A 41,689-nucleotide genomic window follows, 5' to 3' on the forward strand; every position below is an offset into this window, starting at 1 on the left:
ACCGCCTGACGGCCCTCGCCCTGGCCCAGGGCGACCTGGACCGCGCCGAACGGAAACTGGCCGTCGCCCGCGAGCACTACGGCACGCATGACCCGCAGCCCCAGCACACCATCCCCCTCGCCCGCTACGCCCTGGAGACAGCCGCCGCCCGGGGCCGCGTCCCGGAGGTACGCGACATTCTCCGGCAGACCGTCGAGGCCGGCTTCCCGCCCGGCACCCAGCGGTATGTCTGGCCGCTGCTGTGGGCGGCGGCCTCCGCCGAGTCGGAACTGCGGGGACTGCCCGCGGCCGAGCCGGAGCGGCCCGCCGCCCTCGCCCGCATACGGGAGGCCGCCGAGCACACGCCCGCGGCGTCACCGGTGTGGGCGGCGCACGCCCGGGCCGTCGAGGCCGAACTGCTGCGCGCCGCCGGCCGCCCGGCGCCGGACGCCTGGGCCGCGGCGGCCGCCGCCTTCGAGGAGGTGGAGCGTCCGTACGAACTCGCCGTCGCCCGCTACCGCTGGGCGGAGGCGCTGCTGCTCGACGCCGCCCGGGCGACGGCGGGGCTGGAGGGCCGTACGGCGCGCGAGGCCGCAGCGCTGCTCCTCGTCCAGGCACGTGGCGTGGCCGGCCGGCTGGGCGCCCGGCCGCTCGGCGACGGGATCGACCGGCTCGCGCGGCGTGCCCGGATAGCGCTCGCGGCGCCGGGCCCGGACGCCGGGCAGCGCGCCGACGGCTGTCCCGCCGCCGGGCGGCCCGCCGAGGCGTTCGGCCTGACTCCGCGCGAGCGGGACGTGCTGCGCCTGGTCGCGGCCGGACTCAGCAACCGGCAGATAGCCGAGGAACTGTTCATCTCGCCCAAGACGGCCAGCGTCCACGTCTCCAACATCCTGGCCAAGCTGGGTGTCTCCGGCCGCGGCGAGGCGGGGGCGCTCGCCCACCGGCTGCGGCTGTTCGACCCGGCGGAGCAGCCGGCGGGGTGACGGGGGAGGACGCGACCGGGGGCCGGGCCGGGACGGTCCCGGCCGCCCGCGGTCTGCCGCCCGCGGTCTGCCGCCCGCGGTCTGCCGCCCGCGGTCTGCCGTCAGGCGTGCCGCGGCGGCTCCTGCTCCGGCAGGCGGACGGTGACCTTGCCCGAGGACAGGTCTATCGGCCCTTTGCCCGGATCGCTGTTGCCGGTGTCGGTGACCACCAGGGTCAGCCGTCGCCGTTCCTCGTCGGTGTGCTTGCGCCCCGGCGCGAACAACTCGTCCACCAGGTTGAACATTCAGCCCCCTGACGACATGGACGGCTCCGTACGACGAGTGTAGGCATCACCGGAACGAAACGGACGGTCACGGGCGAACCCCTACCGGACAGGCGCGCGGCCCGCCGCCGTGCCGTCGCCGCCAGGCCCCTCAGCTCACCTCCAGCCGCAGGATCCGGTCGTCGCCCTTCTTCGGCTCACCGCGCCCGTCGGTGTTGCTGGTGACCAGCCACAGCCCGCCGTCCCCGGCCGCCACGACCGTACGCAGCCGCCCGTACTCGCCCTGGAGGAACGCCTGCGGCGCCGCCGACGCACGCCGCCCGTCGAGCGGGATCCGCCACAGCCGTTCGCCGCGCAGCCCCGCCATCCAGACCGAGCCCTCGGCGTACGCGATACCGCTCGGTGAGGCGTCCGCGGTCTTCCACTGCGCCACCGGGTCCACGAACCGGGCGTCGCCCCGGCCCTTGCCCTCGGCCTCGGGCCAGCCGTAGTTCTTGCCCGGCTCGATCAGGTTCAGCTCGTCCCAGGTGTTCTGCCCGAACTCCGCGGCCCACAGCCGCCCCTCGGTGTCCCAGGCCAGGCCCTGCACGTTGCGGTGCCCGTACGTGTACACCACCGATCCGGCGTCGGGGTTGCCGTGCACCGGCTCGCCGTCCGGCGTCATGCGCAGGATCTTGCCGCCCAGCGACGTCCGGTCCTGGGCGAGGCCGGTGTCACCGGTCTCGCCGGTGCCCGCGTAGAGCATCTTGTCCGGGCCGAACGCGATCCGGCCGCCGTTGTGGATCTGCCCCTTCGGGATGCCCTTCAGCACCGTGTCGGGAGCGCCCAGTTGACTGCCCGGCTGCTTCTTGCCGTCGTAGTTCATCCGGGCGATGCGGTTGTCGGACTCGGTGGTGAAGTACGCGTACACCTGGTGGTCCCGGCCGAACGACGGCGCCACCGCGATCCCCAGCAGCCCGCCCTCGCCGCCCGGCGCGACGCCCGGGACCGTGCCCAGCTCGGTCTTGCGGCCGCCGTCCGCCGTCACCCGGAAGATTTTCCCGGTGTCGCGCGAGGACACCAGGAGGTCACCTCCGGGCAGCGCGGCCACTCCCCAGGGTGAGGTGAGGTCGGTGGTCAGGGTGCTGACGACCTTCACCGATCCCTCGGCGGGCGGCACCGAGGCGGACGCGGAGACCCGCGCGCCACCCTCGGACGGAGCGGCGGACGAAGCGGCGGGGGAGCCGGCCGGGCCCGGGGAGCCCCCGGAGGAGCACCCCACCGCCAGCAGCAGCGCGGCAGCGGCCAACACGGAGGGCACGGAGCGTCGTTGCACGGCGAAGTCCTCTCGTCGACGGAACCCGCCTACGACACCACACCGCACCCCTCCCGTCAGGCCCTCACACCGGCCCCGCGGCTCCGGGCCCGCCACCCGGCCCTCCCCGCCCCGGGCCCGTCGCCCGGCCACCGCGGCTCCGGCCCCGCCGCTCCAGGTTCTCCGGCCGCACGCGGACGCTCAGTCCCACGACCCCCGCGCCGGCGGCAGCGCGGCGATCTCCGCCAGGTCCCGGCGGTCCAGTGCCAGCCCGGCCGCCGCCGCGTTCTCGGCGGCCCAGCGTTCCTTCTTCGTCCCCGGTACGGGTACGACGTGCGGCCCCTGCGCCAGGACCCAGGCCAGCGCGACCTGCCCCGGCGTGGCCCCGTGCCGCGCGCCCACCCGGCGCAGCCCGGCCACCACCGGCTGGTTGGCGGCCATCATCTCGGCCGTGAAGCGCGGGTGCCGGGCCCGTATGTCCTCCGGTTCGAAGCCCTGGCCGGGGGTGAGCGTGCCGGTGAGGAAGCCGTTCCCCAGCGGCATGGCGGCGAGGAATCCCACGCCGCGCGTGACGCACCACGGCAGCAGCGCCTCCAGGGCCTCCTTCGACCACACCGACAGCTCGGCCTGCACGCTGCTGACCGGGAACACCTGCTGGATGCGTTCCAGCTGCCGCAGCGTCCCGTCGTACAGCCGTGTGCCCCGGCGGCGTCCGGCGCGCGCGCCCACCGCGCACAGCCCCAGCGACCGCACCTTCCCGGCGGCCACCAGCTCCGCCATCGCGCCCCAGGTCTCCTCGATCGGCACCTCGGGGTCGGTCCGGTGCAGCTGGTACAGGTCGATGCAGTCGGTCTGCAAGCGGCGCAGTGAGGCGTCGCAGGCCCGCTTGACGTAACCGGGCCGCCCGTTGGCGACGATGTGCTGCTCGCCCACCAGCAGCCCGACCTTGGTCGACACGAAGGCTTCCGCGCGGCGCTCCTTCAGAGCCCGGCCGACCAGCAGTTCGTTGGTGAACGGCCCGTACATGTCGGCGGTGTCGAGCAGGGTGCAACCCCGGTCGAGCGCGGTGTGCACGGTGCGCAGCGAGCTCTCGCCGTTGCGCTGCGACTCGGTGTACCCCCAGCTCATCGGCATACAGCCGAGTCCGATTGCACCCACTTCGAGCGCCGTGGCCCCGATTGTCCTGCGCTCCACGTGGTCGTGCCTCCATCCCCTCGCCCCCGATCAAGGGCCAGACCAAACTAACGTCTGAGCACGAAGGGCATCGCATAGCCTCTGGCCATGGCATCTGCAGACCCGCGCACCGCCGCGAACGACGTATGGCTCCCGATCCCTCCCGACGAGGTCGGCGGACTGCCGGACGGCTTCGACTACGTCCATTGGGACGCCGGGCCCGAGTTCCCCGCCGACCCCGCACGCTGCGCCTTCTACGTGGTCCCCTACATGAAGGATCCGCAGGCGTGCATACGCCCGCTGACGGAGATGACGGGGCTGCGCGCAGTGCAGACCCTGACCGCCGGGGTCGAGCACATGCTGCCCGCGCTGTCCCGGCTGCCTCCCGGGACCCAGCTGTGCAACGCCCGCGGCCTGCACGACGCCAGCACGGCCGAGCTGGCGCTCACCCTGACACTCGCCTCGCTGCGCGGCATCCCGGACTTCGTCCGGGGCCAGGACGCGGAGCGGTGGCTCAACGGGTTCCAGCCGGCCCTCGCCGACAAGACGGTGCTCATCGTGGGGTACGGCTCGATCGGCAGTGCGATCGAGGACCGGCTCACACCCTTCGAGTGCGCGCGGGTGGCGCGCATTGCGCGCACCGCACGTGAGACCGTGCGCGGGCCCGTGCTTCCGCTCGCCGAACTGCCCGCCGTGCTGCCCGAGGCGGACGTCGTGATCATCACCACGCCGCTCACCGACGCCACCCGTGGCCTGGCCGGAAGCGACTTCCTGGCCCGCATGAAGGACGGAGCGCTGCTGGTGAACGTCGCGCGCGGCGCCGTCGTCAACACGGAGGCACTTCTGGCGGAACTCGAATCGGGGCGGTTGCGGGCGGCCCTTGACGTCACCGATCCCGAACCGCTGCCCGCGGGGCACCCGCTGTGGCACGCTCCCGGCGTGCTCATCACTCCGCACGTCGGTGGCCCCAGCTCTGCCTTCCTGCCCCGCGCGAAGCGCCTCGTCAGGGATCAGCTGGCACGTTTCGCCTCGGGTGATCCCTTGCGCAACGTCGTGGCTACGGCCGGGTGAAACCTTCCCGGACCCCTTGCGGGTAGCTCTACGGGGCCGTACGACTGCACTGGGTATCCGCATCCCATCGACAGTCACGCTGCGTAGAGAAGCTATGTCCCTGAGTGACGGATCTGGTGTATCGTCCGAGCGGGGACCGTGCCGGGCAGTGATACGGCGCAGCGCGAGAGACCGGAACCTAGGGGGGCGACGGGCGATGTACGGCCGATGGACGATTCGCGAAACAGGCAATCCGCGATCTCCCGGGGGGACACCTCCGGGTTCCCGGGTGCGCCGGGCGCGGTGCGCGCACCGACCACCACGATGCCGTGCGGCGGACGGGAGGAGAGAGCGGTGAGCGCCACGGGCGCGGTCCTCACCCGGCCGCCGGTGCAGGCCGGCGGAGCTCCGGGCGTGGTTCCGCAGGTCGTGCTCGCGGTCGTCTGCGGCGGGTACGCCGTGGGTGCCGCCCTGGGCTGGGGCTCCGCCGAACTGGCGCTCTTCATGGGCGACTTCGGGCTCAGCGCGGCCGCCTTCGCCGCGGCCGTCTCCTGCTTCCTGTACGCCCGCAGGCACCACGGCCGGTTTCGACCCGCATGGCTGCTGTTCGCCGCCTCCTCCACGATGGCCGGTATCGGCAACGGCGTCTGGGGCTGGTACGAGGTCGTGCTCCGCGAGCCGGTGCCGAGCCCGTCGCTCGCCGACTTCTGCTTCCTGCTCTTCGCCCCACCGGCCATCGTCGGCCTGCTCGTGCTCGCCAAGAGGCCCGTGAGCAAGGCCGGCTGGGTGTGCCTGGGGCTGGACGCCTGGCTGATCGGCGGCTCGCTGCTGACGCTGTCCTGGAGCCTGGCGCTCGCGCACACCGCGCACTTCCAGGGCCAGAGTGTGCCGCAGGGCGCGCTCGCGCTGGCGTACCCGCTGCTGGACATCGTGCTGGTGAGCATGGTGCTCGCACTGCACTTCAAGCGCTCCTCGGCGCACCGCTCGGCGATCAACACCGCCATCGCGGCGCTGGCCCTGACGGTGCTGTGCGACGCGCTGTTCAGCTCGCCGCTGCTGCGCGAGCACTACCGCTCCGGGCAGATCCTGGACGCCGGCTGGTTCGCCGGTTCGATGCTGCTCACCTACGCGCCCTGGGTCGCCCGGCGGCTGCCCGGCGGCGACAGCGCGGCGGCCGCTCCCGAGCGCGCCGCCCCCCGTACCCCGCCGGCCACGGCGACGACCGCGGCCGCCGCGGCGGCCACGCGTCCCATCGCCGGTTCGCTGGCCGCGCTCACCCCGTACCTGGCCGCCGCCGTCTGCACGCTGGGCATCCTGTACAACGTCCTGGACGGCCGCCGCATCGACCGTGTGGTGCTCTTCACCGGCTGCACGGTCGTCCTCGCCCTGGTCGTACGCCAGGGGATCATGCTGCTGGACAACATCACCCTCACGCAGGAACTGGCCCAGAAGGAGAACCACTTCCGGTCACTGGTGCAGGGCTCCAGCGACGTCATCATGATCGCCGCGCCGACCGGGATACTGCGCTACGTCAGCCCCGCCGCCGCGGGGGTCTACGGGCGGGACGCGGAGGAACTGGTCGGCTCCGAGCTGGCCTCCCTCATCCATCCCGAGGACCTGGGGCGCGTGGTGCACGAGGTGCGCAGATTCCTCGCGGCCCGGCCCGAGGACGAGCCGACCACGCGCATCGAGTGCCGCTTCCGCGCGGGCGAGCACCGTGCGGGCGGCGAGAAGTGGCTCAACGTCGAGTCCACGGTCAACCGCCACCACGGCGGACTCATCTTCAACTCCCGTGACGTCACCGAACGCGTCCGCCTCCAGGCCCAGCTCCAGCACAACGCCTCGCACGACGCGCTCACCGACCTGCCCAACCGGGCCCTGTTCACCGAACGGGTCAGCCAGGCGCTGACCGGCCGCCGTGCCACCGACCCGGGCACCGCCGTGCTCTACATCGACCTCGACGGCTTCAAGCAGGTGAACGACACCATCGGCCACCAGGCAGGTGACGAACTGCTGATCCAGGCCGCCCGCAGACTGGCCGAATCCGTACGGGCCGGGGACACCGCCGCGCGGCTGGGCGGCGACGAGTTCGCCGCGCTGATCATGGGTGACGGCTCCCGCGACCACACGGCCCGCGAGCACCGCATCCTGGAGGTCGCCGACCGGCTGCGCATCCGCCTCTCCGACCCGTACAAGATCGACGGCCGGGACGTGCGGGTCGCCGCCAGCATCGGCGTCGCCTTCGCCGAGCCGGGCATCACCCCCGGCCCCCTGATGCGCAACGCCGACCTGGCGATGTACCGCGCGAAGCAGGCCGGCAAGGGCTGCGTCAAGCTGTACGCACCGCAGATGCAGGCCGACGTGGTGCGCCGCGCCGAACTGGCCACCAAGCTGCGCACCGCCCTGCACGACGGCGAGTTCGCGCTGCTGCACCAGCCCGTGGTGGAGCTGGCCGGCGGCCGGATCACGGCGGTCGCCGCACTGGCCCGCTGGCGCTCCGCCCAGGGCATACTCTTCACCCCCGCGGAGTTCCTGCGGGTCGGCGACCGCGGCCGGCTCAAGGAGGACGGCGACCGTACCGCCGAGCTGGGCCGCTGGCAGCTGGAGGAGGCGGTGCAGCAGGCCGCCGGCCGGCACCGGGCGGGCCACCCGGTCCCGGTGGCCGTCCGGATCTCCGCGCACCGGCTGCTCGACCGGGCGCTGCCGCCCAAGAGCATCGAGGCCCTGCTGTCCCGGCACGGCCTGCCGTCCGGGTCGCTGGTCCTGGAGCTGTCGGACACCGATCCACGGATACCTCTGGAGGAGCTGGAGCGGCGCCTGGTCGCCCTGCGCCGTCTGGGGGTACGCATCGCCCTGGACGGCTTCGGCAGCGGCGCGGCCGCCATCGGTGCGCTGCGGCGGCTGCCCGTCGACGTCCTGCGGCTCGACCGCGACCTGGTGGACGGGGTGGTGGACTCCGCTCGGCTGCACAAGATCACATCGGGGCTGCTGCGGATCGCCTCCGACCTCGGTATGCAGTCCGTCGCCGACGGCGTGGACCTGCCCGAGCAGATCGTCGCGCTGCGCTCCATGGGCTGCACGCACGGCCAGGGCATGGCCTTCTCCGGGCCGCTGGACGAGCACCGGCTGCGCCGCGCGCTGACGCAGGGCAGCTATCCGGTGCCGGGTCCGGGCAGCGAGGGCCGGGCGGTGGTGCTCAGCGGTACGGGCCTGCCGGTACGTCACGTCAAGGCGGGCCGTGAACCGGTGTCACCCGGACGGGTGCTGGGCGAACTTCCCAGGCGATTCGGGCCGGGTGACGGCCGGGACGGCGCGGAGGCGGCGATGGCGCGGCCTCCGCTGCGCCCAAATAGTGAGACCTCCGTCCCACCCACTTGACACTCGGCTGGCCCCGGGGGGAGGGTCAGTTCCATGCGCACCCGAATTCTCGTACTTGGAAAGCGCGTCGGCTGAAGCTGGGTCACTCAAGAAACCCGGCGCTCCGCACCGGCGCGCTCCCCTCGCTTGCCTCCCGGCACGAGGGGTTTTTTGTTGCATAACCACTCCCATACCCCACCAAAACCCTCAGCTTCGAGAAGAGACGCAGATGACCGAGCAGGCCACCGGGGCCCACCATCCGCAGCCGCGGGCCCGTAACTCCGGCGGAGAGCCCACGACCGCCGTGGAGCACGTCACGGGCGCGCAGTCCCTCATCCGTTCGCTCGAAGAGGTCGGGGCCGACACCGTGTTCGGCATTCCGGGGGGCGCCATCCTCCCCGCGTACGACCCGATGATGGACTCCTCGAAGGTCCGCCACGTCCTGGTCCGCCACGAGCAGGGCGCGGGCCACGCCGCCACCGGCTACGCGCAGGCCACCGGCAAGGTCGGCGTCTGCATGGCCACCTCGGGACCCGGTGCCACCAACCTCGTCACCCCGATCGCCGACGCCCACATGGACTCCGTCCCGATGGTCGCGATCACCGGCCAGGTCGCCTCCAAGGCGATCGGCACCGACGCCTTCCAGGAGGCGGACATCTGCGGCATCACGATGCCGATCACCAAGCACAACTTCCTGGTCACCGAAGCGGCCGAGATCCCCCGCACGATCGCCGAGGCGTTCCACATCGCCTCCACCGGCCGCCCCGGGCCGGTCCTGGTGGACATCGCCAAGGACGCTCTCCAGGCACAGACCACCTTCTCCTGGCCGCCGCACACCGATCTGCCCGGCTACCGGCCGGTGACCAAGCCGCACGCCAAGCAGATCCGCGAGGCCGCCCGGCTGATCACCGAGGCCCGGCGCCCGGTCCTGTACGTCGGCGGCGGTGTGATGAAGTCCGGCGCCACCGCCGAGCTGAAGGTGCTGGCCGAGCTGACCGGCGCGCCCGTCACCACCACCCTGATGGCCCTGGGCTCCTTCCCCGACACCCACCCGCAGCACGTGGGGATGCCGGGGATGCACGGCGCGGTCGCCGCCGTCACCGCTCTGCAGAAGTCCGACCTGATCGTGGCGCTGGGCGCCCGCTTCGACGACCGTGTCACCGGCAAGCTGGACTCCTTCGCCCCGTTCGCCAAGATCGTGCACGCCGACATCGACCCGGCCGAGATCGGCAAGAACCGCGCCACCGACGTGCCGATCGTCGGTGACGCCCGCGAGGTCATCGCCGACCTGGTCGTGGCCCTCCAGGCGGAGCACGCGGCCGGCCGTACCGGCGACTGCACCGCCTGGTGGAAGGACCTCAACCGCTGGCGCGAGACCTACCCGCTGGGCTACGACCACCCCGAGGACGGCAGCCTGGCCCCGCAGCAGGTCATCCAGCGCCTGGGCGAGCTGGCCCCCGAGGGCACGATCTACGCGGCGGGCGTCGGCCAGCACCAGATGTGGGCCGCGCACTTCATCGACTACGACACGCCGTCCACCTGGCTGAACTCGGGCGGCGCCGGGACGATGGGGTACGCCGTCCCGGCCGCCATGGGCGCCAAGGCCGGGCAGCCGGACCGTACGGTCTGGGCGATCGACGGCGACGGCTGCTTCCAGATGACCAACCAGGAACTGGTCACCTGCGCGCTGAACAACATCCCGATCAAGGTCGCCGTCATCAACAACGGCGCGCTGGGCATGGTCCGCCAGTGGCAGGCGCTCTTCTACAACCAGCGCTACTCGAACACGGTCCTGCACAGCGGTCCGGAGGAGTGCCTCGCCACGGCGGAGGTGGCCGGCGCCGGCACCCGTGTCCCGGACTTCGTGAAGCTGGCCGAGGCGATGGGCTGCGTCGCGATGCGCTGCGAGGACCCGGCCGAGCTGGACGCGGTGATCGCCAAGGCGAACGCGATCAACGACCGTCCGGTGGTGGTGGACTTCATCGTCCACGAGGACGCCCAGGTCTGGCCGATGGTCGCGGCCGGCACCTCCAACGACGAGGTCATGGCGGCCCGCGGGGTCCGCCCCGACTTCGGCGACGACACGGACGACTGAGACCCGGGACGCGCGAGAGACGCGGATAGAAGAGAGAAGACCGACCATGTCCAAGCACACGCTCTCCGTCCTGGTGGAGAACACCCCCGGCATCCTGGCCCGGATCGCCGCGCTGTTCTCCCGCCGCGGATTCAACATCGACTCGCTCGCCGTGGGCGTCACCGAGCACCCCGACATCTCCCGCATCACCATCGTCGTGAGCGTCGAGTCGCTCCCGCTGGAGCAGGTCACCAAGCAGCTCAACAAGCTCGTCAACGTCCTGAAGATCGTCGAGCTGGAGCCCGGTTCCGCGGTCCAGCGCGAACTGGTGCTGGCCAAGGTGCGCGCCGACAACGAGACCCGCTCGCAGATCGTGGAGATCGTCCAGCTCTTCCGCGCCAAGACCGTCGACGTCTCCCCGGACGCGGTGACCATCGAGGCGACCGGCAGCAGCGACAAGCTCGAAGCGATGCTCAAGATGCTGGAGCCGTTCGGCATCAAGGAGTTGGTGCAGTCCGGCACCATCGCCATAGGGCGCGGCGCCCGCTCCATCACGGACCGCTCGCTGCGGGCGCTGGACCGCTCCGCCTGAGCCGGTCCGGCCCGCCCGGACCGTATCGCGAGACCCCCGAACCCTTCCTTCCCCGCCCGACGTAATGTGTCGGGCAACCAGCTAGATCCAAGGAGATACCCGAAGTGGCCGAGCTGTTCTACGACGACAACGCCGACCTGTCCATCATCCAGGGCCGCAAGGTCGCGGTTCTCGGCTACGGCAGCCAGGGCCACGCCCACGCCCTCTCCCTGCGTGACTCCGGCGTCGACGTCCGCGTGGGTCTGCACGAGGGCTCGAAGTCGAAGTCCAAGGCCGAGGAGCAGGGCCTGCGCGTGGTCAGCCCGGCCGAGGCGGCCGAAGAGGCCGACGTCATCATGATCCTGGTGCCGGACCCGATCCAGGCGAAGGTCTACGAGGAGTCCGTCAAGGACCACCTCAAGGACGGCGACGCGCTGTTCTTCGGCCACGGCCTGAACATCCGCTACGGCTTCATCAAGCCGCCGGAGGGTGTCGACGTGTGCATGGTCGCCCCCAAGGGCCCGGGCCACCTGGTGCGCCGCCAGTACGAGGAGGGCCGCGGCGTGCCGTGCATCGCGGCCGTCGAGCAGGACGCCTCCGGCAACGCCTTCGCGCTGGCCCTGTCGTACGCCAAGGCCATCGGCGGCACCCGCGCCGGCGTCATCAAGACCACCTTCACCGAGGAGACCGAGACCGACCTCTTCGGCGAGCAGGCGGTGCTCTGCGGCGGCGCCTCGGCGCTGGTCAAGGCCGGCTTCGAGACACTGGTCGAGGCCGGCTACCAGCCGGAGATCGCATACTTCGAGTGCCTGCACGAGCTGAAGCTGATCGTGGACCTCATGTACGAGGGCGGCCTGGAGAAGATGCGCTGGTCGGTCTCCGAGACCGCCGAGTGGGGCGACTACGTCACCGGCCCGCGCATCGTCAACGACGCCACCAAGGCCGAGATGAAGAAGGTCCTCGCCGAGATCCAGGACGGCACCTTCGCCAACAACTGGATGGCGGAGTACAACGCCGGCCTGCCGAAGTACAACGAGTACAAGAAGGCCGACGAGGACCACCTGCTGGAGACCACGGGCAAGAAGCTCCGCAAGCTGATGAGCTGGGTCGACGACGAGCAGTGAGCCGTACGGCACGGGGCCGTGGCAGCCGCCGCGGCCCCGTTCGCCATGACCGGGCACGTCAGCGGGCGGTCAGCGGACCGTCAGCGCCGTGCGCGAGGTTGTCCATCCCGGCACACCACTACCGGGTGATCCTTCCGAAACGGCGGATGAACGGACGGGGGCCGCCACTACACTGCACACCACAAGCGCGTCAGGCTCACAGCGTCGTGCGTCTTCCACGCGGCTGCCCCCTTCACCGCCTTCGGCCGTCGGGACGGCCGTCCTCCCCCGTAGCCATCAGGGGCACGGGAGGGGCCCCCAGGACTAGTGAGGACTGAAGACCACGTGAGCTCGAAACCTGTCGTACTGATCGCCGAGGAACTGTCGCCCGCCACCGTCGACGCACTCGGTCCGGACTTCGAGATCCGGCACTGCAACGGCGCCGACCGCGCCGAGCTGCTGCCCGCCATCGCCGACGTCGACGCGATCCTCGTGCGCAGCGCGACCAAGGTCGACGCCGAGGCCATCGCCGCCGCCCGCAAGCTCAAGGTCGTCGCCCGGGCCGGCGTCGGCCTGGACAACGTCGACGTCTCCGCCGCCACCAAGGCCGGCGTGATGGTCGTCAACGCGCCGACCTCCAACATCGTCACCGCCGCCGAGCTGGCCTGCGGCCTGCTGCTCGCCACGGCCCGCAACATCCCGCAGGCGAACACCGCTCTGAAGAACGGCGAGTGGAAGCGGAGCAAGTACACCGGCGTCGAGCTGTCCGAGAAGGTCCTCGGCGTGGTCGGGCTCGGCCGGATCGGCGTGCTGGTCGCGCAGCGCATGTCGGCCTTCGGCATGAAGATCGTCGCGTACGACCCGTACGTGCAGCCGGCCCGCGCCGCGCAGATGGGCGTCAAGCTGGTCTCCCTGGACGAGCTGCTGGAGGTCGCGGACTTCATCACCGTCCACCTCCCCAAGACCCCCGAGACCCTCGGCCTGATCGGCGACGAGGCGCTGCACAAGGTCAAGCCGACGGTGCGCGTCGTCAACGCCGCGCGCGGCGGCATCGTGGACGAGACCGCGCTGGCCAGCGCCCTCAAGGAGGGCCGGGTGGCCGGTGCGGGCCTGGACGTGTACGCCACCGAGCCCTGTACGGATTCCCCGCTGTTCGAGTTCGACCAGGTCGTCGCCACCCCGCACCTCGGCGCCTCGACGGGGGAGGCGCAGGAGAAGGCGGGCATCGCGGTCGCCAAGTCGGTGCGCCTGGCGCTGGCGGGCGAGCTGGTGCCGGACGCGGTCAACGTCCAGGGCGGTGTGATCGCCGAGGACGTCAAGCCGGGCCTGCCGCTGGCCGAGCGGCTGGGCCGGATCTTCACCGCGCTGGCGGGCGAGGTCGCGGTCCGCCTCGACGTCGAGGTGTACGGCGAGATCACCCAGCACGACGTCAAGGTGCTGGAACTGTCCGCGCTCAAGGGCGTGTTCGAGGACGTGGTCGCCGAGACCGTCTCGTACGTCAACGCCCCCCTGTTCGCGCAGGAGCGCGGTGTCGAGGTGCGGCTGACCACCAGCAGCGAGTCGGCCGAGCACCGTAACGTGGTCACGGTGCGCGGCACCCTCGCCGGGGGCGACGAGATCTCCATCTCCGGCACGCTGGCCGGCAACAAGAACCAGCAGAAGATCGTCGCGGTCGGTGAGCACTCCATCGACCTCGCGCTCGCCGACCACATGGCCTTCCTGCGCTACGGCGACCGCCCCGGCGTCGTCGGCACGCTCGGCAGGATCCTCGGCGAGGCGGGTATCAACATCGCGGGCATGCAGGTCTCGCGGGCCGACGCGGGCGGCGAGGCGCTGGTCGCGCTGACCGTGGACGACACGATTCCGGCACCGGTGCTCGCCGAGATCGCCGAGGAGATCGGCGCCACCTCGGCGCGCGCGGTCAACCTCGCGGACTGACCCACGGCCAAACGCGTTCCACCACCGGGCCCGGACCTTGCCACGGCGAGGTCCGGGCCCGGTGCCGTGCGGTCTGGATGAGCGGTCAACCAATCACCCGTTCGGCGTAATGCGGGCCGAAGCGGGGCGGCCCGCAAACTCGCCGTGCGGCCGGTGTTCCGGGGGTTTTCCGACTCGCTGCGTGCCGCGCGGCGGCGCGCAATGGGAACTGCGCGTGCCCCCTGCCGGTACGTGCGGAAGGAGAGCGACGCCATGAACGCACCCCTGGGTGAGAACCCTCAGAACATGACCGGTATGAACGTGGTCGACGCGGAGGGCACCAAGGTGGGCTCGGTCCAGCAGGTCTACCGGGACGACGCCACCGACGCGCCCGAGTGGATCACCGTGCGCACCGGCCTGTTCGGCATGAAGGAGACCTTCGTACCGCTCGCCGGATGCCGGCGCGTGGGCGACGAAATGCAGGTCCCGTACACCAAGGAACAGATCAAGGACGCGCCGCGGATAGACGCGGACGGCCATCTGGAGCCGGCCGAGGAGGAGCGGCTGTACCGGCACTACGGGATGGCGCGGCCGGGTACCTCACCGTCCGGCACGGTGCCGGGCCGCACCACGGCCACCGGCGCCGGCATGGGCACCGCCGGGGCGGCGGGCGCGGCCGGTACGCGCCGGCCCGAGGAGCGCCGCCGGACCGAGTCCGCGCCGCTGGCCGGCGCGGGCGCCGGGGCGATGGCCATGTCCCGCGGCCGGGACACGGACGCCGCGCGGGCCAAGGAGCAGAACCCGGAGATGCTCATCTCCGAGGAGCACGTGGAGCTGGGCACCGAGTCGCACGAGAGCGGCCACGCCCGGCTGCGCAAGCACGTGACGACGGAGGAGGTGCACCGCACCGTACCCGTCAGCCACGACGAGGCGCGCATCCGGCGCGAGAAGATCAGCGAGGAGGACCGCCGCAAGGGGCGCGACCGGCAGCCGGAACTCGGTGACGGCGAACTCGACGTCACGCTCTACGAGGAGCAGGTCGTCGTCCGCAAGGAGAACGTGCCGGTCGAGCGGATCCGGCTGGAGACCGAGCGGGTCACCGAGCAGCAGGAGGTCAACACCGAGGTCCACCGGGAAGAGGTGGAGTTCGACGACGGCAAGCGCACCGGCCGGCGCGACCGGCGGGGCCGGGGCGGACCGGATTCCGAGCGGGGCCGGTAGACCGCCGGAGATCTGGGCGCCGCCGCTTCCGGCAGTCCGCTGTTCCCCGGGCCCGGCCCGCCGCAGCCACCGCGCGGCGGGCCGGGCTCCGTGCTGCCGGCGGCGGCCGTACGCCGGTGGACAGTCGCTCCCTGACGGATGACCGTACGTCGCTGTACGGTCGTATGAGACGCCCGTACAGGGCCCCGTCAGGTGCCGCCGTCCGCCGGGCATAGGCTGATCGCATGGGACACCGTGAAGACCTGCTGGAAGGGGCCAAGCGCTGCCTCCTGGAAAAGGGGTACGCGCGCACCACCGCCCGCGACATCGTGGCCGCCTCCGGCACCAACCTGGCGTCCATCGGCTACCACTACGGCTCCAAGGACGTCCTGATGCGCCAGGCGCTGGTGGAGTCCGTCGGGGAGTGGGGCGCCGGACTGACCGGTACGGAGGAGGTCGGCGGGGTACCGGCCGGCGACCCCGTGGAGCGCTTCGCGGCCGTGTGGGACCGGATCCTGCGGAGCTTCCTGGAGCGGCGCGACTTCGCGGCCTCCCAGGTGGAGGTGCTGGGCCTGCTGCCCCGTGACCCCGAACTGCGCGCGGCGCTGGCCACGGTCCTGCCGGAGGGCGGCGAGGGGATGGTCGCGGTCTTCGAGGGCGTGCCGGACTCCGAGGTGGACGCGGAGTCGGCGCGCGTCGTCGGCTCCTTCTACCAGGCGCTGCTCACCGGGCTGATGGTGCAGTCCCTGGTCACCCCGGAGGCGCTGCCCTCGGGTGATGATCTCGTGACGGCGATGCGGCGGGTGCTGTCCGGCTCGGTGCTCGGGCCGCGCGAGGGGCGTGAACGTCCGGGTGGCGGGCCGGGGCGTGCAGGTGACCGGCCGGAACGCATGAGTGACGGACCTGCCGCCTCCTGACCGTACGCGGGCCGCCCGCCGGCCCGGTCCGTGTCGGTTCGCGTCGGCCAACCGGCCGAAGGCGTTCGGTATTTGACCGACCGGCTCTTGTCCGGCCGCGCCGCCGCGCTCTACGCTCCCCGTACGGGACCAGGCAGCAGCTGCCGCCGGGCCCGGATCTCCCAGACCCAGAGGTCGCCGAGCAGTCCGTACCCGAGACCGGCCGGAGATCCGCGCCACGCAGCGAACACGCGCCTCCGGCCCCGCCCTTCCCGGCCCGTTCAGCCAGGGGGCCTCCCGCGTGCCCCCGGCCACCAGGAAGGGCGGCAGTGCCAGGTGAGGGGGAAGAGGAGCCCCGTCGCCCGGCAGCCGGTCGCCGCCGGTTTTCCGGTTCTTCTCCCGGCGGCGGCCGCACCCTCCGCGGCCGCCCGTTGCCCCGTCGGGCTCCGGGGCCGCAGATTCTCATCGTGCGTGCGGACCTGCTGTCTGTCCAGTACTCAACAAAATCCCGTTCGCGGGCGCCGGGCACTCGCTGACCGCCGAGCGGACCGGGCGCGTCCGCCCGCCGGCCGGGCAGGCACCCGCCGTCCGGCTGCCACGGCTCTTCGCGTCCCTGGCGGGTGCCTCACAGCCGCGCCGTCTTCAGCGCCATGTGGAGCAGCAGGCGGTCGCCGCCCTCGTCCAGGTCGAGCCCGGTCAGCTTCTCGACACGGCCGAGCCGGTAGTACAGCGTCTGGCGGTGGATGCCGAGGGCCTGGGCGGCGCGGCCCGCCTGACCCGCGCAGTCGAGGAACACCTCGGCGGTACGGGCGAGTTCACTGTGCGAGGGGGTCAGCAGCGGACGTACCGTCGTGTCCGGTTCGGCCGACGGCAGGCCCGTCAGCAGGCGGTATGAGCCGATGCCGGTCCATTCGGCCACCGGGCCCAGCCGGGGTTCGGCGCGCGCGGCCCGCGCCGCGGCCAGCGCCTCGTGCCAGGCGGTGGGCAGCGCGGCCAAGTCCCGTACGGGCGTGCCGAGTCCGGCGGCGCCCGGCAGCGTACGGGCTTCCGCCCCCGACGGCGTCAGTCCCGCGCCGGCGCGCGGCGAGCGCAGCAGGTGCTCGGCCACCGTATGGGCCGTGGCGAGGGTCGACGGCGAACGCAGCCGTACGAGAGCGGCCAGCGACGGGGCGCCGGCCGTCGCACGCGGCGGCGCTACGGGGGCGGAGCGCCGCCCTCCGGAAGCGGCCGACGCGGTGGCCAGGGCCGGGCCCGGAGCCTCTTCGGCGGCCCCGTTCGCGGCGGGCAGCGCGCAGGCGGCCAGCAGTCCCGGCAGATTGGGCAGCGGCGCGTGATCGGCCTCCGGCACGTCCCACGGCGTCACCGCGACCACCAGCAGGGGCGCGTCCGCCGCGGACCGCAGCCCGTCGCGCAGCGCGGCTGCCGCGGTGGTGCGCTCCGAGGGGCGCGAGACCAGCAGCGTGCGCAGCAGGTCGCCCAGTTCGGCACCTGCCCGGGCCTCCGCCGCCAGCAGGGCGCCGATGCCGGCGGCCGACTCCATCGCCTGCTCGATACGGGGGTCCGGCGGCGCGCCGCCACCGCCCAGCTCCAGGTCGGTCAGGTGGCCGTCGTCCAGCAGCCAGACGTACCCGTGCACGATGCCGCGGTGGCGCACCGGCAGGCAGATGCGGCCCCTGAAGACTCCGGCCGCCGGGTCGGGCGGGATGCGCAGCGCCGTCTTCGCGCGGGCGATGCCGAACGCCTCGAACCAGGCCCGTACCGCCGCCGTCGAGCGGCGCTGGAGGATCGACCGGGTCCGTACCGGGTCCATGACCAGGTCGTCGTCGCCCTCGTGCGCGCCGAAGGCGATCAGGCCGAAGTCGCGGTCCTCCAGGGTGGCCGGGGCGCCGAGGGCGGCCGAGATCTCGTCCACGAGCTGCTGGTAATCGCCCCGCATACGCCGCGTGGCTCCTTTCCGGTCGCGCTGCCGGCCCGTCCGGCCGCCGGTGTCCGTGCGGTCACCGGGGGAGGTGGGTCCGCCGGTGCCGTTGTGCTCCTCCCCATTCTCATACATCTGTCTGAGATCCCGGCCACGAAGGCCAGACAGCTGTCGATGGCCGCGAAGTAGCGAGATCCTTAAGTTTCAGGTGGCTCATCTCGCCGTCGCGCCCGCCGGTCAGGCGCCCGCCCGGCTTGTCATCTTGAATCGTGGAGGTGCCCTGTGCTGGGTCCCGTGCTTCTCGCAGCAGCCCGCAGCGACAGCATCCGCCGTATCGTTTCGGCCGCCCCGGTCACCCGCCCGGTCGTCGACCGGTTCGTCGCCGGTGAGCGGCTGGACGCGTCCATGGCCGCCGTGCGGTCCCTGGCGGACCGCGGCATGGAGGTCACCCTCGACCACCTCGGCGAGGACATCACCGACCCCGCCGAGGCGCTGCGCAACCGCGACGCCTACCTCCAGCTGACCGCCGCCCTCAAGGACCTGGGCCTGGGCGAGCGGGCCGAGATGTCGGTCAAGCTCTCCGCCTTCGGACAGGCGCTGCCCGGCGGCCACGAGCTGGCCCTGAAGAACGTCACCCCGGTCGTCGAGGCCGCCGCCGAGGCCGGCACCACGGTTACCCTGGACATGGAGGACCACACCACGGTCGACTCCACCCTGGCGATCCTCGGCGAACTGCGCGCCCGCTTCCCGCAGACCGGCGCGGTGCTCCAGTCCTACCTCTTCCGCACCGAGGACGACTGCCACGCGCTCGCCGGGGAAGGATCCCGTGTGCGCCTGGTCAAGGGCGCCTACAAGGAGCCCGCGACGGTCGCGTTCCAGGACAAGCGGGAGGTCGACAAGGCGTACGTACGCTGCCTGAAGATCCTCATGGCGGGCAAGGGCTACCCGATGATCGGGTCGCACGACCCGCGCATGGTGGCGATCGGCCAGGAACTGGGCCGCCGCTACGGCCGCAAGCCCGCCGAGTACGAGTTCCAGATGCTGTACGGCATCCGCGAGACCGAGCAGCAGCGCCTGGTCGCGGAGGGCCACCGGATGCGCGTCTACATCCCGTACGGCACGGACTGGTACGGCTACTTCATGCGCCGCCTCGCCGAGCGCCCCGCCAACCTCGCGTTCTTCCTGCGCTCGCTCGCCACCAAGGGCTGAGCCAGGCGTCCGGCCCCCCGCCGGACCGCACGCGCCGGGCCGCCCACGGCCGGGCGCCCCCACAACTTGACGCACCCGCACACCCCCGACCGAAGGAGACGGCCGACATGGACGCCGTGACCCACGTCCCCGCCCCGTACAACGAGCCGGTGCACGGCTACGCCCCCGGCTCCCCGGAGCGCGCCCGCCTGGAGGCCAAGCTCAAGGAGCTGGCCGGCAACCCGATCGACCTGCCGATGACCATCAACGGCGAGAAGCGGATGGGTGGCGGCGAGCGCTTCGACGTCGTCCAGCCGCACAACCACCAGGCCGTCATCGGCACGTACGCCAACGCCACCCGCCAGGACGCCCAGGACGCCATCGACGCCGCCCTGGCCGCCGCCCCCGCCTGGCGCGCCATGTCCTTCGACGACCGCGCCGCGATCCTGCTCAAGGCCGCCGACCTGCTGTCGGGACCGTGGCGCGAGACCATCGCCGCCTCCACGATGCTCGGCCAGTCCAAGACCGCCCAGCAGGCCGAGATCGACGCGCCCTGCGAACTGGTGGACTTCTGGCGCTTCAATGTCCACTTCGCGCGCGAACTGCTCCAGGAGCAGCCGCCCGTCCAGCCGAACGGCGTCTGGAACCGCCTGGACCACCGCCCGCTGGAGGGCTTCGTCTACGCGATCACGCCCTTCAACTTCACCGCCATCGCCGGCAACCTGCCGACCGCGCCCGCTCTCATGGGCAACGTCGTCGTCTGGAAGCCGTCCCCCACGCAGACCCACTCCGCGATCCTGCTCATGCAGCTCCTGGAGGAGGCCGGCCTGCCCAAGGGCGTCATCAACCTGGTGACCGGTGACGGCAAGGAGGTCTCCGAGGTCGCGCTGCCGCACCCGGAGCTGGCCGGTGTCCACTTCACCGGCTCCACCGCCACCTTCCAGTACCTGTGGAAGGCGGTCGGCGAGAACATCACCAACTACCGCTCCTACCCGCGCCTGGTCGGCGAGACCGGCGGCAAGGACTTCATCGTCGCCCACCCGACCGCCGACCCGGCGATCCTGAAGACCGCCATCACCCGTGGCGCCTTCGAGTACCAGGGCCAGAAGTGCTCGGCGGCCTCCCGCGCCTACATCGCCCGCTCCACCTGGGACAGCGGCTTCAAGGACGACCTCGTCGCCGAGGTCGAGGGCCTGACCATGGGTGACGTCACCGACCTGGCGAACTTCATCGGCGCCGTCATCGACGAGCGCTCCTTCGCCAAGAACAAGGCAGCGATCGACCGGGCGAAGCAGGACCCGACCTGCGAGATCGTCGCCGGCGGCACGTACGACGACTCGGTGGGCTACTTCGTGCGCCCGACCGTGATCGTCTGCTCCGACCCGGAGAACGAGGTCTTCAAGACCGAGTACTTCGGCCCGATCATCGCCGTCCACGTCTACGAGGACGCCGACTTCGACGCGATGCTGGAGCAGATGGAGTCCGCCTCGGCGTACGCCCTGACCGGCGCCGTCCTCGCCCAGGACCGCCAGGTCCTGGTCGCCGCCTCGGAGAAGCTGCGTTTCGCCGCCGGCAACTTCTACCTCAACGACCGTCCCACCGGCTCCATCGTCGGCCAGCAGCCCTTCGGCGGCGGCCGCGCCTCGGGCACCAACGACAAGGCGGGCTCGAAGTTCAACCTGCTCCGATGGATGTCCCCGCGCGCCATCAAGGAGACGATGGTCGCCCCGACGGACTACCGCTACCCGCACATGGGCTGACGCGCCGGCGGCACCATGCGGACGGCCCGGCGCCCCTTCGGTGGGGTGCCGGGCCGTCGGCGTGGAGTCAGCCGCTGCGTGGCGGGCCGGTGATCGCCTCCCCGATCACGAAGCCCTTGGCAGGGCCTTCGGGGATGGTGATGTCGGCGCCGTAGGGGACGCAGGGCTCGGCGGCGTAGTCAGCCTTGTCGGGGGCCGGGTCGGTGAACACCGTGACGGTGCCGCCGAAGTTGTGGTCGGCGATGAGGACATACATGGGCATGCCGGCGCGGGCGCAGGCGCAGCGCTTGCGGACGCGGGTGGTGCTGCTGTGACCGGGGAGACCACTTCGACGGCCACATGGACAGCGGACGCCTTGATCCCCACGCCCTGCTCGGTGATGTCCTGTGCCTCGGCATCCTCGAGCGCGATGACCACATCGGGAATCCAGACCTCGCGGCCGTGGACCACGTTCACGTCCTGATGGCCGGCGTACGGTCCATCGGCCAGGTATCCGGTCGGCCGATTCGGAATCGACCCCTCCGACACCCGCCCGAAAAGCGATAGCGCCCCGGAATGGCCAGTCAGGAAAAAGGCCGTTCCGGGGCGCCGGGCCGTCAAGGTGTCACAGAATTTCGATGGAATTCACCTTGGGCGGGCGGTTCGGGAAGGAAATCTCGGTCCAGCGGTTGACCCGCACCGAATCGCCGTTGGCGTCGTAGTAGATCAGGTCGTTGTTGCCCGTGGAGATCTTGTCGACCCACCACCCGCCGAAGTTGGTCCGCCCGCGGTTGGCGTAGCAGTCCACGCTCTGGCGGCCGCCGCTGTGCGACCAGATCTTCAGGAAGTTCTCGCCGCCGCGGCACTCGACCTTGTCGATCGCGAAGGCGTTGCCGGTAGGCATGGTCATGGTGAACGCGGCGGCCGCGGCGAATGCCACGGCGACGGAACGTCCGACCCTCTTCTTCTTGGAAATCACGGGGGTTCTCCTTAATTCGAATGCCGAACCGGGAGGGCACGCGGCAACCGGCTAAGGCTGCCCCGTGCTGACAAAAAAGACGATCCTGTAAAGCCGCTGTAGGTGGCAATCTTCTTCGGTGCCCCAGGCTGGAATTCGACCCCGAATGTCCGGATCGGGTCTATGTTGACAGATTGGGCGGTTTGGGTCCCGTGTTCACCGGTCGCGGCCTTCGTCGCGCGGCGACCGCTTCGCCCCCCGGACGTACCCCGGTCCGCCGGCCTCGGTCGATCACTCGAGCACGCACCTCAGGCCAGAGCCTGTCTCAGATAGTAGGAAGCCCAAGTAATGGTGCAGACAGCACGGCGATGCTGGCTTAGCTTTGTAGGAGCCGAACGTTCCGCTCGATCGAGCGGCGGCGGGTGCGGCCCGGTGTGTGCGCGCAGGTGATCCCTGCTGATGCCGCGGCCCCCGCGTCTGTCGGCCGTTTCCGGAAGGACGCTTCCGTTCATCTTCTCGGGGCTTTGGCATTGGAGGCGCATCATGACCAAGACCGCTGTCCGCAGGATCCGTCACTCCGCCCGCGCGACCGGCGAGGCCGACCGCAAGAACGCCGCGGCGGCGCTCCAGCGGGCGCTCGACCGCCGGGACAACGGCGGCTCGACCGGGCACTGAGCCCGGGAGCCGTCCGGCGCGCGGCGAGCGGCGGGCGCTGGCGCGCCCGCCCCGTCCGCGTCAGCGACGCCGCGTGACCTCGAAGCGGTCGATGCTCTCGCCGGACTCGGCGAGCGCGGTGACCTTCATCCGCGGCCGGTGCCCCGGCAGCACCTCGACCGCGATGAAGGAATAACCGGTGTAGCGCACCCGCGACCACTGCACGGCTTCCTTGACCTTCACCTTGCCCTCGGCCCAGTGGTACGTGTCCACGTGGTCGAGGTCCTGCACGTGGCCCTCGTAGCTGTCCGGCACCGGGAAGTCGTACAGCGACTTGCCCGCGCCGCCGGCCGTCACGTACACGATGCCCTCGCGCGAGGAGTCCACCGTCTCGCCGACCGGCACCTTCTTGGAGACCCGGCCGCCCTTGAGGGCGTCGGTCCGCTCGTAGACGTGGTTGTGGCCGTTGACCACCAGGTCCACCTGGTGCTTCTCGAAGAGCGGCAGCCAGGCGTCGCGCACCCCGCCCTCGGAGGCGTGCGAGTTGGTGGTGGAGAAGGCGCAGTGGTGGAAGAAGACGACGATGAAGTCGATGCCCCGGGCGGCGCGCAGCTCACCGAGCTTGCGGTCCAGCCACGTGGTCTGCTTGCCGCCCGTGACGCCGAAATTGGCGGGGATCTCGTACGACACGTCGTTGGCGTCGAGCGCGACGACGGCGACGTTGCCGTACGTGAAGGAGTAGACGCCCGGTGCCTGCTCGGCGTCCGGGCCGTTGTCCGGCAGGCTCCAGCGGGCGTGCTGGCCGCCGTACCCGTTGGGGGAGTACCAGGCTTCCATGTCGTGGTTGCCGGTCGTCACCATCCACGGCACGGTCTTGGCCACCGATTCGGTCTGCGCGAGAAACTGGTCCCACTGGCGCGCGTCGTAGGTGTCCTGGTCGGTGCCGGTGCCGTCCGGGTCGGCGTAGCAGATGTCGCCGGCGTGCAGGTGGAAGGACGGGTTCTGGCCCAGGATGAGCTGGTCGTTGGCGAGCGCGTGGTAGCTGACGCCCTGGTCGCCGAAGGCGGTGAACACGAACCGCTCGGCGCGGGCCGGGGCGGTGCGGAAGGTGCCGAGGGTGCCGAAGTGCCGGGAGTCGGCGGGGTCGAAGCCGTCGTGGCCGACGCCGTAGTAGTACGTGGTGCCCGGCCGCAGGCCGTCGAGCGCCGCGTGCAGGTAGTACTGGTCCACCGCGGGCAGCTTCTTGCTGAGCGAGGGCGTGTGCAGCTCCCGCACCTCGGCCTGGATCTTCCGGCTCAGGTCCCAGGGCCGCAGCCCCACCCGCAGGAACGGCCGCCTGACCGCGAACGGCACCTGCCACGAGACGCGCATCTGGTGCTTGGGGTCCGCGCCGAAGGCCAGGTGCCGGCCGAACGGCGCGACCAGCGAGCCGTGCACGGCGCCGGTGGCGGGGGAGGAGAGCAGGGTGGGGGAGGCGGCCTGGGCCGGGCCCGCCAGCAGGCCGCCGCCCGCGACGGCGCCGGCGGTCGCGGCGGAGGTGCGCAGCAGTCCGCGGCGGGTCAGTTCGGTCCGGAGGTACTCGTGCTGCTCGGGCATGCTCATACGGCTCGCGAGCGGTTCGGGAATGCCCACGCGTGGTGTGTCCATGGAGCGCAACGTCGCATCACCGTTCGACGGGTCGGGGGCCTGCGGGTGAACGGCAGGTGTCCGGCTGCTCATCTGTCCGTATCCCGGACACCAAGTGTCAAGCAATGGGACGAAGAGTAGGGTCCAGACATGTCTCGCAGCATTCGCCTCGCAGTGATCCCCGGTGACGGTATCGGCCAGGAGGTCGTCTCCCAAGGACTGAAGGTCCTCGGCGCGGCCCTCCCGCAGGACGTCAAGCTGGAAACCAAGGAATACGACCTTGGCGCCAGGCGATGGCACGCCACCGGCGAGACGCTGCCGGACGCGGACCTGGAGTCGCTCAAGGAGCACGACGCGATCCTGCTCGGCGCGATCGGCGACCCGTCCGTACCCTCCGGCGTCCTGGAGCGCGGCCTGCTGCTGAAGCTGCGCTTCGCCTTCGACCACTACGTCAACCTGCGCCCCTCGAAGCTCTTCCCGAACACCGCGACGCCGCTCGCCGGGCGCCCCGACATCGACTTCGTCGTCGTCCGCGAGGGCACCGAGGGCCCGTACACGGGCAACGGCGGCAGCCTGCGCACCGGCACCCCGCACGAGGTCGCCACCGAGGTCAGCCTGAACACCGCGTACGGCGTGGAGCGGGTGGTCCGGGACGCGTACGAGCGGGCCGACGCGCGGCCGCGCAAGAAGCTGACGCTGGTGCACAAGAACAACGTTCTGGTGCACGCCGGCCACATGTGGAAGAAGATCTTCGACAAGGTCGGCGAGGAGTACCCCGAGGTCACCACCGACTACCTGCACGTCGACGCCGCGACGATCTTCTTCGTCACGCAGCCAGAGCGGTTCGACGTGATCGTCACCGACAACCTCTTCGGCGACATCCTCACCGATCTCGCCGCGGCCGTCACCGGCGGCATCGGCTTGGCCGCCTCCGGGAACATCAACCCCACGGGCGCCTTCCCGTCCATGTTCGAGCCGGTGCACGGCTCCGCGCCGGACATCGCGGGCACCGGCAAGGCCGACCCCACGGCCACCGTCCTGTCCGTCGCCCTCCTGCTGCGCCACCTCGGGTACGAGGCCGAGGCGGCCCGTATCGAGGAGGCCGTCGCCGCCGATCTCGCGGCGCGGGACCAGACCCCCCGTACCACGGGCGAGATCGGCGACGCGCTCGCCGCGCGAGTAGCGGGCTGACGCCCGCCGCGCACCGTACGCACCTCAGCTGACGACAGCGCCGGGCCGCACCGACCCGGCGCTGTCCCGCATGTCCGCGACTGTGCTACCGCCGGGTTGGGTGCGACCATCGACCCCTGGCAGGCGCACACGGATCCGCCTTCGGAACCCCGGCGTCCCACCCTCCCCGCACACGGCATTTCCGTCCCCGGCACCTCGGGAGCGATAATCGAACGCGGAGCCGCTGTACGAGGGGAATACCGGACGTCCTGTACCGACAAGGACTTCGTGAGCGCGGCCCCACAACCTCACCGGTGAAGGACACGCACTCATGACGACGCCCACGATCGAGCTCAAGCCCTCCTCCCACCCGCTCTCCGACGCGGAGCGGGAGCGGATCCTGGCCAGCCCCGGCTTCGGCCGGTACTTCACCGACCACATGGTGACGATCAAGTGGACCGAAGGCCGCGGCTGGCACGACGCCCAGCTGGTGCCGTACGCCCCGCTGTCCATGGACCCGGCCAACATGACGCTGCACTACGCGCAGACGATCTTCGAGGGGCTCAAGGCGTACCGCCAGCCCGACGGCGCCGTCGCCACCTTCCGCCCGGACGCCAACGCCCGCCGCTTCCAGGCGTCCGCGCGCCGCCTCGGTATGCCCGAGCTGCCCGTCGAGACCTTCATCGAGGCTTGCGACGCGCTGGTCAAGCAGGACAAGAACTGGGTGCCGGCCAGCGGTGAGGAATCGCTCTACCTGCGCCCCTTCATGATCGCGAGCGAGGTCGGCCTGGGCGTCCGGCCCGCCAACGAGTACCTGTTCATCATCATCGCCTCGCCCGCGGGCGCCTACTTCACCGGCGGCGTCAAGCCGGTCTCCGTCTGGCTCTCCCAGGAGTACGTGCGCGCCGTGCGCGGGGGCACCGGCGCCGCCAAGACCGGCGGCAACTACGCCGCCTCCCTCGTCGCGCAGGCCCAGGCCGCCCAGCACGGCTGCGACCAGGTCGTCTGGCTGGACGCCATCGAGCGCCGCTGGATCGAGGAGATGGGCGGCATGAACCTGTACTTCGTGTACGGGAACAAGATCGTCACCCCGGAGCTGTCCGGTTCCCTGCTGCCCGGCATCACCCGCGACTCGCTCCTGAAGATCGCCACCGACCTGGGTTACGAGGCCGCCGAGGGCCGCATCTCGGTCGACGACTGGAAGGCCGCCACCGAGGACGGCTCGCTGACCGAGGTCTTCGCCTGCGGCACCGCCGCCGTGATCACTCCCGTCGGCTCCGTCAAGTCCGAGGCCGCCTCGTGGACCGTCGGTGACGGCAAGCCCGGCGAGGTCACCATGAAGCTCCGCAAGGCTCTTCTGGACCTCCAGACCGGCGCGACCCCCGACACCCACGGCTGGATGCACCCCCTGGGCTGACCTCCGCCCCCGCTCCGACACGGCCGCCCGGCTCCTCGCCGGGCGGCCGTTCGCGTCCCGTCACGGCCGTGTACGCCAGGCCGGCCGCTGCCGCCGACAGGAGGAAGCTGATGTCGGTGCCGCCGGTCCAGGGCAGCAGCGTGCCCCGGTAGGAGGGGGTGTCCACGGCGGCGAGGCCGAGCGCGGAGCCGGCGGCCCAGGCGAGGCAGGCCCGCGGGTGCCGGCCGGACCGGTACCAGTAACGGCCGCCCCGGGCGAGGCGGTTGTAGACCTGGAGGGCCTCGGAGTCGTAGAGGCCCATGGAATAGAGCATCAGGCCGGCGTTGCCGACCGAGCCGGCCGAGGCGCCGATCAGGAGGGGCACCAGGAACCAGACGGGGGCGGCGAGGACCAGGGGCCGCGCGTAGTCGGTCGCGGCGCGGACGGCCAGGGCGGTGAAGGTGCCGAACAGCCGGGGGAGGAGCAGGCCCGCCGCGAGACCGAGCCAGGTGGCGCGCAGGACGCTGCGCGCGGAGTGGCGGCGCGGCGAGAGGTGGCGGGTGTAGTCGCCGAGCAGGGTGATGAAGGCGAGGGGACCGCTGAGACCGGCGGAGACGGCGGCGAGCAGCCAGGCGGGCCGGAAGGAGTGCAGGAGCAGCGGGGTGCCGGGCGGGGGAGCGGTGGTGAAGGCGGGTGCGTACGCCGAAGTGGGCGCCGCTGCTGGCGGACAGGTTGGTGCCGGTACGCAGGGAGACCAGTGCGAGGGGCGCGGTCAGCGCCGTGCCGGCGAGGGTGCCCGCGAGGAGTGAGGTGACCGACGCCCAGAGGCCGAGGCCGAAGGAGACCGGGAGCCATCCGTAGACCACCACTTCGAGGGCGAGATTCGATCCGCCGAGGATCGAGACCAGGTCGCGGGGGCGGCTGGTGCGTTCCGCGTCGGGGAGGGTGTCGACTCCGTGTTGCTCCATCGGCATGGGGGCTCCAACGGGAGGGAGGAGGCGCTCGCGGGGGCGTGTGCCGTCGGGGCGCGCCGGTCCGGGACATCGAGAAGAATTTGAGTGTCGCTCGAACTGGCCCACGGGCGCGTCCGCGGTCAATGGTTGGCGCCTGGAGCCAATCCCGTTAGAGTGCCGCACTAATGCGAGGTGGGGCGGCGTCGTGCACAGGCCGCGGGGCGGTCCGGACGGGGGCCGCCCCGCCTTCACCCTCGACGCCCGCCCCGCCTCGCTCCCGCCCGCCCCGAGTCCGGAGGACCCATGACCACCCCCGCCGCCGACGGCTTCCGCATGCCCGCCGAGTGGGCCCCGCACGAGCGGACCTGGATGGCCTGGCCCGGGCCCAACGCCACCTTCGGCGAGGAGGACGGCGCGGAGCTGGAGCGGGCCCGCCGGGCCTGGGCCGCGGTCGCGCGGGCCGTGCGCCGGTTCGAGCCGGTCACGGTCGTGGCGAGTACCGGACAGGGCGACGGGGCGCGGCGGCTGCTCGGCCCGGAGGCCGAGGTCGTCGAGCGGCCCCTGGACGACGCGTGGATGCGGGACATCGGGCCGACCTTCCTGACGGACGGGAAGGGGCGGCTGGCCGCCACCGACTGGGTGTTCAACGGCTGGGGCGGCCAGGAGTGGGCCCGCTGGGAGCGGGACGCCGGGGCCGGCGCGTACGTGGCCGGGCTGGCCGGGGCCCGTACGTACCGGTCGTCGCTGGTCAACGAGGGCGGCGGCCTGCACGTGGACGGCGAGGGGACGGTCCTGCTGACGGAGACCGTGCAGCTCGACCCCGGGCGCAACCCCGGCCGTACGCGCGAGGAGGCCGAGGCCGAGATCCACGCGTACCTCGGCACCACGAAGGCGATCTGGCTGCCGCGCGGACTGACCGCCGATTACGGGCAGTTCGGCACCCGCGGCCACGTGGACATCGTCGCCGCGTTCGCCCGGCCCGGCGTCGTCGTCGCGCACGTCCAGCCCGACCCGGCCCACCCCGACCACGAGGTGTGCCAGGAGATCGTCGGGCTGCTGCGCTCCTCGACGGACGCGTGCGGCCGGCGGCTGGAGGTGGTCGAGGTGCCCGCTCCGACCGTCGTCGAGGCGGACGGCGAGCCGGTGGACTACTCGTACATCAACCACTACCTGTGCAACGGCGGCGTGGTGCTGTGCGCGTTCGGTGACCCGCGCGACGAGCACGCCGCCGGGATCTTCCGGCGGCTGTTCCCGGAGCGGACGGTGATCCCCGTCGACGCCCGTACGATCTTCGCAGCGGGCGGTGGCATCCACTGCATCACCCAGCAGCAGCCCAAGGTGGGCACAGTCTGACGTTCCCGGAGGTACCCGTGCCCGGACCGGTCCGCCGACCACGGCGGCGGCTCACCCAGCCGCGCGAGCAGGTCCTCGCCGCGGCCATGGCCACCATCGCCGAGGCGGGCCTGGACCGGCTGACCATGGCCGGGCTGGGCCGCGAGGTCGGGATGAGCAGCGGGCACATCCTCTACTACTTCGGTACCAAGGACGAGCTGTTGCTCCAGACCCTCCAGTGGAGCGAGGAGCAACTCGGCGCCCGGCGGCGGGCCACGCTCGCCCGCCGCGTCCCGGCCCGCGAACGCCTCGACGCGCTGGTGGATCTGTACCTCCCCCAGGGACACCGCGACCCGCGCTGGACCCTGTGGCTGGAGGTGTGGAACCGCTCGCAGCACGCGGACGACGAGACCCGCGAACGCCAGCTCGACCTGGAACTGGCCTGGCACCGCGACCTGGTGGCGCTGCTGGCCGAAGGCGTCTCGAAGGGGGAGCTGCGGACCGTGGACGCGGACCGCTTCGCGACCCGTACGCGCGCGCTGCTGGACGGTTTCGGCACCCACCTCGTCGTCGGACTGCCTGGCCTGGACCGGGAGCAGGTGCTGCGGCACGTGGGGGAGTTCCTGGACGAGGGGCTGTTGCCCGCGGGAGACCGGTGACCGCGGACGCCTGGCACCCGGCCCAGGTTGGACGGAAAAGAGCGCATTGACCTGTCGCCGATGGTGCGGTTGTATCCCCTGGCGCTCCGGCGCAGGGCCGGCGGCGGATGTTTCCGGGGGAAGCATGGGCGTGCGCACGGGCAGCGGCGGCAGACGCACGGCGACGAGCGCGGTGGTGACCGCCGTCCTCGTCGGGTCGGCGGCGGGCGGCCTCGGCACGCCCGCGACGGCCGCGGGCGGCCACGGGCCGCGTACCGAGCGGGTGAACACCGCGCCGGACGGCTCGGAAGCGGTCGGCGGCGGCTCGTACAACGCCGCGATCAGCCCGGACGGCCGGTACGTCGTCCACGACTCGGAGGCCGACAACCTCGTGCCGGGCGACGGCCACGACGGCACCCTCGTCCACGACGTCTTCGTCCGCGACATCCGCGACATCCGCACCGGCGCGCTGACCCGGGTGGACGCGGCGGCCGCCGGAGCGCCCGCCGGTGCCCGGTCCCACGAGCCCGCACTGACCGCCGACGGCCGCACGGTCGCCTTCACCGCCTCCCACCGCGTCTGCGACGGCCATGGCCCGTGCGGCGAAGCCTCCCACGTCCACGTCCGCGACCTGCGCACCGGCCGCACCGAGCGGATCGACACCGGCCTCGAACCGGGCTTCGGCACCGCCTCGTACCGGTCGGCGGTCAGCGCCGACGGCCGGTACGTACTGTTCACCGCCGTCGCCGCTTCCCGCGCCGCCCGGTACCCGGCCCAGCCCAACCACGACGTGCGCGTGTACGTCCGCGACCGGGTGACGGGCACCACCGAGCGGGTCAGCGGCCCGGCGCCGCAGGGCGCGACCGAGGCCGACACACCACGGATCAGCGCCGACGGCCGCTACGTCGCGTACCGGACCAACGTCCCCAAGGTGTCCGGCAGGCCGCAGATGGACGTGTACGTCACGGACCGCTCGACCGGCGGGACACGGCAGGCCGACGTGCCGTACGACGGCACCCCCTCGGACCGGTACTCGACTCTGGACGACCTCAGCGCCGACGGCCGGTACCTGGCCTTCCGGTCCGCCGACGGGCTGTCCGTACGCGATCTGCGCGACGGCCGGACGCGGCTCGTGCAGCCCGCCACCGACCTCCGCGACGCCGACCTGGACGCGCACGCCCGGACCGTCGTCTTCGCCTCGTGGGCGGACGACCTCGTTCCGGATGACACCAACGGGCGCGGTGATGTGTTCGTACGCCGCTCGCACGCATACCCCGCAGGTAACGAAGCGTGATCGTTTCCGTCGGGCTCTTGCCGCGGCGGGCGGCGTCGGAGACCGTGATCCGTCATGGGACGAGAGCAGTGGAAGAAGATCTGGGTCGGCTCGGCCGGCAATATGGTCGAGTGGTTCGACTGGTTCGTGTATGCCAGCTTCGCGGTGTACTTCGCCGACTCGTTCTTCCCGAAGGGGAACGACACCGCCAACCTCATGAACACCATGGGGATCTTCGCGGTCGGCTTCTTCATGCGGCCGGTGGGCGGCTGGGTGCTCGGCCGGGTCGGTGACCGCAAGGGCCGCAAGGCCGCGCTGACCCTCACCGTCACCCTGATGTCCGCCTCGGCCGTCCTCATCGCCGTCGCGCCGACCTACGCGGTGGCCGGGTACGGCGGCGTCGCCGTACTGCTCGTCGCCCGCATGCTGCAAGGGCTCTCGGTCGGCGGCGAGTACGCGGCCAGCGCCACCTACCTCACCGAGGCGTCCGCGCCCGGCCGGCGCGGCTTCGCCTCCAGCTTCCAGTACGTGTCCATGACCGCGGGCCAGCTCCTCGGACTCGGCCTCCAGATCGTCCTCCAGCGCACCATGTCCGAGGAGGCCCTGCACAGCTGGGCCTGGCGCATCCCCTTCATCATCGGCGCGCTCGGCGCGGCCATCGTCTTCTACCTGCGGCGCAACATGCTGGAGACGGAGGTGTACGCGCAGGACGACAGCGCGCACAGCGACCCGGCGCGCGGCACGATCAAGGCCCTGTGGGCACACAGGCGCGAGGCGTTCCTCGTCATAGCCCTCACCATGGGCGGCACCGTCGCGTACTACACGTACACGACCTACCTCACCAAGTACCTCTCCGGCAGCGCCGGCATGGACAAGCCGACCGCCTCGCTGGTCAGCTTCTGCGCGCTGTTCGTCTTCATGTGCATCCAGCCGCTGGCGGGCAAGCTCTCCGACCGCATCGGCCGCCGCCCGCTGCTGATCACCTTCGCGGTCGGTTCCACCTTCCTGACCGTGCCGATCATGACGCTGCTCCGGCACGCCGGCAGCTTCTGGCCCGCTCTCGGCCTCTCCCTGCTCGCTCTGCTCGTCGTCACCGGCTACACCTCGATCAACGCCTGCGTGAAGGCCGAACTCTTTCCCACCGGCATCCGCGCCCTCGGCGTCGCCCTCCCGTACGCCATCGCCAACGCCCTCTTCGGCGGCACGGCGGAGTACGTGGCCCTGTGGTTCAAGAAGGGCGGCATCGAGTCGGGCTACTACTGGTACGTGGCGGGCTGCGCGGCGGTCTCCCTCATCGTCTACATCACGATGCGCGAGACGAAGACGATCGACCTCCATCGGGTGAAGCAGCCGGAGCGGGAGCGGACGACCGTCCCGGACCCGGCTTGATCCCTCCACGCCCGGCACGCGCAAGCCCGTCCGGCGTTCGAGGCCACAGGAACCGTCACCACCGACGGCCCGCAGCCGGCGAAATCCTGCCCGTCCGGCGCTTGAGGACGGGCAGGAACGGGCCACCCCGGCGGCCCGCACTGTGAGACGCCCGGCCGCCCTCCGGGAACGTGTGGCAAACTGCCCCCATGCTCCCGTTCGCCACGATTATTGGCAGCAGGCGCGCCGGTCCGCAGTGACCGCCCCGTACGCACCGAGTACGGCGCGGTCACCGTCGCCCCAGACCCGCGCGCAGACCTCTCGCATCCGCGAGAGGTTTTTTCGTTTCCGGCCCACCTGCCGCCGGAGGCGGAGCGCGCGGGACCATGAGGGGGCGGTGGAACCGGTCATTCCGGTAAACCGAGACCCCGACAGGAGCCAGACCAGCATGACGGACGCACCCGAACCCGCGTTGTCCGACGCCTTCCACGTCTTCGACACGACGCTGCGCGACGGAGCCCAGCGCGAGGGCATCAACCTGACCGTGGCGGACAAGCTGACCATCGCCCGGCACCTGGACGACTTCGGCGTGGGCTTCATCGAGGGCGGCTGGCCCGGCGCCAACCCCCGGGACACCGAGTTCTTCGAACGGGCCCGCAAGGAGATCGACTTCCGGCACGCCCAGCTGGTCGCCTTCGGCGCCACCCGTAAGGCGGGCGTGCCGGTCGAGGACGACCCGCAGGTGGCCGCGCTGCTGGCGTCGCAGGCGCCGGTCGTGACGCTGGTCGCCAAATCGCACGTGCGGCACGTGGAGCTGGCGCTGCGCACCACGCCGGAGGAGAACCTCGCGATGGTGCGGGACACCGTGGCGTACCTGCGGGCGCAGGGCCGCCGGGTCTTCCTGGACTGTGAGCACTTCTTCGACGGGTACGCCCTCGACCCGGTCTACGCCAAGCAGGTCGTTTGGACCGCGAGCGAGGCCGGCGCCGACGTGGTGGTGCTCTGCGACACCAACGGCGGCATGCTCCCCGCGCAGGTCGCGGCCGTGGTGCGGACGGTGCTGGCGGACACCGGGGCGCGTCTGGGCATCCACGCCCAGGACGACACGGGCTGCGCGGTGGCCAACACCCTCGCCGCGGTGGACGCGGGCGCCACGCACGTACAGTGCACCGCCAACGGCTACGGCGAGCGGGTCGGCAACTCCAACCTCTTCCCGGTCGTGGCGGCCCTGGAACTGAAGTACGGGCGCCGGGTGCTGCCCGAGGGGAAGCTGGCCGAGACCACCCGCATCTCGCACGCCATCGCCGAGGTCGTCAACCTCACGCCCTCCACCCACCAGCCGTACGTCGGTGTCTCGGCGTTCGCACACAAGGCCGGACTGCACGCCTCCGCGATCAAGGTCGATCCGGACCTGTACCAGCACATCGATCCGGCGCTGGTCGGCAACAGCATGCGGATGCTGGTCTCCGACATGGCCGGCCGCGCCTCGATCGAGCTGAAGGGCAAGGAGCTGGGCTTCGACCTGAGCGGCGACCGGGAGCTGGTCAGCCGGGTCGTGGAGCGGGTCAAGGAGCGCGAGCTGGCGGGCTACACGTACGAGGCCGCCGACGCCTCCTTCGAACTGCTGCTGCGCGAGGAGGCGGAGGGCCGGCCGCTCCGGTACTTCCGGGTGGAGTCGTGGCGGGCGATCGTCGAGGACCGGCCGGACGGCACGCACGCCAACGAGGCGACCGTGAAGCTGTGGGCCAAGGGCGAGCGGCTGGTGGCCACCGCCGAGGGCAACGGTCCGGTGCACGCGCTGGACCGGGCGCTGCGGGTGGCCCTGGAGCGGATCTATCCGCAGCTGGCCGGGCTGGAGCTGGTGGACTACAAGGTCCGCATCCTGGAGGGCCGGCTGGGCACCGGTTCGATCACCCGCGTCCTGGTGTCGACCAGTGACGGGCAGGGGGAGTGGTCCACGGTCGGCGTCGCCGAGAACGTCATCGCGGCTTCCTGGCAGGCGCTGGACGACGCGTACGCGTACGGGCTGATGCGGGCCGGGGCCGAGCCGCAGGAGTAGCCGCGGAGCGCGCGGGAACAACCGCGGCCCCGTACCGGTCCTTGGAGAGGAGCCGGTACGGGGCCGCGGGGTTTTCAGGAGCCTTCGGCTCAGGCGGCGGCCTTGACCGCGGAGATGTCGAAGGTGAGCTTGACCTTGTCGCTGACCATCACGCCGCCGGTCTCCAGTGCCGCGTTCCAGGTCAGGCCCCAGTCGGAGCGCAGGATCTCGGCGCTGCCCTCGAAGCCGACGCGCTCGGCGCCGTACACGTCGGTGGCCACGCCCTGGAACTCCAGGTCGATGGTGAGCGGCCGGGTGACGTCCTTGATCGTCAGGTCACCGGTGACGCGGTAGGTGTCGCCGCCCACCCGCTCGGCGGCGGTGGAGCGGAACGTCATCAGCGGGAAGGCGCCTGCGTCGAAGAAGTCGGTGCCGCGCAGGTGGGCGTCGCGGTCGGCGATGCCGGTGTCGACGGAGGCGATGGTGACGTCTACGGAGGCGGTGGAGCGGGCCGGGTCGGCGCCGTCGAGGTGGAGGGTGCCCTCGTGGGTGCCGAAGGCGCCGCGGACGTTGGTGACCATGGCGTGCCGGACGGTGAAGCCGATCCGGCTGTGGGCCGGGTCGATGGTGTAGTCGCCGGTCAGCGCGGCGAGGGCGGGGTCGGCGTCGAGGACGGCGGTGGCCCGGTCGGTGGTGGCGTGGCCGGCGTCGGCGGCGCGCTTGCGGTGGAACAGAGCCATGGCTCCTCCTCGAAGGCGGGTGCTCGATCAAGGTTGTTTAACCTTCAATGAGATTGAGCCTACCGCGATCTAGTTCAAGTTTCAACATCTGTCTCATCGGGGAGTGATGCGGATGTCCCGCGGCGGGCATGTCATGGGCATTGTCGCGGTGTGCGGCCCGTGGCAGGGTCTGGGCCGTCGGACACCGTTCAACCGCACCCCATCCGTACGCAGTTGACGCTCACGGAGAGGACGGACCGTGCCGCCTTCCCCCGTCTGGTCCCGCCGGGGCTTCCTCGGCTTCTCCGGAGCGGGCGCGCTCGGCCTGGCGCTGACGCCCGCGCTCGCCGGACCCGGCCCCGCCGCGTACGCCGCCGACGGCGACCCGTACGAGCCCCTGCGCCGCCGCTGGCTCGGCCTCCAGCTCGGCACGGGCTACGACCCGGCCGCCGAACCGTACGCCGCCCGCCTGAAGGAGACCGGCGAGCTGGCCCGCGGCTTCCGCGCGTCCATGCGCCCGGCCGCCGGCTCGCTCTGGCCGGACAGCCCCTTCGACCCGCCGGCCGGCATCACCCGCAGCTACAGCCGGCTCGCCACCATGGTCCGCGCCCACGCCCAGCCCGGCACCGGCCTGACCGGGGACGCCGGCCTGGCCGCCGACGTCGTCAAGGGCCTGGACCACGTGCACGACACGGTCTACCACGCGGGTACCGCCAGATACGGCAACTGGTGGGAGTGGCAGATCGGCAGCCCCCGGCTCCTGCTGGACACCGTCGCGATGCTGTACGGCCGGCTCGGCGAGGACCGGCGGGCCCGGTACCTGGCCGCCGTCGACCACTTCGTCCCCGACACCATGCTCGGTGACTACACCGGCACCAGTACCGGCGCCAACCGCGTCGACCTGTGCCGCGTCGTCGCGCTGCGCGGCATCCTCGGCCGGGCCCCGGCGAAGATCGCACTGGCCCGCGACGCGCTGTCCCCGGTCTTCCCGTACGTCACCAAGGGCGACGGCCTCTACGCCGACGGCTCCTTCGTCCAGCACACCTGGGTCGCCTACTCCGGCACCTACGGCTTCGTCCTCCTCGACGGACTCGGCCGCCTCTTCACCCTGCTCGGCGGGACCGACTGGGCCGTCACCGACCCCGAGCGCCAGATCATCTTCGACAGCGTGGAGCACGCCTACGCACCCCTGCTCTACAACGGCCTGATGATGGACAGCGTCAACGGACGCGCCGTCAGCCGCGGCTACCTGCGGGCCGACGAACGCAAGGTGATGCGCAGCGACCACTTCCACGGCCACGCCCTGGTCGCCGCCGTAGCCCTGCTGGCGCAGGCGGCCGGAGCGGGGGAGCGGGAGCGCTGGCAGGCGATGGTCCGGGGCTGGATCCGGCGCGACACCGGCTACCCCGTGCTCGCCGACCGGCAGTTCGAGATCGCCGACCTCGCCCGCCTCAAGGCGCTCGCGGACGACGCCGGCCCGGTCGCGCCGGAACCCGTCGCCCACCGGCTCTTCCCGGCCATGGACCGGGCCGTGCACCGCCGCCCCGGCTGGGCCGCCGGTCTGGCCATGGCCTCGGACCGCATCACGTACTACGAGAACGGCAACGGGGAGAATCCGCGCGGCTGGCACACCGGCGCCGGAATGCTCTACTGGTGGGGCCGCGACTTCGCGAACGACCAGTACACCGACGCCTTCTGGCCCACCGTCGACCCGTACCGCCTGCCCGGCACGACCGTGTCCGCCAAGCGGCTCGCCGACAACGAGGGCGGCGGCTGGGGCGAGCCCAAGCCCGCCGCGCGGTGGGTCGGCGGCACCACCGACGGGGAGTACGCCGTGGTGGGGCAGGACGTACGCGGCCTCTCCTCGACCCTGCGCGCCAAGAAGTCGTGGTTCTTCGCCGCGGACTGCGTCGTCTGCCTGGGCGCCGGCATCACCTCCCGCGACGGGGTGCCCGCCGAGACGGTCGTGGACAACCGCAATCTGGGCGCGGCGGGGGCGTCGGCGCTGACCGTCGACGGCGTACGGCAGCCCGCGGTGCCCGGCCGTCCGCTGGCCTTCCCGCGCGCCCGCTGGATCCACCTGGCCGGGCACGGCGGGTACGTCTTCCCGCGCGTCCCCGGCGGCGGAGAAACGGTCCCGCACGCGCTGCGCGACACCCGGACGGGTGCGTGGAGCGACATCAACACCGGCGGCTCGCCCGAACCGTTCACCCGCCGCTACCTGACCCTGTGGATCGACCACGGCACCGACCCGACGGACGCCGCTTACGCGTATCTGCTGATGCCCGGGGCGGGTCCGCGTGCCCTCGCCGCCCGGGCCGCCGACCGCCACTGGCTGACCGTCCTCGTCAACACCGGCGAGCGGCAGGCCGTCGCGATCCCCTCGCTCGGCCTGACCGCCGCCGCCTTCTGGCAGCCCGGTTCGGCGGGCGGCCTGACCGTCTCGGCGCCCGCGAGCGTCCTGCTGCGCGAGCGGCCGGCGCATGCCGCGTACGGGCGGCACGGCGGCCGGACGGCGTCACTGTGTGTCGCCGAGCCGTCGCGAACCGGCAGGCCTTTCGAGGTGGTCTGGGACCGTCCGGTCCGCGCCGTGCTCGCCACCGACCCCTCCGTCACGGCCCTGGCGACCACTCCGGTGCTCCGGCTGCGCGTCACTCCGGGCACCGCCTGCACCACCCACACCTGCACGGTCGCCCCGCGCTGACCGGCCGTTGCGCCTGATCACGGCGGCACCGACGCGCCGGCCACGGTTCCGCGGCGCCCGGTCAAGCAGCGGACTGCCACAACGCCACGCGGGCGGGCTTTGTCGGGCCCATACATACCGCTGAGGCCGTCGGACGTGCCCAGGAGGCCGTACGCAGGCCACGTACAGCGCGCTTCTGTCCTGCCTGCCCACCAAATCGCTTCCGACGTTGTACGAAACCGACATCGGTTCTGGAGGGTCCGGCCACGTACCGTCGATGCATGACCACTGTCGAAGATGTGCCCGCCGAGGCGAACGACGCCCGCGGGCGGGTCGCCGAGCTGCACGCCATCCGCGAGCAGGCCCGGCGCGGCCCCAGCGAGCGGGCGACCGAGGCGCAGCACGCCAAGGGCAAGCTCACCGCGCGTGAGCGGATCGAGCTGCTGCTGGACGAGGGTTCCTTCCGGGAGGTGGAGCCGCTGCGGCGGCACCGGGCCACCGGATTCGGCCTGGAGGCCAAGAAGCCCTACACCGACGGTGTGATCACCGGCTGGGGCACCGTGCACGGCCGGACCGTGTTCGTCTACGCCCACGACTTCCGGATCTTCGGCGGCGCGCTGGGCGAGGCGCACGCCACAAAGATCCACAAGATCATGGACATGGCCATCGCGGCCGGTGCCCCGCTGGTCTCGCTGAACGACGGCGCCGGCGCCCGTATCCAGGAAGGCGTCTCGGCGCTGGCCGGATACGGCGGCATCTTCCAGCGCAACACCAAGGCCTCCGGCGTCATCCCGCAGATCAGCGTGATGCTCGGCCCGTGCGCGGGCGGCGCGGCCTACAGCCCCGCGCTGACCGACTTCGTGTTCATGGTCCGCGAGACCTCGCAGATGTTCATCACCGGCCCCGACGTGGTGCGCGCGGTCACCGGCGAGGAGATCACCCAGAACGGCCTGGGCGGCGCCGACGTGCACGCCGAGACCTCGGGCGTGTGCCACTTCGCCTACGACGACGAGGCCACCTGCCTCGAAGAGGTCCGCTACCTCCTCTCCCTGCTGCCGTCGAACAACCGGGAGAACCCGCCGTCGGTGGCGTGCGAGGACCCCGCCGACCGCTCCGGCGACACGCTGCTGGACGTGGTTCCGGCAGACGGCAACCGCCCCTACGACATGCGCACGGTGATCGAGGAGCTGGTCGACGACGGCGAGTTCCTGGAGGTCCACGAGCGCTGGGCCACCAACATCATCGTGGCACTGGCGCGGATGGACGGCGAGGTCGTCGGTCTGGTCGCCAACCAGCCGCAGTCGCTGGCCGGGGTGCTGGACATCGAGGCCAGCGAGAAGGCCGCGCGGTTCGTGCAGATGTGCGACGCGTTCAACATCCCCATCGTCACCCTGCTGGACGTGCCCGGCTTCCTGCCCGGCGTCGACCAGGAGCACGGCGGCATCATCCGGCACGGCGCCAAGCTGCTGTACGCGTACTGCAACGCCACCGTCCCGCGGATCTCGGTGGTGCTGCGCAAGGCGTACGGCGGCGCGTACATCGTCATGGACTCGCAGTCCATCGGCGCGGACCTGACCTACGCCTGGCCCACCAACGAGATCGCGGTGATGGGCGCCGAGGGCGCGGCCAACGTCATCTTCCGCAAGCAGATCGCGGAGGCGGACGACCCCGAGGCGATGCGGGCGCGGATGGTCAAGGAGTACAAGTCCGAGCTGATGCACCCGTACTACGCGGCCGAGCGCGGCCTGGTCGACGACGTGATCGACCCCGCCGAGACCCGCGAGGTGCTCATCCGCTCCCTGGACATGCTCCGCAACAAGCACGCGGACCTGCCCGCACGCAAGCACGGCAACCCGCCCCAGTAAGGCGCGGCAGCCACCCGACCGGCCCCCGACCGGACCTTTCGAAGACCGGAGAAACGACGTGACCACTCCCGTTCAGACCAGCTCCATCCGCGTGGAGAAGGGCGAGGCCAGCGAGGAGGAGCTGGCGGCGCTGACCGCCGTCCTGCTCGCCCGTGCCGCCCACCGGCCGGAGGCCGCCGTGCCGGGCCGCCGCCGCGCCACCGCCGCGCGCTGGCGCCGGCTGGAGCGCCAGCACGGCTTCCGCGGTGCCGGCAGCTGGCAGCGCTGAGCACAGCCGTCGCACCCGGGCCCGGTACTCCTCGTGGGTACCGGGCCCGACTGCTTTCTTCGCGGGTCGTACGCCGTTGCTGCGGCGGCCGAAACAAGGCGTAGGTTCGCACCGACTCCGGGGCCGGGAGCTGTCCAAGACGTGATCCCCGTGCTGACATGCGCTCGTCATCACGCTCCCGCCGTCCCGCACCCCGGGCGGCGGGGGCCGTCCCCAGGACGACCGGAAGGAAAACCCATGCTCCGCACACTGGGTACCGGTGCCGCCGCGGCATCGCTGCTGCTCCTCGCCGCGTCGGCGTCCCCCGCCTCCGCCCAGACCTCCGGGTACGGCGAAGAGGCGCCGCCGACCGGCCAGATCACCATCACGGTCGCCACCGTCAACGGCTCGGGCTGCCGGCCCGGCAGCGCCGCGGTGGCCGTAGCGCCCGACAACACCGCGTTCACCGTGACGTACAGCGAATACCTCGCCCAGGCGGGCAAGGACACCAGACCCACGGACTCCCGCAAGAACTGCCAGATCGCACTGAACGTCCACGTCCCCCAGGGCTTCACCTACGCGATCGCCAAGGCCGACTACCGCGGCTACGCCCAGCTCGCGCCCGGCGCCGTCGGCCTGGAGCAGGCGGGCTACTACTTCCAGGGCAGCTCCCAGACCTCCCGCAAGAGCCACCGCTTCACCGGCCCGTACGACGCCAACTGGCAGGCCTCCGACGAGACCGAGATCGACGCGCTGGTCTACGCCCCCTGCGGCGAGAAACGGTACTTCAACATCAACACCGAACTGCGGGTGGACGCCAAGGGCTCCGACCCCAAGCTGACCAGCTTCATGGCGATGGACTCCACCGACGGCAGCATCAACACCAAGTACCACTTCGCTTGGAAGCAGTGCCCGAAGTAGTAGGCACCTCGGCAGGCGCCCGTACGGCCCCGGGGCCCGCGTACAGCGATGTACGCGGACCCCGGGGCCGCTCAGGCCGCTCCGGCAGCTTGAGGTACAGCCCGACGGCGACTTTCGGATGCGTCCAGGCGATGGACAGGCTGGACAGCAGCGACTGCACGGGCCGGACCTCCGGCGGCGCGAGTCGCGCGTACCCGGTGCGCTCCCGGACGCCGAGCGGACAGCAGGCGCCGCCCAGCGCGATGATGCCGAGCGCCACCCACAGGGTGCCGAACCGGCCGAACCACGGATTGGTGACACCGGCGACGAGCGGACCGAGGGTGGGCAGCCCGCCGGTGAAGGTGACGTGGAACCAGCCGACCGCGGTGCCCATCCGGGCACCGCCGACGCGCTCGTCGACAACCTCCTCCAGGAACTCCCGGAGCCGCCCGCCGGGAACGAAGGGCGGGCCGCCGTCCTCCTCAACGGCCTCGGCCGCACCGAGTACGAGGAGATGTTCGTCGTCCACCGGCAGGTCAACCGCCGGCTGCGCGCCGCCGGTCTCGCCCTGGCCGACGCCTCGGGCGGCGCGTCCGGTGCCCTGTACGGCGCGCTGCTCGCCGAGACCGGCGCCGTACTCACCCGGGCCGACGGTTGCTCCACCGCCCTGCTCGCGGACGCCGCCGACGCCGCGCAGCGGGCCGTATCGGAACTCGGCGGCGCCCGGGTCGGCGACAAGACCCTGCTCGACGCGCTGCACCCGTTCCGCGCCGAACTCCGCGCCCGCGTCGGCGACCCCCTTCCCGGCGCCTGGAAGGCGGCCGCCCAGGACGCCACACGTGCCGCGGCCGCCACCGTCGGCCTCACCCCGTCCCGCGGCCGCGCCGCCCGCATGGGCTCCCTGGGCCACGGCCACCCGGACCCCGGCGCGATGTCCTTGTCGCTCCTGCTCACCGCCACCGCCGAGCACCTGAACCGCTGACCGGCGGCGCGCGCCCGTGGCCGCCGGCAACACAAAGCCCCCGCACCTTCCGGCACGGGGGCTGGGCGTCGTCGTGTCCGGCTAGCGCAGGCGGGCCATGAGGGCGTGTTCGACGAGGGTGATGAGGGCGCTCTTGGCTTCGCTGCGGTGGCGGGCGTCGGTGGTGATGATGGGTGCGTCGG

The 41,689-nt window shown here is 72.0% G+C and carries 33 protein-coding genes and 2 pseudogenes (1 of these 35 cut by a window edge); 24 read left to right on the plus strand and 11 right to left on the minus strand.

The genetic code is table 11. From position 1 onward, the window contains the following. Positions 1-962 carry the end of a helix-turn-helix transcriptional regulator gene (locus ACZ4Z1_RS13020; RefSeq protein WP_468486631.1) on the plus strand. It extends 2,119 nt beyond the left edge of the window, so only the last 962 of its 3,081 coding nucleotides appear in the window; its start codon lies off the left edge, out of view; it ends in the stop codon at positions 960-962. A 101-nt stretch (positions 963-1,063) separates the two neighbouring features. On the opposite strand, the gene ACZ4Z1_RS13025 is transcribed toward ACZ4Z1_RS13020, so the two are convergent. From ACZ4Z1_RS13025 to ACZ4Z1_RS13035, 3 genes are all read right to left on the minus strand, one after another. Next, positions 1,064-1,246 carry a DUF6191 domain-containing protein gene (locus tag ACZ4Z1_RS13025; protein ID WP_468486632.1) on the minus strand — a complete coding sequence of 61 codons (183 nt, stop codon included), beginning with the start codon at positions 1,244-1,246 and terminating at the stop codon, positions 1,064-1,066. A gap of 130 nt (positions 1,247-1,376) precedes the next feature. Next, positions 1,377-2,540 (minus strand): PQQ-dependent sugar dehydrogenase, encoded by a 1,164-nt coding sequence (locus tag ACZ4Z1_RS13030; protein ID WP_468486633.1) that lies wholly within the window; start codon positions 2,538-2,540, stop codon positions 1,377-1,379. Between the two features lie 180 nt (positions 2,541-2,720). Next, on the minus strand, positions 2,721-3,713 hold the full coding sequence (locus ACZ4Z1_RS13035; RefSeq protein WP_468486634.1) for an aldo/keto reductase: 993 nt from the start codon (positions 3,711-3,713) through the stop codon (positions 2,721-2,723). Between the two features lie 87 nt (positions 3,714-3,800). Between ACZ4Z1_RS13035 and ACZ4Z1_RS13040 the strand changes: the two genes are divergently transcribed. The 8 genes from ACZ4Z1_RS13040 (at position 3,801) to ACZ4Z1_RS13075 (ending at position 15,881) form a co-directional block, all read left to right on the plus strand. Next, positions 3,801-4,763, plus strand: a complete 963-nt coding sequence (locus ACZ4Z1_RS13040; protein WP_468486635.1) for a 2-hydroxyacid dehydrogenase — start codon at positions 3,801-3,803, stop codon at positions 4,761-4,763. Between the two features lie 333 nt (positions 4,764-5,096). Continuing rightward, entirely contained in the window at positions 5,097-8,120 is a 3,024-nt protein-coding gene (locus tag ACZ4Z1_RS13045; protein ID WP_468486636.1) for a putative bifunctional diguanylate cyclase/phosphodiesterase, read from the plus strand. A gap of 208 nt (positions 8,121-8,328) precedes the next feature. Continuing rightward, positions 8,329-10,194: an acetolactate synthase large subunit gene (locus tag ACZ4Z1_RS13050; RefSeq protein ID WP_468486637.1), complete on the plus strand. Its 1,866-nt coding sequence runs from the start codon at positions 8,329-8,331 to the stop codon at positions 10,192-10,194. A gap of 46 nt (positions 10,195-10,240) precedes the next feature. Continuing rightward, positions 10,241-10,765: an acetolactate synthase small subunit gene (gene ilvN / locus ACZ4Z1_RS13055; protein ID WP_003986033.1), complete on the plus strand. Its 525-nt coding sequence runs from the start codon at positions 10,241-10,243 to the stop codon at positions 10,763-10,765. 104 nt (positions 10,766-10,869) lie between these two features. Then, positions 10,870-11,868 (plus strand): ketol-acid reductoisomerase, encoded by a 999-nt coding sequence (gene ilvC, locus ACZ4Z1_RS13060; protein ID WP_468486638.1) that lies wholly within the window; start codon positions 10,870-10,872, stop codon positions 11,866-11,868. Positions 11,869-12,192: 324 nt separating this feature from the next. Further along, positions 12,193-13,785: a phosphoglycerate dehydrogenase gene (serA, locus tag ACZ4Z1_RS13065; RefSeq protein ID WP_468486639.1), complete on the plus strand. Its 1,593-nt coding sequence runs from the start codon at positions 12,193-12,195 to the stop codon at positions 13,783-13,785. A gap of 252 nt (positions 13,786-14,037) precedes the next feature. Then, on the plus strand, positions 14,038-14,985 hold the full coding sequence (locus ACZ4Z1_RS13070) for a PRC and DUF2382 domain-containing protein (protein ID WP_468486640.1): 948 nt from the start codon (positions 14,038-14,040) through the stop codon (positions 14,983-14,985). Between the two features lie 224 nt (positions 14,986-15,209). After that, complete coding sequence (locus tag ACZ4Z1_RS13075; RefSeq protein ID WP_468486641.1) at positions 15,210-15,881, plus strand: TetR/AcrR family transcriptional regulator; 672 nt, start codon at positions 15,210-15,212, stop codon at positions 15,879-15,881. A gap of 604 nt (positions 15,882-16,485) precedes the next feature. On the opposite strand, the gene ACZ4Z1_RS13080 is transcribed toward ACZ4Z1_RS13075, so the two are convergent. Next, a complete protein-coding gene (locus tag ACZ4Z1_RS13080) occupies positions 16,486-17,796 on the minus strand; it encodes a PucR family transcriptional regulator (RefSeq protein ID WP_468486682.1) in 1,311 nt (436 codons plus the stop codon). Between the two features lie 264 nt (positions 17,797-18,060). Here ACZ4Z1_RS13080 and ACZ4Z1_RS13085 point away from each other — a divergent pair, with 264 nt between their 5' ends. Together ACZ4Z1_RS13085 and pruA are read left to right on the plus strand one after the other, a co-directional pair. Continuing rightward, positions 18,061-18,987, plus strand: a complete 927-nt coding sequence (locus tag ACZ4Z1_RS13085; RefSeq protein WP_468486642.1) for a proline dehydrogenase family protein — start codon at positions 18,061-18,063, stop codon at positions 18,985-18,987. 107 nt (positions 18,988-19,094) lie between these two features. Continuing rightward, positions 19,095-20,726: an L-glutamate gamma-semialdehyde dehydrogenase gene (pruA, locus tag ACZ4Z1_RS13090; RefSeq protein WP_468486643.1), complete on the plus strand. Its 1,632-nt coding sequence runs from the start codon at positions 19,095-19,097 to the stop codon at positions 20,724-20,726. Positions 20,727-20,793: 67 nt separating this feature from the next. Here the strand turns inward: pruA and ACZ4Z1_RS13095 are convergent, their stop codons facing one another. Continuing rightward, entirely contained in the window at positions 20,794-20,988 is a 195-nt protein-coding gene (locus tag ACZ4Z1_RS13095) for a hypothetical protein (RefSeq protein ID WP_468486644.1), read from the minus strand. Positions 20,989-21,330: 342 nt separating this feature from the next. Continuing rightward, positions 21,331-21,684 carry a beta/gamma crystallin domain-containing protein gene (locus ACZ4Z1_RS13100; protein WP_468486645.1) on the minus strand — a complete coding sequence of 118 codons (354 nt, stop codon included), beginning with the start codon at positions 21,682-21,684 and terminating at the stop codon, positions 21,331-21,333. A 522-nt stretch (positions 21,685-22,206) separates the two neighbouring features. On the opposite strand from ACZ4Z1_RS13100, the gene ACZ4Z1_RS13105 reads away from it, so the two are divergent. Further along, on the plus strand, positions 22,207-22,338 hold the full coding sequence (locus ACZ4Z1_RS13105) for a hypothetical protein (RefSeq protein WP_274535863.1): 132 nt from the start codon (positions 22,207-22,209) through the stop codon (positions 22,336-22,338). A 60-nt stretch (positions 22,339-22,398) separates the two neighbouring features. Here ACZ4Z1_RS13105 and ACZ4Z1_RS13110 read toward each other — a convergent pair whose 3' ends face one another. Then, complete coding sequence (locus ACZ4Z1_RS13110) at positions 22,399-23,964, minus strand: purple acid phosphatase family protein (RefSeq protein ID WP_468486646.1); 1,566 nt, start codon at positions 23,962-23,964, stop codon at positions 22,399-22,401. A gap of 129 nt (positions 23,965-24,093) precedes the next feature. Here ACZ4Z1_RS13110 and ACZ4Z1_RS13115 point away from each other — a divergent pair, with 129 nt between their 5' ends. Continuing rightward, entirely contained in the window at positions 24,094-25,134 is a 1,041-nt protein-coding gene (locus ACZ4Z1_RS13115; protein WP_468486647.1) for a 3-isopropylmalate dehydrogenase, read from the plus strand. A 310-nt stretch (positions 25,135-25,444) separates the two neighbouring features. Further along, positions 25,445-26,530, plus strand: coding sequence for a branched-chain amino acid aminotransferase (locus ACZ4Z1_RS13120; RefSeq protein ID WP_468486648.1), 1,086 nt, complete (start codon positions 25,445-25,447; stop codon positions 26,528-26,530). On the opposite strand, the pseudogene ACZ4Z1_RS13125 reads toward ACZ4Z1_RS13120, so the two are convergent. Further along, positions 26,445-27,483: pseudogene (locus tag ACZ4Z1_RS13125) on the minus strand (cytosine permease). The gene ACZ4Z1_RS13120 and the pseudogene ACZ4Z1_RS13125 sit on opposite strands and share 86 nt — an antisense overlap. A gap of 282 nt (positions 27,484-27,765) precedes the next feature. On the opposite strand from ACZ4Z1_RS13125, the gene ACZ4Z1_RS13130 reads away from it, so the two are divergent. From ACZ4Z1_RS13130 to cimA, 5 genes are all read left to right on the plus strand, one after another. Beyond that, entirely contained in the window at positions 27,766-28,815 is a 1,050-nt protein-coding gene (locus ACZ4Z1_RS13130; protein ID WP_468486649.1) for an agmatine deiminase family protein, read from the plus strand. 17 nt (positions 28,816-28,832) lie between these two features. Further along, positions 28,833-29,453, plus strand: coding sequence for a TetR/AcrR family transcriptional regulator (locus ACZ4Z1_RS13135; protein ID WP_468486650.1), 621 nt, complete (start codon positions 28,833-28,835; stop codon positions 29,451-29,453). 124 nt (positions 29,454-29,577) lie between these two features. Beyond that, complete coding sequence (locus tag ACZ4Z1_RS13140) at positions 29,578-30,726, plus strand: TolB family protein (protein WP_468486651.1); 1,149 nt, start codon at positions 29,578-29,580, stop codon at positions 30,724-30,726. Between the two features lie 54 nt (positions 30,727-30,780). Beyond that, on the plus strand, positions 30,781-32,094 hold the full coding sequence (locus ACZ4Z1_RS13145) for an MFS transporter (RefSeq protein WP_468486652.1): 1,314 nt from the start codon (positions 30,781-30,783) through the stop codon (positions 32,092-32,094). A gap of 427 nt (positions 32,095-32,521) precedes the next feature. Next, complete coding sequence (gene cimA / locus ACZ4Z1_RS13150; RefSeq protein WP_468486653.1) at positions 32,522-34,132, plus strand: citramalate synthase; 1,611 nt, start codon at positions 32,522-32,524, stop codon at positions 34,130-34,132. An 89-nt stretch (positions 34,133-34,221) separates the two neighbouring features. On the opposite strand, the gene ACZ4Z1_RS13155 is transcribed toward cimA, so the two are convergent. Next, positions 34,222-34,851 (minus strand): YceI family protein, encoded by a 630-nt coding sequence (locus tag ACZ4Z1_RS13155; protein ID WP_468486654.1) that lies wholly within the window; start codon positions 34,849-34,851, stop codon positions 34,222-34,224. 238 nt (positions 34,852-35,089) lie between these two features. Here ACZ4Z1_RS13155 and ACZ4Z1_RS13160 point away from each other — a divergent pair, with 238 nt between their 5' ends. The 4 genes from ACZ4Z1_RS13160 (at position 35,090) to ACZ4Z1_RS13175 (ending at position 40,546) form a co-directional block, all read left to right on the plus strand. Next, positions 35,090-37,534, plus strand: coding sequence for a polysaccharide lyase 8 family protein (locus tag ACZ4Z1_RS13160; protein ID WP_468486655.1), 2,445 nt, complete (start codon positions 35,090-35,092; stop codon positions 37,532-37,534). A 260-nt stretch (positions 37,535-37,794) separates the two neighbouring features. After that, positions 37,795-39,378, plus strand: coding sequence for an acyl-CoA carboxylase subunit beta (locus tag ACZ4Z1_RS13165; protein WP_468486656.1), 1,584 nt, complete (start codon positions 37,795-37,797; stop codon positions 39,376-39,378). A 58-nt stretch (positions 39,379-39,436) separates the two neighbouring features. Further along, a complete protein-coding gene (locus ACZ4Z1_RS13170) occupies positions 39,437-39,646 on the plus strand; it encodes an acyl-CoA carboxylase epsilon subunit (protein WP_388139568.1) in 210 nt (69 codons plus the stop codon). 237 nt (positions 39,647-39,883) lie between these two features. After that, the gene (locus tag ACZ4Z1_RS13175; protein WP_468486657.1) at positions 39,884-40,546 is read left to right on the plus strand and encodes a DUF4360 domain-containing protein; all 663 of its coding nucleotides are present in this window, start codon (positions 39,884-39,886) and stop codon (positions 40,544-40,546) included. Here the strand turns inward: ACZ4Z1_RS13175 and ACZ4Z1_RS13180 are convergent. After that, positions 40,503-40,919, minus strand: coding sequence for a hypothetical protein (locus ACZ4Z1_RS13180; RefSeq protein WP_468486658.1), 417 nt, complete (start codon positions 40,917-40,919; stop codon positions 40,503-40,505). The genes ACZ4Z1_RS13175 and ACZ4Z1_RS13180 overlap by 44 nt on opposite strands. On the opposite strand from ACZ4Z1_RS13180, the gene ACZ4Z1_RS13185 reads away from it, so the two are divergent. Continuing rightward, positions 40,893-41,507: a DAK2 domain-containing protein gene (locus ACZ4Z1_RS13185; protein WP_468486659.1), complete on the plus strand. Its 615-nt coding sequence runs from the start codon at positions 40,893-40,895 to the stop codon at positions 41,505-41,507. The two genes, ACZ4Z1_RS13180 and ACZ4Z1_RS13185, sit on opposite strands and share 27 nt — an antisense overlap. An 81-nt stretch (positions 41,508-41,588) precedes the next feature. Here ACZ4Z1_RS13185 and ACZ4Z1_RS13190 read toward each other — a convergent pair. Further along, positions 41,589-41,689 (minus strand): annotated as a pseudogene (locus tag ACZ4Z1_RS13190) (ATP-binding protein); the annotation flags it as partial.

Source organism: Streptomyces sp. NPDC030165 (assembly GCF_055573595.1).

Coding starts and splice junctions, on each gene's coding strand:
- ACZ4Z1_RS13025 (WP_468486632.1), bottom strand. CDS start 1,246: ATGTTCAACCTGGTGGACGAGTTGTTCGCGCCGGGGCGCAAGCACACC.
- ACZ4Z1_RS13040 (WP_468486635.1), top strand. CDS start 3,801: ATGGCATCTGCAGACCCGCGCACCGCCGCGAACGACGTATGGCTCCCG.
- ACZ4Z1_RS13050 (WP_468486637.1), top strand. CDS start 8,329: ATGACCGAGCAGGCCACCGGGGCCCACCATCCGCAGCCGCGGGCCCGT.
- ilvN (WP_003986033.1), top strand. CDS start 10,241: ATGTCCAAGCACACGCTCTCCGTCCTGGTGGAGAACACCCCCGGCATC.
- ACZ4Z1_RS13070 (WP_468486640.1), top strand. CDS start 14,038: ATGAACGCACCCCTGGGTGAGAACCCTCAGAACATGACCGGTATGAAC.
- ACZ4Z1_RS13075 (WP_468486641.1), top strand. CDS start 15,210: ATGGGACACCGTGAAGACCTGCTGGAAGGGGCCAAGCGCTGCCTCCTG.
- ACZ4Z1_RS13080 (WP_468486682.1), bottom strand. CDS start 17,796: ATGCGGGGCGATTACCAGCAGCTCGTGGACGAGATCTCGGCCGCCCTC.
- pruA (WP_468486643.1), top strand. CDS start 19,095: ATGGACGCCGTGACCCACGTCCCCGCCCCGTACAACGAGCCGGTGCAC.
- ACZ4Z1_RS13095 (WP_468486644.1), bottom strand. CDS start 20,988: ATGCCCATGTATGTCCTCATCGCCGACCACAACTTCGGCGGCACCGTC.
- ACZ4Z1_RS13105 (WP_274535863.1), top strand. CDS start 22,207: ATGACCAAGACCGCTGTCCGCAGGATCCGTCACTCCGCCCGCGCGACC.
- ACZ4Z1_RS13110 (WP_468486646.1), bottom strand. CDS start 23,964: ATGGACACACCACGCGTGGGCATTCCCGAACCGCTCGCGAGCCGTATG.
- ACZ4Z1_RS13115 (WP_468486647.1), top strand. CDS start 24,094: ATGTCTCGCAGCATTCGCCTCGCAGTGATCCCCGGTGACGGTATCGGC.
- ACZ4Z1_RS13120 (WP_468486648.1), top strand. CDS start 25,445: ATGACGACGCCCACGATCGAGCTCAAGCCCTCCTCCCACCCGCTCTCC.
- ACZ4Z1_RS13130 (WP_468486649.1), top strand. CDS start 27,766: ATGACCACCCCCGCCGCCGACGGCTTCCGCATGCCCGCCGAGTGGGCC.
- ACZ4Z1_RS13140 (WP_468486651.1), top strand. CDS start 29,578: ATGGGCGTGCGCACGGGCAGCGGCGGCAGACGCACGGCGACGAGCGCG.
- ACZ4Z1_RS13145 (WP_468486652.1), top strand. CDS start 30,781: ATGGGACGAGAGCAGTGGAAGAAGATCTGGGTCGGCTCGGCCGGCAAT.
- cimA (WP_468486653.1), top strand. CDS start 32,522: ATGACGGACGCACCCGAACCCGCGTTGTCCGACGCCTTCCACGTCTTC.
- ACZ4Z1_RS13155 (WP_468486654.1), bottom strand. CDS start 34,851: ATGGCTCTGTTCCACCGCAAGCGCGCCGCCGACGCCGGCCACGCCACC.
- ACZ4Z1_RS13165 (WP_468486656.1), top strand. CDS start 37,795: ATGACCACTGTCGAAGATGTGCCCGCCGAGGCGAACGACGCCCGCGGG.
- ACZ4Z1_RS13175 (WP_468486657.1), top strand. CDS start 39,884: ATGCTCCGCACACTGGGTACCGGTGCCGCCGCGGCATCGCTGCTGCTC.
- ACZ4Z1_RS13180 (WP_468486658.1), bottom strand. CDS start 40,919: ATGGGCACCGCGGTCGGCTGGTTCCACGTCACCTTCACCGGCGGGCTG.